Below are 57,671 nucleotides of genomic sequence, written 5' to 3'. Positions count from 1 at the left end.
AACGGCGTGTCCCGCGCCATGAGGTAGTTCTCATGGGTGCCGTACGACGCGCCCTTGCCGTCGATGTTGTTCTTGTACAGCTGGAGTTTCGGGGCGCCCGGGACACTGGCCACGTGGCGGGCCGCGGCCTCCATCACGCGCTCGCCCGCCTTGTCCCAGATGACCGCGTCCATGGGGTCGGTGACCTCGGGGGCGGAGTACTCGGGGTGGGCGTGGTCGACGTAGAGCCGGGCGCCGTTGGTGAGGATCATGTTGGCCGCACCGATCTCGTCGGCGTCGATGATCGGAGCCGGCCCGGACCCGCGGCCGAGGTCGAAACCACGGGCGTCGCGCAGAGGCGACTCCACCTCGTAGTCCCAGCGTGTCCGCTTCGCGCGCGGCACTCCCGCGGCCGCGGCGTAGGCGAGAACGGCCTGCGTGGACGTCATGATCGGGTTCGCGGTCGGGTCGCCGGGCGCGGAGATTCCGTACTCGACCTCGGTCCCGATGATTCGCTGCATCCTTCGAGGGTAGAGGTTCATTCGCCGCCGGTCGCAACCACCGCATGTGCGCAGTACGGTCGACGCCGTGAAAGCATTCCGCCGGTTCACCGTTCGAGTCCCGCTGCCCGACCGCATCGCGGACCTCGCGCCGTTGTCGCACAACCTGCGCTGGGCCTGGCACCTCCCCACCCAGGAACTGTTCGCCACGATCGATCCGCACCTGTGGTCGACGACCGGCGATCCGCTCCGGGTCCTCGCCGAGGCCGACCCGCGACGACTGGCCGAACTGGCGGCCGACGAGGGCTTCGTGGCGCGGGTGACCGACGCATACGCCGACCTCCGGGAGTATCTCGACGCACCGCAGTGGTTCCAGAGGTACGCGGCGGGATCATCGGGCGAGGACCGTGCCGGGCAGGACCGGGTGGTGCCGCGGGGAATCGCCTACTTCTCCATGGAGTTCGGCGTCTCGGAGGTCCTCCCGATCTACTCCGGCGGCCTCGGCATCCTCGCCGGTGACCACCTGAAGGCGGCCTCCGACCTCGGCCTGCCGCTCATCGGCGTCGGATTGCTGTACCGGTCCGGCTACTTCCGCCAGGGCCTCGACCACGACGGATGGCAGATCGAGCGGTATCCCGTGAACGACCCCGCCGAACTCCCCCTGACCCTTCTGCACCGCGGGGAACACGACGGAACCGGCGGCGGCGTCAACCGCGTCGACGACGCGGACCCGGTCATCATCGAGGTCGCGATGCCCGATGGCGCGACCCTGTCGGCTCAGGTGTGGGTGGCGACCGTGGGGCGAATCCCGTTGCTGCTCCTCGACTCCGACATCGCCCACAACGACGATCAGCCCGACGGGGCCGCCCTGCGCGCCGTGACCGACCGGCTGTACGGCGGCGACCAGGAGCACCGGATCGCGCAGGAGATCCTGCTGGGCATCGGTGGCGTGCGCGCGCTGCGCGAGTACGTGCGCATCGCCGGCCGGGACGAGCCGACGGTGTTCCACATGAACGAAGGACACGCGGGCTTCCTCGGCGTGGAACGCATCCGGGAGCTCGTGGCTGGCGGTCTCGACTTCGACACCGCGGAGGCGGTGGTCCGCGCGTCGAACGTCTTCACGACCCACACCCCCGTGCCGGCCGGTATCGACCGGTTCCCCGCCGACCTCGTGGCCCGGTATCTCGACGCCGACGACGGTGGCGGGTCCCGCCTGCTCCCGGGGCTGGCCGCGGCGACGGTCGTCGAACTCGGCGACGAGGCCGACCCGGGTGTGTTCAACATGGCACACATGGGATTTCGGCTCGGACAACGCAGCAACGGGGTCTCCCGACTGCACGGCGCGGTGAGTCGCGAGATGTTCGCCGACCTCTGGCCGGGTTTCGACGCCGCCGACGTCCCCATCGGAGCGGTCACCAACGGTGTGCACGGTCCGACCTGGGTGGCCCCTCAGTGGCGCGACTTCGCCGGCGGAGACGAGGATTCCGCGGCCGAGGTGTATGCGGGCCTGTCCGACGAGACCATCTGGCAGACGCATGAGGAGTTACGTGCGGGACTCGTCGGTGAAGTGCGCCGCCGTGCTCGCGCCAGCGGCCTCGAGCGGGGCTTCACCGAAGCCGAACTGGGTTGGACCGCCGACCTGTTCGACCCGCACGTGCTGACGATCGGGTTCGCCCGGCGGGCGGCCACGTACAAACGCCTCACCCTTATGCTCCGCGATCCCGATCGCATGCGCGCCATCCTCACCGACCCCGATCGGCCGGTGCAGCTCGTCATCGCGGGCAAGGCGCATCCCGCCGACGACGGGGGCAAATCACTGATCCAGCAGGTCGTGCGGTTCACCGAGGATCCGGAACTGCGCGGCCGAATCGTGTTCCTCCCCGACTACGACATCTCCATGGCTCGCGCCATCTACGCGGGTTGCGATGTGTGGCTGAACAACCCGGTGCGGCCGATGGAGGCCTGCGGGACGTCGGGGATGAAGTCGGCGCTGAACGGAGGGCTCAACCTGTCGATTCTCGACGGCTGGTGGGACGAGATGGCCGACGGCGAGAACGGCTGGGCCATCCCCTCCGCGGAGGGCATCGCCGACGAGCACCGTCGCGACGACCTCGAGGCGCAGGCGCTGTACACGCTCCTGGAGGAGACGGTGATCCCGCTGTTCTACCGCCGCGACGAGAACGGGGTGCCCCGCCGGTGGGTGGAGATGATGCGTCACACGCTCACCCGACTGGGGCCGCGAGTGCTGGCGTCGCGCATGGTCCGCGACTACACCACCGACCTCTACTGCCCGGCGGCGAAGGCCTACGAATCCGCGTGCGCCGACTCGTATGCGGGTGCACGCGACCTCGCGGCCTTCCGCCGGACGCTGGAGACCGGGTGGTCATCGGTACTGGTGGCCGGGGTCGAGGACGAGACGCGCGCGGACGGCCTCCACGTCACGGCGCACGTCGCACTCGGAGACCTGGCACCGGAGTCGGTGGCGGTCCAGGTCGTGCTCGGCCGGGTCGGCGACGACGATGACATCCTCGATCCGACGTTCACCGACATGACGCCCGAACCCGACCGCGATGCATCGGACCGGGTGGTGTTCTCCGCACTCGTGCCGCCGTCCGCATCGGGCCGACTCGGCTACACCGTCCGGGTGCTGCCGAGTCATCCGCAGCTGTCCGCCGAATCCGAACTCGGCCTGGTGCGCTTCCCGACGACGACCGGTAGGAGTCCACACCTGGCCTGACCGGCGGCCGTGGGTCAGATCCGCCGGACACCGGAGGAGAATTCAGGGTTGTCCCGGATGTCGCCACCCGCGTCGTGCCGCCACACTGATCGGACGGTGCGGTGACGGGAGAAGCGAATGGCCTTGTCGTCAGCGGTCGCTCGGACGGCCTCGCGGATCGCCTCGCTGCTGGGTCAGCGCCGGATGCGCCTGGTCGCCGTGCTGAACAAGTACGTGACCAATCCGGTCGTGCGGCTCTGGGCCGGACGGGTGCCCGGCATGGCGGTGATCGAGCACGTGGGCCGTCGTAGTGGGCGTCGCCACCGCACGCCGGTCATGGCCGTCGTATCGGATCACCGATTCTGGGTCGTCCTGAACTACGGCACCGGATCGGACTGGGTGGCCAATGTGATCGCCGCGCAGGGAGCCACGGTGCGGCACCGCGGCCGGCGGCACCGGATCGAGAACGTGCGCGTCGAACCGGCGTCGCTCAGTGCGATACCACTCCCCGATCGTCTCGACGCCGACCGGAAGGTGCTGTGCGCCACGATGCGGGACGCCTGAGGGACGGACCCGCGGTCAGCGTTTAGTGAGACCGGGCGTCAGCGCTTCTTCAGACGCAGACGCGAGTAGGTGAACGCGAGCAGCAGCGCGCTGATCACCGCGAGCACCCCGTACGCCAGCGCGGTGTGGGCGATCGACGTCTCCCACAGCGTGATTCGCTGCGGGGCGGCGACATTGATGCTGTAGAGGTCGACACTGCCGGCCGCGGCCACGTAGCCCCAGAAGGACGGGAAGATCCACGACAACTGCTCCAGCCCGACGCCGTCGAGCTTGAAGAGCCCGCCGCAGAACACCAACTGGACCATCACGACGATGACCAGCGGCGGCATGACCTGCTCGTTGGACTTCACGGCCGACGAGATGGCCAGTCCGACCAGCGTGCTCACACAGGCCAGGACAGCCACCGCGACCAGCAACGCGAGCGGCGGCGGCAGGATCGGTCCGCCGAAGTCGGGCAGCCCGCGACCGGCGAAGGTGATGCCGACCATGATGATCGTCTGCAGGACCGCGGCGACGAAGAACACGACGATCTTCGCGAAAAGGTATGCGCCGGGCCGCAATCCGACCGCACGCTCGCGCTCGAAGATGTCGCGCTCACCGACCAGATCGCGCACGGTCAGTGCCGCACCCATGAACGCCGCGCCGACGACGAGCACGACCAGGATCTGGATCGCCTCCGCGCCGTCCTTGGGTGGAGGCGCGTTGGGGATCACCTCGAGACGCGCGAATCCGCTCGAACCCGGGATCACAAGCGTGAGCAACCCCAACACGACCGGCAGCAACACGAGGAACACCAGGTAGCCTACGTCGGCGAAGATCAGCCGTACCTGACGTCGGGCGATGGTCGACGACTGGCGGGGGAAGCTCGTGTGCGGCACCGGTATCGGCGGGCCGGGAGGACGCTGGGGCGGCGGTGGAGCGGGTGCGCGGCGGTGCCGGTCCAGGTACCGCATGTGCGCGGTGTCCGGCTGGTCGGCGACGTAGGCGAAGATCTCGGCCCAGTCGGAGGTGCCCATCTCGCCCTCGACCTGTCCGGGCGGGCCGCAGAAGGATGTCTTGCCGCCGGGGGCGAGCAGCAGCACCTGGTCGCACATGGACAGGTAGGTCAGTGAGTGCGTGACCACGAGAACCACACGTCCGGCGTCGGCGAGCCGGCGGAGCGTGGCCATCACCTGGCGGTCGAGAGCGGGATCGAGACCGGAGGTCGGCTCGTCGAGGATCAGCAGCGACGGGCCCGTCAGCAGTTCCATGGCCACCGACGCACGCTTCTGCTGGCCGCCGGACAGCTTCTCCACCCTGGTGTCGACGTGCTCGGTCAGCTGCAGCTCACTGAGCACCCCGTCGATCACGCGGTCCCGGTCGGCCTTCGAGAGGTCGGGTGGCAGGCGCAGTTCCGCGGCATAACGCAACGCCTGTCGTAGCGTCAGCTTGTGGTGCAGCACGTCTTTCTGCGGCACCATGCCGATGCGGGTGCGCAGCGCGTCGTACTCGGCGTGCACGTTGCGGCTCTCGAAGGTGACCAGGCCGCTCGTCGGCGAGTTGAGTCCGGCCGCGATCCTCGACACCGTCGACTTACCCGCGCCCGACGGGCCGATCACCGCGGTCAACGTGCCGGGACTGGCACTGAACTCGACGTCGGCCAGCAATCGCTTCCCGCCGTCGACGACGAGGCTGACCCCATGGACATGGAGCCCGTCTGCGACCGCGGCACTCTCCTGGCCGCGCATCAGGGTGCCGCCGGACACCACGAAATCGCTGTTGCCGATCGTGACGACGTCACCGTCGGTCAGCGGGGCGCTCGACACCCGCCGGCCGTTGACGAAGGTCCCGTTGACGCTGCCGAGATCCTCGATGACGAGGGCGGCCCCGCGGCTGGACACCTGCGCGTGATGCCGCGACGCCAGCACATCGCTGACCACGATGTCGTTGTCGGGGGTGCGACCGATCCGCTGGACCCCGCGCAGTGAGATCGACTCGCGCTCCGGCGGAGTCGGCGCGCCGGGCAGCCGGTAGACCGCGGACACGTTCTGCTGCAGCGCTTGCAGATGCGGCGCGTTCAACACTTCCTGCGGCATCGGATCCGTGCCGCCGAATACCCGCCCGCCCGCTCCGCTTCCGGCGCGGTCGCCGGGACGGACGTATCCGCCGGGTGCGCGCGCGGGCATCTGCCCGGAGGCCGGGACTCCGGCGGGCGGGAAACCCGCCGAGCGGGGACCCGACGCGGGATGGCCCGACTGCATCGGGCGCGAGACCGGCGGAACCGGCCGGGGCGGCACACCGCGACCGGGAGCCGGCGAGTCGACCACGAGATCGACGACCGGACCGGTCGTCACGTCGCCGAGGCGCACCTGCATCGAGCCCGGCACCATGAACTCGGCCATCCGCTGACCGTTGACGAAAAAGCCGTTCGTGCTCCCGATGTCGACCAGACACCAGGCCGCCCCGCGCCACTCGATGGCCAGATGCCGGCGCGACACCATCGGGTGGTTGATCACGATGTCGTTGTCGGGCTCGCGCCCGAGGGTGACGCGCGGGGACCCGCCCAGTGGATGCGGTGCCCCACCGTCGACGATCACTCGTCCACGCGCCATCGATGTGTTGTTCATCGCCGACAACTCTAGTGCCTGAACGCGCTGTTCACGCGGTTCTGTCGAGCAGACAGCCGACCCCGTCGGAGTCGGCTGTCTGCTCGGCGGATGTGTCGGTCGTTACAGGTACTGGCCCGTGTTCGTCTCGGTGTCGATGGCGCGGCTCGCGCCCGCGCTCTTGCCCGTGACCAGGGTGCGGATGTAGACGATCCGCTCGCCCTTCTTGCCCGAGATCCGGGCCCAGTCGTCGGGGTTGGTCGTGTTGGGCAGATCCTCGTTCTCCGCGAACTCGTCGAGGATGGAATCGAAGAGATGCTGCACACGCAGACCTGGCGCACCTGTGTCGAGTTGCGACTTGATCGCGTACTTCTTGGCGCGGTCGACGACGTTCTGGATCATCGCGCCGGAGTTGAAGTCCTTGAAGTACATGATCTCTTTGTCGCCGTTGGCGTAGGTGACCTCGAGGAACCGGTTGTCCTCGCTCTCGGCGTACATCCGCTCGACGACCTTCTCGATCATCGCGTTGACGCAGGCCGTGCGATCACCGCCGAACTCGCCGATGTCGTCGGCGTGGATCGGCAGCTCCTCGGTCAGGTACTTCGAGAAGATGTCGATCGCCGACTCGGCGTCGGGACGTTCGATCTTGATCTTCACGTCGAGACGTCCCGGACGCAGGATCGCGGGATCGATCATGTCCTCGCGGTTCGACGCACCGATCACGATGACGTTCTCGAGGCCCTCGACGCCGTCGATCTCGCTGAGCAGCTGCGGGACCACGGTGGTCTCCACGTCCGAGGAGACACCCGAGCCACGCGTGCGGAAGATCGAGTCCATCTCGTCGAAGAACACGATGACCGGTGTGCCCTCCGAGGCCTTCTCCCGCGCGCGCTGGAAGATCAGCCGGATGTGCCGCTCGGTCTCACCGACGAACTTGTTCAGCAGTTCGGGGCCCTTGATGTTGAGGAAGTACGACTTCGCCTCCTTGGCGTCGTCGCCGCGCACCTGCGCGATCTTCTTCGCCAGGGAGTTGGCCACTGCCTTGGCGATGAGCGTCTTTCCACACCCGGGCGGACCGTAGAGCAGCACGCCCTTCGGCGGACGCAGCTGGTAGTCGCGGAACAGGTCCTTGTGCAGGAACGGGAGTTCGACGGCATCGCGGATCTGCTCGATCTGACGACCGAGGCCGCCGATGTCCTCGTACCCGACGTCCGGGACCTCCTCGAGGACGAGATCCTCCACCTCGGCCTTGGGCACCCGCTCGAAGGCGAAGCCGGCCTTGGTGTCGATGAGCAACGAGTCACCGGGGCGCAGCTTGCGACGCAGACCGTCCTCACCGTCGACCTCGCCGAGGAGCGGTTCGGCCAGCCAGACCACCCGCTCTTCGTCGGCATGGCCGACGACCAGGGCGCGTTTGCCGTCGCCGAGCACCTCACGCAGCGTGCTGATCTCGCCGACGGTGTCGAACTCACAGGCCTCGACGATGGTCAGCGCCTCGTTCAGGCGCAGGGTCTGGCCCTTGGTCAGCGTCTCGGTGTCGATGTTGGGTGAACACGTCAGCCGCATCTTGCGGCCGGAGGTGAACACGTCGACGGTGGCGTCGGGATGCACGTCCAGCAGTACGCCGTACCCGCTCGGCGGCTGACCGAGACGGTCGACCTCCTCGCGGAGTGCGATGAGTTGCTGGCGGGCTTCCTTGAGAGTGTCGAGCAGCTTCGCGTTGCGTGCGGTGAGGCTGTCCACACGCTCCTGGAGATCCCCGGCCGGCCGGCCGGCTGCGCCTCGCGCAGACGGGTCCGAGCCGCTCCGCGACAGTGGCGGAGTGTAGGCGGGGACGAAGCCCTCGTCGGATGCACTGGCGCTCTCGGGAACCGCGCGGTCCCCCAGTGCGTCGTGGCGGTCAGATTCGGTCATTGCTGACTCCTCTCGCCGGCAATCACCCGATCCCTCGATCGGAATGCTCGCGCCGTATCCCTACGCTACCGGCCGCGACGCGGAATCGCCGTCTGCCGCGCAATCGCCGGTGTTGACGGTGTGTTAAATGTGCGTCTTCGCAACGTATTCGCGATGTTTCACCGCGACCGCGGCGGGATCAGCCCTTGCTGGGGCGGCGCTGCGGACGCAGCGTGGTGGTTCCGTCGGCCAGGCGCCGAGCGGTGATCAGAAAGGCCGTGTGGCCTTGCATTTTGTGCTCCGGCCGCACCGCGAGTCCCACCGCACTCCACTCACGCAGGAGCGTCTCCCACGCCCGGGGCTCGGTCCAGCACTCCTGCTCGCGCAGGGCTTCCATCACCCGGGACAGCTGGGTGACGGTCGCCACGTACACCGTCAAGACCCCGCCTGGTTTCAACACCGTGCGGACGACGTCGAGGGGTTCCCAGGGCGCGAGCATGTCCAGGATGACCCGGTCGAAGCGTTCGTCCTGGTCCACGTTCGCCAGGTCGTCGACGGTCAGGTGCCAGTTGCCGGGGCGGCCGCCGAAGAAGGTCTCGACGTTGCGGATCGCGTGCTCGGCGTGGTCGTCCCGGATCTCGTAGGAGACGACTTCGCCCTCGGCGCCGACCGCGCGCAGCAACGAACAGGTCAGCGCACCCGAACCGGCACCGGCCTCGAGAACACGAGCACCAGGGAAGATGTCGCCCTCGAGCACGATCTGCGCCGCGTCCTTGGGGTAGATGACCTGGGCTCCGCGCGGCATCGACAGCACGTAGTCGACCAGCAGCGGCCGCAACGCGAGATACTGGGTCCCGCTCGTCGCGGAGACGATGCTGCCCTCGGGCGAGCCGATCAGATCGTCGTGCGAGATGGCACCCCGATGGGTGTGGAACTGCTTCCCCTCGTCGAGCAGCACCGTGAACTTGCGCCCCTTCGCATCGGTCAGCTGAACCCGGTCGCCGACGACGAACGGTCCGGTGGTGGGCACTGGTGCTTCCTCTCGTGAACGATCCGAACCCGCGCGACTCGGCGCCGGTTCGTGGGCCGTGTGGACGTTACCCGACGACGTGGGCCGAACCCGCCTCGTGTCGCCCCGCCGGACCGGCGAGCGACTTTTCGGTGTGGCGACTGCGAGTGTCGGGACGCCGGCCTGTCGGGACCGGCGCCTACCCTGCGAAGGGTGAGCACGATGACCGGAGTCGGGGACACCTCCACCAGCACGACGCGGGCAACGGCACCGGACACCCCCGGGTCGGACGGCCGGGGCATCGTCGGGCGGCCGCTGGCCCTGTCCCCGTCCCGGGCCGCCGACTTCAAGCAATGCCCCCTCCTCTATCGCTACCGCGCGATCGACCGCTTCCCGGAAACACCCACGACCGCCCAGACCCGGGGCACCGTCGTGCACGCGGCCCTGGAGAACCTGTTCGACCTCCCGGCCGAACTCCGCACCCAGGATTCGGCCGAGCTGCTGGTCGAGGGCGCCTGGGCGGCGCTGTGCGAGGGCGACCCGGAACTGGCGAAGGTCGTCGGAGTAGACGGGCAGGAGGCGTTCCTCGCGGATGCGCAGAAGCTCATCGCCACCTACTACACGATGGAGAACCCCACCGCCTTCGACGCCGACGCGGTGGAGGAACACGTCGAGATCGACGCCGACGACATGCTGATGCGCGGCTTCATCGACCGCATCGACGTCGCGCCGACCGGTGAGATCCGCGTCGTCGACTACAAGACCGGACGATCCCCGGGCCAGGCCTACGAGGCCAAGGCGCTGTTCCAGATGAAGTTCTATGCGCTCGCGATCCTGCGCACCCGCGGGGTGGTTCCGGCCCGGTTGCAACTGATGTACCTCTCCGACGGGCAGCAGTTGATCTATCGCCCGGACCACGACGAACTGCTCCGTTTCGAGCGCACCCTGCGTGCGATATGGCAGGCGATCCGCGCAGCCGTGGTCTCGGGTGATTTCCCGCCGAAGAAGTCGTGGCTGTGCAAGTTCTGCGAGCACCACGCCCGCTGTCCCGAGTTCGGGGGCGAGGTCCCGCTGTACCCCGGTCCACCGGCGGGTTTCGCCTCCTGACCGACACCGGAACCGGGGTCCGGGTGCCCCCGTACCGGGTGACTATGCCGACAGTCATAAGGTGACCGCGTGGAGAACTCGTACTACGAACCCGTCGACGCCCCGTCGGACTCTGCCCACACTGATTCCGAAGGCGACTTCGAGTACTTCCGTCCGACCGACGCCACGCTGAGCGTGTGGTCGCCGACCATGCAGCACGGCGGTCCCCCGTCGGCCCTCCTGATGCGTTCGCTGCTGCGATGCGAGCCCGACCCGGCCCAGCACTTCACGCGGGTGACCACCGAGATCCTCGGGCCGGTCGGGTTGGGCATCAACCGGGTCGCCGCCCGGGTCATCCGGCCCGGCCGCCAGATCAGCCTCGTCGAGACCGAACTGCAGGTGCAGCAGGCCGACGGGTCGTTCCGCGCCGCGGCACGATCGGTGGGCTGGCGACTGCGCGTCGCCGACACCGCCGAGATCGCCAACGGTCCCGCTCCCCTGGCTCCCGGTCCCGACGAGTCGGCAGCGGTGATCGGCTTCTCCGACGACAGCGGCGAGGCCGTCGACTGGGGCACCCTGGGGTTCATCGGCACCATCGAGTCGATCCGGGCCGAGGGACGCAACGGCTCGACTCCCGCGGTGTGGCTGCGCCCGGCGATCCCGCTCGTCGCCGGCGAGAAGACCGAGGACCTGGAGTCGGTGTTCACCGTCATCGACGTCGCCAACGGGCTGGGTACCCGACTGCGCCCGGACCAGTGGACCTGGATGAACACCGACACGACCGTGCACCTGACGCGCGTCCCGAGCGGACCGTGGGTCGGGATCGACGCCCACATGATCGCCGGCCCGGACGGGTTCGGCAGCACCTTCGCCGACCTCTACGACGCCTCCGGTCACATCGGGCGGTCGGCCCAGACGGTGATGCTCAGCGCGGTGCAGTAGCCACGCCTTCTGCGTTCCGAGGTGCGAGCAGTGCCAGCCACCCACTGCCCCTCAGGTGCGGGCAAAGCCAGCCACCCCTGCCCCCTGAGGTGCGGGCAAAGCCAGCCACCCCTGCCCCCTCAGGTGCGGGCAAAGCCAGCCACCCACTGCCCCCTCAGGTGCGAGCGAGCGCGTCACCCACTGCTCCCTGAGGAGGCCGGAGCCTGCGGAGGCCGTCTCGAAGGGTCCTGGTGAGATGCGTCGCCACGCCCTTCGTGGCTCGTCGCTTGCGCTCCTCGCACCTCAGGGAACGGGAAGTTCGTCGCTTGCGCTCCTCGCACCTCAGTATCTGCGGCCTGGCGGCCGGCCGGCGTGGACTACGAAAGCCCCCGGCTCCCTGAGGAGCGAGCTTGCGAGCGTCACGAAGGGTTTCGCAGCCTCGGTCGCCAGACCCTTCGTGACGCGCCCTCCGCAAGCTCCGGGCGCTCCTCAGGGAGCAGGGCGGGCCAGCGGGTCTGTGGTTCTTTCGGATTAGGGAGCAGGGGCTGGTGGATCTACCGAAACGGCTAGAACCGGCAGGAGCGGATGTCGGTGGCGAGGATCGCCTTCGCGCCCAGCTCGGACAGCTCGTCCATGAGGTTCTGGTGGTCCTTGCGGGGCACCATCGCACGGACGGCGACCCAGTCCGGGTCGGCCATGGGTGCCACGGTCGGTGACTCCAGGCCCGGGGTGAGCACCGACGCCCGGTCGAGAAGTGAACGGGGGCAGTCGTAGTCGATCATCACGTACTGCTGTCCGAACACCACACCCTGGACCCGGGCGACGAATTGCCGTTCGGCCTTGGTGAGTTCGGCGTCGCGCCGGGAGATGAGAACGGCCTCGGAATCGCACAGCGACTCCCCGAAGGCCACCAGGCCGTGCTGGCGCAGCGTGCGACCGGAACCGACGACGTCGGCGATCGCGTCGGCGACGCCGAGCTGGATCGAGATCTCGACCGCACCGTCGAGCCGGATGATGTCGGCGGTGATGCCGTGACCGGCCAGGTCCTCACGCACGAGGTTCGGGTACGACGTGGCGATCCGTTTGCCGGCGAGATCGGCCACGCTCCACTGTTGGTCGGCCGGCGCGGCATAGCGGAAGCTCGACGAGCCGAAACCCATCGCCAGCTGCTCGCCGACCTCGGCGCCGGAGTCCCGGGCGAGGTCGCGCCCGGTGATGCCCAGGTCCAGGCGGCCGGACGCCACGTAGATCGCGATGTCCTTGGGGCGGAGGAAGAAGAACTCGACGTCGTTGTTGTTGTCGAGGACCGTGAGGTCCTTGGCGTCGGTCCGGCGTCGGTAGCCGGCCTCGGAGAGGATGGCCGACGCGGATTCGGAGAGCGCACCCTTGTTGGGTACGGCCACTCGCAGCATCTCGATGTCCTTTTCGTGGGGTGCGCCCGCGGGCGCGGTGATGGAGCGGAACTGTGTCGTGCGGGAGGTGTGTCCGGACCGGGTCGCCCCGGTCACAGATGTCGGTACACGTCCTGCAGCGTCAATCCCCGCTTGATCATCATCACCTGCAGCCAGTAGACGAGCTGGGAGATCTCCTCGCCGAGCGACTCGTCGGATTCGTGTTCGGCCGCGAGCCAGACCTCACCCGCCTCTTCGATGATCTTCTTGCCCAGGGTGTGCACACCGGAGTCGAGGGCGGCGACGGTACCCGAACCCTCGGGACGGCTCTGCGCCTTGTCGCTGAGTTCGGCGAACAGCTCCTCGAAAGTCTTCACGATTCCTCATTTTTGCATGTCGTGATGCGCGCGAGACCGCCGGTCCATGCGTCGGCCACATCGTCGAGGTCCAACCCGACGAGGGATGTCCGGAAGACCCGCAGCCGACCCGGTTCGACCGGCGCCGCGGACTCGACGACGAGCGTCGGGCATCCGGCGGCCGACGCCGCCTGAGCACCGGTCGGCGAATCCTCCACGGCCAGGCAGTCGGCCGTCGGGACGCCGAGGAGTTCCGCGGCGCGCAGGTAGGGATCGGGCGCGGGTTTGCCCACGGCGACCTCGTCACCGCAGACCGTGGTGGCGAAGCGTCCTCGCCCGATGGTCTCCAGGGCCACCTCGGTGAGCTCCCGCACCGTGTTGGTCACCAGGACCATCGGGATCCCCGCCCCGGCCACCAGGTCCAGCGCTTCGGGCGCGCCGGGACGCCACGGAAGTGCCTGTGCGAACAATTCGGCGACCCGGTCGAGGGTCCACCGCCCGTCGGCATCCGGATCCCGTTCCGCGGCGGAAAGACCGGCCGCGTCGTGCACCTTGGCAAGCGCGTCGGGCAGCGAGTTCCCGAGGGTGGATTCGCGGAGTCGGGGCGACATGACGATGCCGTGCCGCGCGGCCAGCTCGGCCATCGCGACGTCCCAGATCGGTTCGGAGTCGAGCAGGGTCCCATCCATGTCCCACAGCACGGCGGCGGGCAGGCGCGCGCCCGAGGGCGAGGTCGCGGGGACGGACGTACCGACGGGGGCGGGCCGGCTCGGTCGGGCGGTGTCTGTCACCCCTGCATCATCGCAACCCACCGTTCGGTGGGCTCGTCGGCGGGGTAGAACAGCTCGATGGTCAGCTCGTCGAGCGTCACATCTCGCGGTGACCCGAACGTGGTGAGCGTGCTGAAGAACGACAACACCTGGTCGCCGAGTGCGAGCCGGAACGGCACCAGCAGTTCCGCCCGGTCCCGGGGTTCGGCACGCTCGCGCGCGAGGCGACCGTCGAGTGCCGCGACGGACGGGTACGCCGACACCTCGCGTTCCAGGTCGGCCAGGCGCTGGTCCCCGGTGATCCGCGCCATCCGCCGAAGCAGGTCGAGCAGGTAGGTCGCCCATTCGTCGAAGTTGTGCGTCCGCTGCGCGAACCCGTCCGGATGAAGGGAGACCCGGAACAGATTGACCGGACCCGATCGCAGGTCACGCGGGAGCATGTCGAGAAGCGTGAGGGCGGTGTCGTTGGCCAGGACGACGTTCCAGGTCCGGTCGAGCGCCATGCCCACGTTCGGGTTGTGGGCGTCGAGCAATCTCTGCACCGACGAGCGCACGCGCGCCATGGCATCCGCGTCCAGTGGTTTCTCGCTGTAGCGGGGTGCGTGACCCGCGGCGAGAAGGAGCGAATTGCGTTCTCGCAAAGGGACGTCGAGGCGTTCGGCGAGCGCCTCGAGCAGCGCCGGGCTGGGCCGTGACCTGCCGGTCTCCACGAAGCTGAGATGGCGGGGTGAGACGCCGACCTCGTAGGCGAGATCCAGCTGACTCAGCGAGCGACGAGAGCGCCACTGCCGCAGCATGCTTCCCACCTCGACGGCCATGTGCGTCATGGTAGGTCCCGGGTGGGACCGTGACGACTACCTCACGGGTAGCGGTCGTGATCCGGCGTTCAGGACCGCAGACAGGACTCGATCAATGCCAGCGAGTGTCCGATGGTCTTGGCCAGGACTTCCTCGGGTTCGCCGTCGAACACCTCACGCGACGCACTGACCCGGCCGCGGTGGTCCAGACCGAACCACACCGTGCCCGGCGCAGCCTCGTCCGGTTCGGGTCCGGCTTCGCCGGTCACCGCGACGACGAGATCGGCGTCGAAGAGGCGGGCGGTCGTCGCCACCATCGCGCGCGCCGCCGTCTCGCTCACCACCGGCCCCTCGGGCACGTCGAGCAGGCTGTACTTGACGTCCTTGTGATAGGCGACGACGCCACCGCGGAACCACGTACCCGCATTCGGCGCCTTGCTCAGCTCCGTCGCCAGATTGCCACCGGTCAGCGATTCTGCGACCGCGATCCGCACACCGGCCTCCATCGCGGCGTCGGCCACGCGCCGGCAGGTCTCCGAGAAATCACTCACATCGGACATGTGTCGCTCCCTTCGCGTCGGCGTCGATCACCGATGGTTCGTATCCATTCGACGGCGGCCTGAAACGACTACCTGGTAGGTGGTGGTGCCGACGGCGTCGGGCTGCGATCTCGAGGACAGGACCCGCCCCCACAACGACCCTGAGTCCGCGCGTCATATCTCACGCCGTCCAGATGCCCGACGTGGACTCGAACCGGTCGCGGGTACGTACCGCTGTCCGGGCCGCCCAGGCGCCGGTGGCGAGGTAGGCCAGCGCCGTGACGGCCACGCCGCACAGGGTCACCACCACCCAGAAGGGACGCGCGTTCGACGCCAGTTCGTCGGCCACCGCGCCCGCCGTTCCCGAGAACGCGATGGCCCCCGAGACCGCCACGCCCAGCGCGGTACCCACCTGGCGACCGGTGGACGCCATCGCGGAGGCGAGACCGGCCTGGGTCTGCGGCATTCCCGAGACCGCGGCGTTCGTGATGGGCGCGTTGACCAGTCCGAACCCGATGCCGAACACGAGGTAGGCCGCGCCGAGGTGGATGAACGCGGTGTCGGGGCCGACGCCGAGGAGCAGCAACCCGCCCGCCGCCATCCCGACTCCACCCGCGGACAGCGGCGTCCTCGCGCCCCGGGCGGCCACGAGACGCCCGGAGACGGGTGCACAGCACGCGGAGGCGACCGCCATCGGCAGCAGCATCAGACCTGCCCCGAGCGGGGTGAGTCCCCGGACTTCCTGCAGGTAGAGGGTGTTGAGGAAGAGAAACCCCCCGGTGGCCGCGAACGCGATCACCGCGCAGACGACAGCGATGCCGAACGGCGCACTGCCGAAGAACCGGGGGTCCAGGAGAGGTTCCTCGCGTCGGGACTCGTACCAGACGACGATCACCGACGAACATGCGGCGACCACGAAACAACCGACGATGGCGCCGGACGTCCAGCCCAGGACGTGGCCCTCGATGATCCCGAAGGTCAGGGTCGACAGCAGGACGAAGATCAGCAGCTGACCCACCACGTCGGTCCGCCGACCGCGCGGCGCCCTCGACTCCCGGATGTACCGCCTGCTCAGGACGACGGCGAGAACGCACACCGGAACGTTGAGCACGAAGATCGCCTGCCAGCCCAGACCGGACACCAGTGCCCCGCCGACGACCGGGCCGAAGGCCAGACTCGCCCCGAATGCGCCTCCCCACAGCCCTATTGCGCGAGCGCGCGCTCGCGGCTCGGTGAACACGGCGGTGACGATCGACAGCGCCACCGGATTCAGCATCGATCCCCCGACCGCCTGTACCGCGCGGGCGGCGATGAGGACCTCCGGTGTCGGCGACACCGCGCAGAACACGGAGCCGGTCCCGAAGATCACCAGGCCGACCCCGAAGATGCGCCTGCGTCCGAGCCGGTCTCCGGTGGTGCCGCCGAGGATGAGCAGGCTCGCGACCACCAGCGTGTAGGAGTCGACCACCCATTGCAGCTGCGACGGCGTGGCGTCGAGATCGGCACGGATCGACGGAAGTGCCACGTTGACCGCGGAGGTGTCGAGTCCGACGAGGAACATGCTCAGACAGCAGACGACCAGGATCACGCGTGGACGTCCGGTCGTGGACATGGGGCCAATCTAGAACGATCCCCGCGGTGCGGGCGTCAGCTCGACGAGGATCCACCCTCGCGGAACGACACCCACGATCTGCCGGGATCGTCGTAGTCTGGGCCCACGCGTCGTCGCCCAGGGAGAAAGCCGAGGTCCCATGTCGAAGATCCTGGTGTTCGGACACCGCAACCCCGACACCGACGCCATCGGGGCCGCGATCGGCCTCGCCGGCCTCGAAGCCGCGCTGGGCAGTGACGTCGAAGCCGTGGCCCTGGGCCATCCGAGCCTCGAAACCGCCTTCGCGCTGGAGCATTTCGGCCTCGACGCACCGCGTGTGATCGAGACCGCCGCGCCGTCGGACGTCATGCTCGTCGATCACAACGAACGACAGCAGAGTGTCGCCGACATCGCCGACGTCACCGTGCTGAAGGTCATCGACCACCATCGGATCGCCAACTTCGAGACGGCGGCGCCGCTGTACGTTCGCGTCGAGCCCGTCGGGTGCACCTGCACGATCCTCACCCGGATGTATGCGGAGAACGGCGTCGAGATCCCCCGCCCGGAGGCGGGCATCATGCTCTCGGCCATCATCTCCGACACCCTGCTGTTCAATTCGCCCACCTGCACCGACGCTGATCGTGCGGCTGCGGCGGAGCTCGCCGCGATCGCCGGTGTCGACGTCGATGAGTACGGCGACGCACTGCTCCGCGCGGGCACCGCACTCGGTGACGAGCCGGCGTCGGCGATCATCGGCCGGGACTCCAAGAGCTTCGCGATGGGACCGAAGACGGTGCGGGTCTCGCAGCTCACCACCGTCGACTCCGCCGAGGTCCTCGACCGGCGCGACGAGTTCTTCGCCGCGATGACCGCCGAGAAGGACGCCGCGGGGTACGACCTGTATCTGCTGCTCATCACCGACGTGATCGCCTGCGACTCCGACCTCCTCGTGGTCGGCGAGCCGGCCGCGGCCGTCGAGCAGGCTCTGGGGGTCTCCGTCATCGACGGTCATGCCTTCGGCAAGGGCATCGTGTCGCGCAAGAAGCAGATCGTGCCGCAGTTGACGGAGGCGCTGGCCGGTTAGGCGCCAGACCGGCGCCTATCCGACGCCCTCGCCGTGCCGGCCCGCCCCACCGGCGAATCTGGTTGCGCCCGCGAGTGTGTCGGCCGCCAGCGAGGCCATGCCGTGGCGCAGTTCATTGGCGATCGCCGCATCGGTGTCCATGCCGTCCTGTTCGAGAACCGACAGCCGGTCCTCACGCATGCACGTCTGCGGAAACGCCGCGATCTCGGTGGCCAGGGCGATCGCGGCCGTCAGCGCCGTCCCGGACGGTACGACGCGGTTGGCGAGCCCGATCGACAGCGCCTCCTGCGCCGGTACCGCCCGGCCGGTCAGCACGAGATCCATCGCCCGGCTCTCCCCGATCAGGCGCGGCAGACGGACCGTGCCGCCGTCGATCAGCGGAACGCCCCAGCGACGGCAGAACACCCCGAAGACGGCGTCGTCGTCGGCCACGCGCAGGTCCGCCCACAACGCGAGCTCGAGCCCGCCCGCCACGGCGTGCCCGGAGACCGCGGCGATCACCGGCTTGGACAACCGCATCCGCGTCGGACCCATCGGACCGTCGCCGTCGGGTGCCACCCGGTTCGGCTCGCCCTCCGAGATCGCCTTGAGATCGGCACCGGCACAGAATGTCCCGCCCTCGCCGTAGAGCACCGCGACGGACACCGAGTCGTCGGCGTCGAACCGGCGGAACGCATCCGCCAGCGCGTCGGCAGTCACCCGGTCGACCGCGTTGCGCCGATCGGGCCGGTCGATCCCGATGATCCGCACCGGCCCCTCGGTCCGCTCCCGAACCGTCATCTCGTGTCCCCGATCAGGTGTTGAAGTACTTGGCCTCCGGATGGTGCAGCACGAACGCGTCGGTCGACTGCTCGGGATGCAACTGCAACTCCTCGGACAGTTCGACGCCGATCCGGCCGGGCTCGAGCAGCTCGATCATCTTGGCCCTGTCCTCGAGGTCGGGGCAGGCACCGTAGCCGAACGAGAAACGCGCACCGCGGTATTCGAGGTCGAAGAAGCCCTGCGCGTTCTCCGGGTCCTCGCTGTCCATCGTGCGGTCGCCGAACGTCAGCTCGCTGCGCACGCGCTGATGCCAGTACTCGGCGAGCGCCTCGGTGAGCTGGACGCCGATGCCGTGCACCTCGAGGTAGTCGCGGTAGGCGTCCTCGGCGAACAGCTTGTTGGCGAAGTCGGCGATCGGCTGTCCCATGGTGACGAGCTGGAACGGCAGCACGTCGACCTTGCCCGCCGCCTTCGCGTCGTCGCGCGACCGGATGAAGTCCGCGATGCACAGGAACCTCGACCGCTGCTGGCGCGGGAACGTGAAGCTGAACCGTACCGGCGCATCCGGTTCCGGCTCGGTGAGCACGTGGACCGTGTCCCCCTCGCTCACCGCCGGGTAGTAGCCGTAGACCACCGCGGCGTGCTGCAGGATGTTCTCGGTCGACAGGCGATCGATCCAGTAGCGCAGGCGCGGACGGCCCTCGGTCTCCACCAGCTCCTCGTACGACGGTCCGTCACCGCCGCGCGCACCGCGGAGTCCCCACTGGCCCAGGAACAGGGCGCGCTCGTCGAGGAGCTGCATGTAGTCCGCGATCGGGACGCCCTTGACGATCCGCGACCCCCAGAACGGCGGCGTCGGGATCTCGTTGTCGGCGGCCACATCCGAGCGGGCCGGCACCTCGACGGGCGTCTCGGCGGCCTTGCGCTTGGCGGCGATGCGCTTGGACCGGTCGTGCCGGGCCTTGCGTTCGGCGGCCTTCTCCGCCGCCGCCTTCGCCTCGGCGCTGTCCGGGTCGGGTCCCCCGCCGCGCTTGGCCGCCATGATGTCGTCCATCAGGCGCAGACCCTCGAAAGCGTCGCGCGCATAGTGCACGTCGCCCTCGTAGGTCTCCGAGAGATCGTTCTCGACGTACGAGCGGGTGAGCGCCGCGCCGCCCAGGAGGACCGGGTACTCGCCGGCGAGACCCCGGGAGTTGATCTCCTGGAGGTTCTCCTTCATCACCACGGTCGACTTCACCAGCAATCCGGACATGCCGATGACGTCGGCCCGCTTGTCCGCGGCGACGTCGAGGATGGTCGCGATCGGCTGCTTGATGCCGATGTTGACGACCTCGTAGCCGTTGTTGGACAGGATGATGTCGACGAGGTTCTTGCCGATGTCGTGCACGTCGCCCTTGACCGTCGCCAGGACGATGCGGCCCTTGCCGTCCTCCCCGGTGGCCTCCATGTGCGGTTCGAGATGTGCCACCGCGGTTTTCATGACCTCGGCGGACTGCAGCACGAACGGCAGCTGCATCTGACCCGATCCGAAGAGCTCGCCGACGGTCTTCATCCCCGACAGCAGTGTGTCGTTGATGATCGACAGCGGCGGCACCTGCGTCATCGCCTCGTCGAGATCGTCGGTGAGCCCGTTGCGCTCGCCGTCGACGATCCGGCGCTCCAGCCGCTCGAACAGCGGCAGCTTGGCGAGTTCCTGGGCCCGCGACTCGCGCGCCGAGGCGGCGGAGACACCCTCGAAGAGCTGCATGAGCTTCTGCAGCGGGTCGTAACCCTCGCGCCGGCGGTCGTAGACGAGATCGAGGGCGACCTCGCGGTGCTCCTCGGGGATCCGGGCCATCGGCAGGATCTTCGACGCGTGCACGATCGCGGTGTCGAGGCCGGCCTGCACGCACTCGTGCAGGAACACCGAATTGAGCACCTGTCGCGCAGCGGGATTGAGTCCGAACGAGATGTTCGAGATGCCCAGCGTGAAGTGCACGTCGGGGTGCGCTTCATGCAGCCGGCGGATGGCCTCGATGGTCTCGATGCCGTCGCGCCGGACCTCCTCCTGACCCGTCGAGATCGGGAAGGTCAGGGTGTCGAGGATGATGTCCTCCTCGGCCAGGCCCCAGTTGCCGGTGATGTCGGCGATGAGCCGCTCGGCCACCCGGACCTTCCAGTCGGCGGTGCGCGCCTGTCCCTCTTCGTCGATGGTGAGCGCAACGACCGCCGCGCCGTGTTCGACGACCAGTTGCATGATCTTGGTGAACCGGGAGTCCGGTCCGTCGCCGTCCTCGTAGTTCACCGAGTTCACCGCGCAGCGCCCGCCCAGCGACTCCAGACCGGCCCGGATGACCTCCGGCTCGGTGGAGTCGAGCATGATCGGCAGCGTCGACGACGTCGCGAATCGACTCGCGAGGGCGGTCATGTCGGCGGCACCGTCGCGGCCCACGTAGTCGACGTTGAGGTCGAGCATGTGGGCGCCGTCGCGGGTCTGGTCCTTCGCGATGTCGAGGCACTTCTGGTAGTCCTCGGCGATCATCGCCTCGCGGAAGGCCTTGGAACCGTTGGTGTTCGTGCGCTCACCGATGACCAAGAAGCTCGCGTCCTGGTCGAAGGGCACCGCGGAGTAGAGCGACGACGTCTCCGACTCGTGCTCCGGGGTACGGGTCGCCGGGGTCACCTCGGCGACCGCCGCCGCGACCTGCCGGATGTGTTCGGGCGTCGTCCCGCAGCAGCCGCCGACGAACTCCAGTCCGAATTCCCCGACGAACTGCGCCATGGCCTGCGCGAGTTCCTCGGGTGTCAGCGGGTACTCGGCACCGTTGGGGCCCAGGACCGGCAGACCGGCGTTCGGCATCACCGACACCGGGATACGGGCGTGCTTGGACAGGTACCGCAGGTGCTCGCTCATCTCCGCCGGACCGGTGGCGCAGTTCAGGCCGATGAGGTCGATCCCGAGGGGCTCCAGCGCGGTCAGCGCGGCGCCGATCTCCGATCCGAGGAGCATCGTGCCGGTCGTCTCGACCGTGACGTGGGTGATGATCGGGATCCGGCGACCCACCCGCTCCATCGCGCGACGGGCGGCCACCACCGCCGACTTGACCTGCAGCAGATCCTGGGAGGTCTCGATCAGGACCGCGTCGGCCCCGCCTTCGAGCATGCCGATGACGCATTCGAGGTAGGCGTCGCGGATGGCCGCGTACGTGGTGTGGCCGAGGCTGGGCAGCTTGGTGCCCGGCCCGATCGATCCGAGTACGAACCGGTCGATGCCGTCGGCCGAAGGACCCATCTCGTCGGCGACGCCGCGCGCGATCGCCGTGCCCTTGTACGACAGTTCACGGATGCGGTCGGCGATGTCGTAATCGCCCAGATTCGACAGGTTGCAACCGAAGGTGTTGGTCTCCACGGCGTCGGCGCCGGCCTCGAAGTAGGCGCGGTGGATGCTCTCGAGGACGTCGGGACGGGTGTCGTTGAGGATCTCGTTGCAACCCTCCAGGCCGCGGAAGTCGTCGAGAGTCAGATCGGCGGCCTGCAGCATGGTGCCCATCGCCCCGTCGCCGATCAGCACCCGGCGCGACATCGACGACAAGAATGTCGTGTCGAAATCGCGAGGATCGGTTCCGGAGTATTCAGGGGACATGGTTGACAGCGTAGTTCGCCCTCTCTGCGTGTTCGGTCGTAGGCTGGATCGGTGAACGCTGAGCAGACGTCGAACCTTCCCCAGCTGCGCAGACCCATTCTGCTCGCGGCCTTCGAGGGATGGAACGACGCCGGGGACGCCGCCAGCAGCGCCGTCGAGCACCTGGCACTCGAATGGGACGCCCGACCCCTCGCCGACATCGACTCCGATGAATACTACGACTTCCAGGTCAATCGCCCCACCGTGAATCAGATCGACGGTGTCACGCGCCGGATCGACTGGCCGACGACGTCCATCTCGTACTGCAGTCCGCGCGGCGCCGACCGCGACATCGTGCTGGTCCGCGGGATCGAACCCAACATGCGGTGGCGGGCGTTCTGCGCGGAGATCGTCGACCTCGCGCAGGAGCTCGGGGTCGAGACCACGGTGATGCTGGGCGCCCTGCTCGCCGACACCCCGCACACCCGCCCGGTGCCGGTGACCGGCGCCGCCTACAGCAGCGAGTCCGCGGCCCGCTACAACCTCGCCGAGAGCCGCTACGAGGGGCCCACCGGCATCACCGGGGTCCTCCAGGACCTCTTCGTCCAGGCGGGCCTGCCGGCCGTGTCGTTCTGGGCGGCGGTCCCCCACTACGTGTCGACGCCGCCGAACCCGAAGGCGACGGTGGCGCTGCTGACCCGGGTCGAGGAGGTCCTCGACATCGAGGTGCCGCTGGGCACGCTCCCCGAACAGGCGGAGGAATGGGAACGTGCGGTCACCGAGATGACCGAGGACGACGAGGAGATCGCCGACTACGTGCGCGGGCTCGAGGAGCGCGGCGACGCCGAGGTCGATCCGGACGAGGTGATGGCGAAGATCGACGGCGACGCCCTTGCCGCCGAGTTCGAGCGCTATCTCAAGCGCCGCGGTCAGGGTCCGTTCGGATCCTGAATCCGGATGCCGGGCGTCAGCCGATCTTCTCGATCGACACCACGGGCGTGGTGATCCGCCAGGTGCGGACGTCGGGATCGTCGGCGGCGCGCACCCAGAACTGCGCGGATTCTCCCAGGCGACAGGACTTCACGCCGAGCAGCGGGATGTCCTCGGAATCACGCCGGAGCCGGCTGACCGTCCAGTCCTCGTTGTCGGTGCCACCGACCCCGGGGGCTCGCAGGAGCGTCATCTCGCTGAAATCCAGCAGATAGGTCGACGTCCGGGTGACGACGGTGTACACCCCGGCGTCGGTCTCTGGTCGGATCTCTTGCACGCGCGTCACGCCAGCACTCTACCCAGACGCCGCCGAGCAGACATCTCGGTGCGCAGCACAGCGCTCCTCAGACGCCGGGCGCCGGTGGGATCCCGAGCAGTGCGTCGACCGCGGCCGCGAGTTCGGCGGGCGCCGTCGTCGACGAACCGATGCCGTTGCGCACGTCCGCGCACCAACCGTCGACTGCGGCAAGCGCTTTGGGGGTGTCGAGGTCGTCGGCGAGGTGCTGGCGGAGGCGCGCGATGACCGGCCCGGCGTCGGGTCCGGTGCGCGCGCCGAGCGCCGCACGCCACCGGGCGAGTCGTTGCACGGCGGTGTCGAGGACCTCGGCGGTCCACATCCGATCACCGCGGTAGTGGTCGGCGAGCAGTGCGAGGCGGATGGCCGCCGGGTCCACCCCGTCGCCGCGCAGCACCGAGACGAACACGAGGTTGCCGCGGCTCTTGGACATCTTCTCGCCGTCGAGGCCGACCATTCCGGTGTGCACGTAGTGCCGGGCGAACCGTCGCGAACCGGTGAGGGCCTCACCGTGCGCGGCGGAGTACTCGTGGTGCGGGTAGATGAGATCGTTGCCGCCGCCCTGGATGTCGAACTCGATCCCGAGCCGGTTCAGCGCGATCGCCGAACACTCGATGTGCCAGCCCGGGCGGCCGGGTCCGAACGGCGACTCCCACGACGGTTCGCCGGGACGTTCGGCGCGCCACAGGAGCGCGTCGAGCGGATCGCGCTTGCCGGGACGATCGGGGTCGCCGCCGCGCTCGGCGAAGAATCGCGCCATCGTCTCGCGGTCGTAGCCCGACTCGTACCCGAACTGTTCGGTGGCGTCGGTGCGGAAGTAGACGTCCGGGAACTCGGCGTCGTCCACGGTGTAGGCGGCACCGGAGGCCAACAGCTTGTCGACGACCTCGACGACCTCGTTGACCGACTCGACCGCGCCGATGTAGTCGCGCGGCGGCAGTACACGCAGGGCGGTCATGTCGTCGCGGAACAGCTGCGTCTCCCGAGCACCGAGGTCGCGCCAGTCGATGCCGTCGCGGTCGGCCCGCTCGAACAACGGGTCGTCGACGTCGGTCACGTTCTGGACGTAGTGGACCTCGTGACCCTGATCGCGCAGCACCCGATTGACCTGATCGAAGGTCACGTAGGTGGCGGCGTGCCCCAGGTGGGTGGCGTCGTAGGGGGTGATGCCGCAGACGTACATGGTCGCCGTCGCCCCGGGCGAGACGGGACGGACCGCACGGTCGGCGGTGTCGTAGAGACGGAGGGCGGGTCCACTGCCCGGAACGGCGGGGAGTTCGAGATCGGGCCACGACTGCATGCGTCCACTGTATTGCCCACGGCGCGCGAGCTGTTCACTCCCCTCGCGCCCGCCGGACCGTACCGCCTCAGGACGTCTCCGGACACCTCAGAACGGCGGCCACGGAATCGGCCGATGGCCGGGCGGATGCGGCATGGTCGCGCTCTCGGCGACCACGATCGCCCGGATCGCCAGCGACTCGACCTCGTCGGGGGTGATGTGTTCGACGAGCTGCGTGCGCAGCGCCGATCCGTCGGTCTCCAGACTCTCGGCGAGCTCGGCGATGTCGGCCACGAGGTGCCCGGGGACCGGCTCCCCCGCCCAGCCCCACAGAACCGTCCGCAGCTTGTCCTCGCTGTGCAGGCAGATCCCGTGATCGATGCCGTAGACGCCGCCGTCGAGCCCCTCCAGCACATGCCCGCCCTTGCGGTCGGCGTTGTTGAGGATCACGTCGAGCACCGACATCCGCTGAAGTCGCGGGTCGTCGGCGTGCACCAGCACGACGGGGTCGCCGTACGGGTCGTAGGCCTGGAGCACGGCGAGGTAGCCGGCGGGTACGGCACCCACCGGGCACAGGTCGACGAGGTCGACCCGCGGTTCGGTCTCCGGGATCGGATGATCGGTGTTGTCGGGTGTCTCGACCCAGCGCTGCACCATCCCGGGCCCGAGCGGGCCGTCGCGGTGCACGGTGGTCGGAATGGTGTCCCAGCCGAGCGCTTCGGAGATCAGGTACGACGCGACCTCCCGTCCGGCGAGGGTGCCGTCGGGGAAGTCCCACAGCGGGACCTCCCCGCGCACCGGCTTGTAGACACAGCGCACGGAGGTCTGCGTGTCGAGCACCGCGTCGCACACGAGCGTCGCATTGCTGGCCGACGGGATCCGGCCGAGGATCGTGAGTTCGCCTTCGCGGAGGACGTGGTCGGCCGCGGGCTCGTCAGTCACGCGCGGAGGGGTCGGCGTCACCGGGCTCGTCGGGGTCGTCGGACTCCCCGGGCGGCGGTGCGCCCCCCTCTTGGCCCAAGGGGTCCTCGTCGACCGCAAGGCCCGGATCGCCCTGTGCAGCAAGGCTGTTGAAGACATCGGGGTCGATGAAGTCGAGGGACTTGCTCAACTCCGCATCCCGCTTGTAGCCGTTGGTCCGGATACACAGGTGGCCCTCGGGGTCGAGCGGTTCGCTGCACAGCGGGCACGGCTGCCGACCCGCCGAGATCACCTTCGACGACCGCGCGGCGAACTCACGGGCGGCCGCGGTGGTCAGGAAGACCCGCACCGCGTCCGGACCCTCGTCGGTGTCGTCGAGCACGACGCTCTCGTCGAACTCCCCCTCCGTGACGGCGAGCAGCTCGACCACCACGGCCTCGGACTCCGCATCCCATCCCAGACCCATCGTGCCGACCCGGAACTCGGCATCGACCGGCATCACCAACGGACTCAGGTCGCCGACCCGGTCGGTCTCCGGCGGGATCGGGGTGCCGAAGCGGCGGTGGATCTCGTCGAGCAGTGCGCCGATCCGGTCCGCCAGGATCTGGACCTGCTGCTTCTCCAGCATCACGCTGATGATGCGGGCCTCGTGGACCGCCTGGAGGTAGAACGTACGGTCACCGGGCTGCCCGATCGTGCCCGCCACGAAGCGGTCCGGGCTCCGGAACACATGGATGGCTCGAGACATCACACCTCCTTCGTCGTCTGGTTCATTATCCCGATGTCGCCGGGATCGTCGCGGTCCCGTTCGGCGACGGCGCGACGTCCGCCCCGGTGTCGCCGCCCACGACCGCGTCGTCGGCGGACCGCTGCCCGTCCTCGGCCGGCGGCGGGGGCTTCGGTATGGACAGGTTCTCGGTGGTGTTCACCGTGTGCACGTACGGCCGCGACGACGCGTACCGGATCACGCTGATCGACGCCGGCTCGACGACGATGCGCTGGAAGGCGTCGAGATGAGTGCCCATGGCGTCGGCGATGATCGACTTGATGACGTCGCCGTGCGAGCAGGCGATCCACACCCCGGAGCCGTCGGGTCCACCATGGATCCGGTCCAGTTCACGGATAGCACGCACGGCCCGGGCCTGGACGTCGGCCAGACCCTCTCCGTCGGGGAACACCGCGGCCGAGGGCTGCTGCTGCACGACCTTCCACAGCGGTTCCTTCAGGAGTTCCGAGATCGACCGACCGGTCCATTCGCCGTAGTCGACCTCCGCGAGATCGTCGACGACGATCTCGGGCGGCGCCTGCCCGTCGGTGCCCAGCGCGGCCAGCAGTGGCGCGACCGTCTCGGCGCACCGGTCGAGCGGCGACCGCGCCACCGCCCGGATGGAGCCGAGATGGTCGCCGAGGCGTCGAACAAGATCGTCGGCCTGGGCGCGCCCGCGGTCGTCGAGATGGACGCCGGCGCTGCGACCGGCGAGCACCCCCGAGGTGTTCGCCGTCGAACGGCCGTGCCGGAGAAGGATCACGGTCATCCCACAACCATAGGCACCGGCCGCGCGGGCCCGCACGGCGCGCGGAGTCCGGCGCGGCGGGCGCGGCGTCATGTCGCCGAGATCACGCCCGTCGACAGCAACACGATCAGCGTCACGCCGAGCACGATGCGGTAGGCGCCGAACCAGTTCATCGAATGCGCGCTGACGAATTTCAGCAGCCAGGCGATCGCGGCATAGCCGACGACGAAGGCGATCAGCGTCGCGACGAGCAGCTGCGCCCCGCTGGCCTGCATGCCCTCTCCGCTGGGGTCGAAGGCGTCGGGGAGGCTGAACAGGCCCGACGCGGTGACCGCGGGGATGGCCAGCAGGAACGAGAAGCGGAACGCGGCTTCACGCTCGAGCCCGAGGAACAGACCCGCACTCGCCGTGGCGCCGGAGCGCGACACCCCCGGGATCAGCGCGAGGCACTGCGCGCCGCCCATCACGAGGCCGTCGCGCAGGGTCAGCTGCTCGAGGTTCCGTTGCTTCTGCCCGTACCGTTCGGCCAGCCAGAACACCCCGGCGAACAGGATGAGCATGATCGCTACGAGCCACAGGTTGCGACCGGTGGTCCGGATCTCGTCTTTGAACAGGTAGCCGATCAGTCCGATCGGGATGGTCGCGAAGATCACATACCAGCCGATCCGATAGTCGACGTTCCGCTCGTCGGCGTGGCGCAGACCCCGGAACCAGGCGGTGACGATGCGGATGATGTCGCGGCCGAAGAACACGAGGACCGCGGCCTCGGTCCCGAGTTGGGTGACCGCGGTGAAGGAGGCGCCGGCGTCCTCGCCGAACATCAGCTCGGAGGCGATCCGGAGATGTCCGGAGGACGAGATCGGCAAGAACTCGGTGAGGCCCTGCAACGCCCCGAGGACGATCGACTGGGTCCACGTCATGGTGTCGGTCACGGCGCCCGATGCTACTTGGGACCGCCCCGGTCGACCCGACTGGCGACACGGCCTCGACCCTCCCGACCGGCGTTCGGATGCGGTCACGCAAGATGGGGACATGTCCTCGCCGCGACCATCCCAGCCCCCTCACCAGTTCCGCACGGGCGTCTCGCGATTGCGCGGTCCGGTCGCCGCGGCGGCGGCACTGGTGATCGGTGTGGGCATGATCACCGCGTGCGGATCCGACGACGGCACGCCGGACGTACCGACCGTGACGCCGGCGACCGCACCCGAGGCGCCGGCGAGTTCGGCGTCGGCGCCCGCCGGCACCGTCGTCCCCGCGCCCGCCGGGGCGCGCGCGCTCGCGACGTCGGGCGGGACCGTCGCCGTCCTCTCGGCCGACGGCAACCAGATCCTCCGCTACGACGCGGGAAACGTGACCGCGCCGCCGCAGACCATCGCCGTCCCGGGCCTCGTCGCCCTGGCTGAGGGTGACGACGGCGGGTATGTCGGCGCCGGCCCAGGTGTGCTCGTCGTCGTCGACGCCGAGGGCCGGGTCCAGACCGGCGATCTCGAGTCCGACCAGCCGACCGCGGTGACGCGCACCCCGACCGGCTTCCTCGTCGTCGGCACGGCGGACGGACGGGTTCTCGTGTACGACCCCGACTTCGCGAAGAAGCACGATGTCGATCGGTTCGTCCGGGTGGACTCGCTGACGGCCGCGCCGGAATCAGCCGGGGAACTCGGCGGGCAGGTCGTCGTGCTGGATCGCGCACAGTCGTCGGTGACCCCCGTCGACCCCGGCTCCGGCGAACTCGGGCCGGCTCTTCGTGCGGGCAACGGGGCGACCAACTCCACCGTGGACGAGTTCGGACGGGTGCTGGTGGCCAACACGCGCGACGGCGAGATCCTCGGCTTCTTCGGATCACCTCTGGTGATGCGCTTTCGCTACCCGGTGGCGGACGGACCGTACGCCGTAGACTACGACGACACCCGGGACCGGCTCTGGGTGTCGACGACCGGCAACAACGAGGTGGTGGCCTATGACCTGGCGGACGGCGAACCCACCGAGGTCCAGCGGTTCGCCTCGGTCGTGCAGCCCGACCGGATCGCGGTCGACGAGTCGGGCACCGTCTACGTGCTCTCCGCGCGCGACGGCGGACTCCAGGTGGTCACCGATGAGCGGGCCGAATGAGTCCTGATAGGTCGGGCACGCGACCCGGACGCACCACGGCACGGCACGGTTCCCGCTATCCGGACGGCTGGGAGGTCACCACGGAGGACGTCGAGTGCGTCCTGTTGCGTCTGCCACCCGATGTGACCCGCGTGACCGCCTCGATGCGCCTGGCCCTCGAAGCCGAGTTCGGCGGCTGGGAACTGTCGCGGGTGCGGCTCTACTCCGACGGCACCCGGAAAGTGCTGCTGAAGCGGCGCCGCCCGCCGCGTGGTTCACGCGGCTCCCACAGCGACGACTCGGCCGACGATCGGTCCCCCGACCAGAACGGCCACGACCCCCGGAGCGCACGCGCATGCTGAAGTCCCGCAATGCCACCGGAGTACTTCCCGTCCTCAACCGGTGGTGCTACCCCCTCCTGCGCTCGATCATGTTCCGCGTCGATCCGGAGCGGATCCACCACATCGTCTTCGCGGTCCTGCGCGTCGTCGGACGGTTTCCGCCGCTGGCGTTCCTGACCGCCAAGCTGCTGGCCCAGCACGACCCGGTCCTGCGCACACGGGTCTTCGGTGTCGACTTCCCCGCCCCGATCGGTCTGGCGGCCGGGTTCGACAAGACGGCCGGTGCGGTGAACACCTGGGGCCAGATCGGATTCGGCTTCGCCGAGATCGGCACGATCACCGGTCAGGGGCAGCCCGGCAATCCGACACCGCGCCTGTTCCGTCTTCCCGCCGACCGTGCGCTGATCAACCGGATGGGCTTCAACAATCCGGGTGCCGAGGAGGCCGCGCAGCACCTGATGGATGTCCGACGGGGGCCGGTCTCGGTGCCCATCGGCGCCAACATCGGCAAGACCAAGGTCGTCCCGGTCGACGACGCGATCGACGACTACCGGCGCTCGGCCGAATTGCTGGGACCCCTGTCGGATTTCGTCGTCGTCAACGTGAGTTCGCCCAACACCCCGGGGCTGCGGGATCTGCAGGCCGTGGACTCGCTGCGGCCCATCTTGACCGCGGTACTCGGTGTGGTTCACGTCCCGGTGCTGCTCAAGATCGCGCCCGATCTCGTCGACGACGACGTCGACGCCGTGGCGGATCTGGCGGTCGAACTCGGCCTGGCCGGAATCGTCGCCACCAACACCACGATCGGTCGTGAGGGTCTGCGCAGTTCGTCGGACGAGGTCCGGGAGATCGGTGCGGGTGGCCTGTCCGGGCCGCCGGTCGCCGCGCGCTCGCTGACCGTCCTGCGCCGGCTCTACAACCGGGTGGGCGGCCGGATCGCGCTCGTCAGTGTCGGCGGCATCGAGACGGTCGACCAGGCCTGGGAACGGATCTGCGCCGGCGCCGACCTCCTGCAGGTCTACACCGGCTTCATCTACGGAGGCCCGGTGTGGTTGACGGAGCTCCACGCCGGCCTCGCACAGCGGGCGCGGGCGGGTGGCTTCGCCTCGATCTCCGACGCGGTCGGTTGCGCGGCGCGCAACCAGCCCTGAGGGTCATCGATGGCCCGGCGGTCTCGCACCACCGGGCCATCGATGGCCGGAGTCAGACGTTCTCGCCGGGCTGTTCGTAGGTACCGACGAGGGTTGCGCGCGCGATCGCGTGGGAGAACAGGTTGAATCCCAGGTACGCGGGCGTCGCGTTCTCCGGCAGACCGAGGGACTCGGTGTCGACGGCGTGCACGACGACGAAGTACCGGTGCGGACCGTGTCCGGGCGGCGGCGCCGCACCGATGTACCGGCGCAGCGAGGCGTCGTTGCTGAGGGTGACCGCGCCCTCGGGCAACCCGGAACCCTCCTCGTCGCCTGCGCCTTCGGGGAGGCTCGTGACCGAGGCGGGGATGTCGGCGACAGCCCAGTGCCAGAACCCGGCGGCGGTGGGAGCGTCGGGGTCGTACACGGTGACGGCGAAACTCTTGGTCTCGGCGGGGAACCCGGACCAGCTCAGCTGCGGCGAGAGGTCCTCGCCACCCGCGCCCATGATCCCGCTCACCTGTCCGTTGGCCAGCGCGGCCCCGTCGGTGAGGCTCTCCGAGGTCAGGGTGAAGCCGGGGAGGCTCGGTAGCGGGGAGTACGGGTCGAATGACGACATGTGTTCACCTTTCTCACGTTTCGCGCGTCGGAAGAGTGCGGGGCATTCTCCGACCGATAGGTCAGGGTCGCCGAAGAAGCCGTGCTGCTCACTCTAGGTGAGGGTTCAGCTGTGCCGCAGAAAGTGCTCGAAGACCTTGGTGCCGAACAGAACCGAGTCGACGGGCACGCGCTCGTCGACGCCGTGGAACAGCGCCGCGAAATCGAGTTCGGGCGGTAGTCGCAACGGCGCGAAGCCGAAGCACCGGATGCCCAGCTTCGCGAACGCCTTGGCGTCGGTGCCGCCGGAGAGCATGTACGGCACCGTCTTTCCCTGCGGGTCGTGTTCGAGGACGGCGGCATTCATCGCCTCGACCAGATCGCCGTCGAAGGTGGTCTCGTAGGAATCGAGATGGGTGATCCACTCGCGCCGCACGTTGGGACCGATGAGTTCGTCGATCTCCTTCTCGAAGGCGGCCTGGCGTCCGGGGAGCACCCGGCAGTCGATGACCGCCTCCGCCTTCTGCGGGATGACATTGGCCTTGTAGCCGGCCTTGAGCATCGTGGGATTGGCGGTGTCGCGGAGCGTCGCGCCGATGATCCGCGCGAGATTGCCCAGTTTGAACAGCGACGTCTCCAGGTCGGGCGCCTCGGGACTCAGGCCCAGGCCCGTTTCCGCGCTGACCTCGGCCAGGAACTGGCTCACCGACTCGGTCATCACCAGAGGGAACCGGTGCCGTCCGATCCGAGCGACCGCCTCGGCGACCTCGGTCACGGCGTTCTCCTCGTGCAGGAACGATCCGTGTCCCGCGCGGGCCTCGGCGGTGAGTCGCATCCACGCGAGGCCCTTCTCGGCCGTCTCGACCAGATAGAGCCGCCGCTGCGTGCCGTCGGGCCGGTCGACGGTGAGTGAGAAGCCGCCGACCTCGCCGACCGCCTCGGTGATGCCCTCGAACAGGTCGGGCCGGTTCTCGACGAGCCAGTGCGAACCCCACGACCCGCCGGCCTCCTCGTCGGCGAGGAAGGCGAACACGAGCTCACGGGGCGGGACGGTGCCGTCCCGTTTGAACTGCCGCGCGAGCGCCAGGGCCATGCCGGCCATGTCCTTCATGTCGACCGCGCCCCGACCCCAGATGTAACCGTCCTTGATGGCCCCGGAGAACGGATGCACACTCCAGTCGGCCGGCTCGGCGGGCACGACGTCGAGGTGGGCGTGGATGAGCAGTGCGCCACGGTCCGAATCCGGAGGTCCGGCGAGCCGCGCGAACACGTTGCCCCGGCCCGGCCGCCCGGATTCGACGTACTGGGTCGTGTAGCCCACCTCCTCGAGCTGCTCGGCCACCCAGCGGGCGCACTCCTCCTCGCCCTTGGTGGTCTCGGGCTCGCCCGTGTTGGAGGTGTCGAAACGGATCAATCGACTGACCAGATCGACCACTTCGTCGGTCGCAGACTGTGTAGACACCCCTCACTCCTACGGGATTTGGGATACACGGGCAACCTCGGTTAGGGTTATCCCGCTGCAGCGAGACGGTCGAAAGATCACCGGCGAGAGATCGCCGGAACACTCACCGCGGCACGCAGGTCCGAGTGGCGGAATGGCAGACGCGCTAGCTTGAGGTGCTAGTGTCCTATTAACGGACGTGGGGGTTCAAGTCCCCCCTCGGACACCACGAGAACAACGAGAAGAACCCCGGCTCACCGCCGGGGTTCTTCTCGTTGTGGGTTGATCGTCTTGCGGGTCAATCGTCCCGCCGCAGCCCTCAGGGCGCGACGGAATCCGCCAGCGCCCCCCAGGCCCGCGAGTACGGCAGGTCGATCGAGTTCTCCACGAACGACCGCAGGATCGCCCGGCGCAGTCGTCGCTGCACCGCCCACTGGCCGTTCGGCTTGGTCTTCACCGTCAATCGCAAGACGACCTGATCCGACGACACCTCCTGGACGCCGAGCATCTCGATCTGTCCGAGAATGTCCGTCGAGTCCTCCTCGATCGCGGTGCGGGCCGCGTCATCGGCCACCTGCTGCGCCTTGTCGATGTCGGCGCCGGGTGCCACCGGGACGTCGACGCGCGCAACCGCGAACTCCTGGCTCATGTTGCCCACGCGGGCGATCTCACCGTTGCGGACGTACCAGAGGGTGCCGTCGATGTCGCGCAGGGTGGTCACACGCAGTCCCACCGACTCCACCTCGCCGACCGCCTCGCCGAGGTCCACGATGTCACCCACGCCGTACTGGTCCTCGAGCAGCATGAACACACCGGTCACGAAGTCGCGCACCAGATTCTGCGCACCGAAACCGATTGCGAGGCCGACGATCCCGGCCGAGGCGATGAACGGTGCGATGTTGACGCCCAGCACGCTGAGCACCGACAGCACGACCCAGACGAGCAAGACGATCGAGACCGTCGATTTCAGTACCGAGCCGATCGTCGCGGCCCGCTGGGCCCGCCGCGCGGCGATCTGCGCGTTGCGTTCGGTGGATGCCGACTTGGAGCGCAGCCCGCGCATGAGGGCCGCACCCCGGCCCGGCTCCCCGCCGGCGGCCCGTGGCCGGGTGGCGCGGTCGATGGAGCGGTGGATGACGAACCGGACGATCAACGCGACGATCACGTAAGCGACGATGCGAGCGGGATTCTCGATCAGCCATTCGCGATTCGTTTCCGTCCATTCGAAGGCAGAGTCCTGAATCGACATGGGTCCGACCGTACGGACGATGACATCGTTGTCCAGTCACCGCGGCACCCCGCCGGCGCGGCAGGGCGGATGTGCGGGATCGGAAACCGTTGTCAGCCTGCGGTGAACGTGACGATGTTCTGATCGAGGATCATCTGATCCTCGTGTGTGCTCTCCGTCACGCCGGGTACGAGCCGCAGCGGCACCCCGGTTCCCTCGGAGACGTCGAAGGCCGCGGTGTCGGCCACCCGCCCGGTGATGGTGAACTCCTCGGTCACACTCGGGACACCCTGGGACCCGAGGAACTCCGGTCCGTTCATGACATGCACATGCAGGTGTGGTGCCACCGAGTTCCCGCTGTTGCCGACCTTGCCGATGACGTCGCCGCGCCGTACGCGATCGCCCGGCGCGAAACGCACCGAACCGGGTTGCATGTGCGCATAGTTCACATAGAAGCCGTCGCCGATGTCGAGAACGAGGTTGTTGCCGTCGGCGTCTGCGATCGCCAGATCCGCGGGAAACGACCCCGGCGTCTGCTCCGGCAGATCGTTGCGACTGGCGACGACCGTGCCGTCGGCCACGGCGAGCACGTCGTCGCCGAAGATCCGATAGCTCGCGGGGTCTTTCGCGTCACCGACGAAGATCCTTCCGTCCGCGTCGGCCTGCTCCCAATCCACCGCGTAGCGCTGGGCGAGGACGGGAGACCCGTTCAGCGGGAGGATCGCGCGGGTGTGCCGGACCGCGTCGCAGCACGCGTCGGCGGCGATGTAGCGTTCGCCGACGAGCGGGGGTCCCAGGACCGGGACGGTCGAGTCGCTCACCGTGACGGGCGCGATGCGTTCGTCGACCTCCCGCATACCCGGCGGTGCCGCGTCGGCGCGCACCGAGACCTCGTGGACGAGTTGCTTCGGCGCTTCCGACGAGAAGACGACATGGAGGAAGAGGACTCCGTTCTGTCCCGGCGCCAGCACCTGCGAGTACTCCTCCGGTGCTCCCGGGGCCGGCGGCACCGACGGTGCGCCGGTGGGCTTGAGCCGGGTGCGGACCCCGTTCTCGTCGAGGACGAGGAGCGGTTCGTCGTCCTCGGTCGCGTCGAGCACCTCCACCCCGACGATCGTCACCGGTGTGCGCATGTAGTTGGTCAGCGAGACCTCGTAGACGAGGTGGTTGTTCCCGTCGGAACCGGCGAACGGCGTCGGGGCGAACATCACCGAACCGACCACCGGTGTGACGACGGGCTCCGATGGTGCGCCGCTCGACGAGGCCGCGGCACTGCCCGAGGAGGCGTCCGGATCCGACGAATCCGTGCCGCACGCGCTCACCAGGAGTATCGCGCCGGCGCCGAGGGCGGCCAGCGCGAGTCGTGTCGAGGCCATCGGCTCCTCCGGGACTCATCAGGCCGACGACCGTTCGTCCCGGCTGCGGTGAGCGTAGGGGCCCGGCGGGGTGGCGCGCCGACCTTCGGGCCGCACCCGGCACAATTGTGTGGTGACCCAGCGCCTGTTCTTCGACTGCGACACCGGAATCGACGACTCGCTCGCGCTGATCTACCTGCTCGCTCGCGCCGATGTCGACCTCGTCGGCGTGGCGTCGACCGCAGGCAACGTGCCCGTCGACGTCGTCACAGCCAACAATCTCTCGTGGCTGGAACTGTGCGGTCGCACCGAGGTACCGGTCCACACCGGTTCGGCCACTCCCCTCGTCGCCGCCCTGATGACCACCGAGGACACGCACGGACCGCTGGGCGTCGGACACGCCGAGCTGCCGGCTCCGACGACGACACCCAGCCATCTCGACGCCGCCGACGCCTGGATCGAGGCCTCGCAGGCACACGACGGCGAACTCGTCGGCCTGGTGACCGGACCGCTCACGTCTCTGGCGACCGCGATCCGACGGGATCCGGGCCTACCGGCTCGTCTGCGGCGTCTGGTCATCATGGGCGGCGCCTTCCACACGCACGGCAACACGACGCCCACCTCGGAGTGGAACGTCGCCGTCGATCCGGAGGCGGCCGCCGAGGTGTTCGCCGCGTTCGGCACCGCGGGCGCCACCGAGCCCATCGTCTGCGCACTCGATATCACCGAGTCGGTCATCCTGACCCCCGACCACGTGGTCCGGCTCGCGGCCGCCGCCGGCAGCACACCCGTCGAGTGCCCCGACCCAACCGACGACCGCGGACTCCGATCGGTCGCCGACAACGAGCTGATCCGGCACCTGGTCGACGCCCTGCGGTTCTACTTCGAATTCCACGACGACCACGACGAGGGCTACATCGCCCACCTCCACGACCCGTTCGCCGCGCTGGTCGCGCTGGCCCCCGACACGGTGCAGACGCGCGCCGCGCGCGTCGACGTCGAACTCGCAGGCACCCTGACCCGGGGCATGACCGTTGCCGACGAACGGTGGATGACCTCGCCGGGACCCAACGCCCGTATCGCGACCTCCGTCGACGTGGACGCCGTGTTCGACGAACTCATCGAGACGATCGGCGCGTTCGCCCGCAGCCGTGCTCCCGAGGTCGTCGGCACCGCCCCGGAGAAGTCCACGGACTAGTCTGGACGGGTGACTCGACTCGGTTACCAGATCCCGAACTTCACCTACCCCGGAGTCGCCGCCGACCAGCTGTTCCCCACCGTGGTCGCGCAGGCACGCGAAGCCGAGGACTCCGGCTTCGACACCGTGTTCGTGATGGACCACTTCTATCAGCTGCCGATGCTGGGCGAGCCCGACGATCCGATGATCGAGTGCTACACCCTTCTCGCGGCTCTTGCCCAGCACACCTCGACGGTGCGCCTGTCGTCGCTGGTCACCGGAAACACCTACCGCAACCCGACCCTGCTCGCGAAGACGATCACGGCACTCGACGTCGTGTCCGGCGGTCGGGCCCAGCTCGGCATCGGCGCGGGATGGTATGAGCTGGAACATGATTCCCTCGGCTACGAGTTCGGGACGTTCACCGACGGGTTCGAGCGTCTCGAGGAGGCGCTGCAGATCATCCTCGGCATGCTCGCCGGGGAGGCACCAAGCCTCGACGGCAAGCGCTACCGGGTCGTGAAAGCCCTCAATGTGCCGGCGCCGCTGTCGAAGATCCCGGTGATGATCGGCGGCGGGGGCGAACGCAAGACGTTGCGGATGGTCGCGCAGTACGCCGACGAATCGAACCTGCTGTGCTTGCCCGCCGACATCCCGCGCAAGCTCGACGCCCTCGCCGAACACTGCGAACGGCTCGGCCGGGACCGCTCGGAGATCACCGTGACCGTACAGACGTCGGCGTGCGTGGCTCCGACCCACGACGAGGCGAATGCCGAGCTGGAGGCCTACCTGCAGCGCACACCGGCGGCCGAGGTGCGCCGCGGGTCGACGATCGTCGGCGACCCCGACGAGGTCGCCGCCCGCTACGCCGACATCCTGGCCACCGGGGTCGACGGCGTCACCGTGAACGCACCCGCCAACGGCCATGTGCCGGGGCGGGTCTCGCTTCTCGGCGAGACGCTCGCGCCGCTGCTTGCCTGACCGCGGCCACCACTACTCCCTGAGGTGCGAGCGAAGCCACCCACTGCTCCCTGAGGTGCGAGCGAAGCGAGCCACGAAGGGTCGTGGTGAGACGAGTCGCCGGACCCTTCGTGGCTCGTCGCTAGCGCTCCTCGCACCTCAGGGAGCGAAGGGGGGTCACGTCTTTCGGACCAGGGAGCGGTGCTCAGCAGGTCTCTCGATCCAGGGACCAGTGACTCAGCGTTCGTCGAACGCGTCCACGATCCGCTGGGCGGCGAGCGCCGGGGTCAGCGATCCGTCGCGCAACTGCTGCTCGACCTCGCCGCGGATGCCTCGGACGGCGGGCGAGTCACCGAGCCGGGACAGCACGATGTCGTTGACCATCGCCCACGTCCAGTCGATCTGCTGCTGATTGCGTCGTGCGGTGAACTCCCCTGCCTCGGTGAGTGTCTCGTTGTGACGTACGACGGTCTTCCAGAACTCGTCCACCCCGGAGTTCTCGATCGCGCTCATGGTGAGCACCGGTGGCATCCACAGCGCATCGTGCGGGTAGATGAGCTTCAGCGCGTTCTTGAGCTCGCGAGCCGCGCCCTTCGCCTCGTTGAGGTGTTTGCCGTCGGCCTTGTTCACGACGACCACGTCGGCGAGTTCGAGCACGCCCTTCTTGATGCCCTGCAACGAGTCTCCGGTCCGGGCGAGGGTGAGGAACGTGAACGTGTCGACCATGTTGGCGACCGTCACCTCGGACTGGCCCACGCCCACGGTCTCCACCAGCACCACGTCGAACCCCGCGGCCTCGACCAGCACGATGCTCTCCCGGGTGGCCTTGGCCACGCCGCCGAGTGTGCCCGACGTCGGCGACGGCCGGATGTAGGCGTTCTCCGCCGTCGACAACCGGCCCATCCGGGTCTTGTCGCCGAGGATCGAGCCCCGCGTGCGCGTCGAACTCGGGTCGACGGCGAGCACCGCCACCTTGTGACCGAGCTCCAGCAGATGCATGCCGAGCGCCTCGATCGTCGTCGACTTGCCCACGCCGGGGACACCGGTGATGCCGACGCGGAACGACTTTCCCGCGTGCGGCGTCAGCTTGAGCAACAGCTCTTGGGCGGCCGCCCGATGGTCGGCGCGCTTGGACTCCACGAGCGTGATCGCGCGCGCCAGATCGGCGCGGCGATCGGCCAGTACGGCATCGGCCAGCGCGTCGACGTCGATCTGACGTCGAGGTTGGACCGCCATCAGTTCGCGGTCGCCCCGGGCAGCTCCAGGCCGAGGGTGTCGGCGAGCTTGCCGATGAGTTCCACGGCCGAGTCGGCGATGACCGATCCGGGCGGGAAGATCGCGGCGGCGCCGGCCTCGTACAGTTCGGCGAAGTCACCGGGCGGGATCACGCCGCCGACGACCACCATGATGTCCTCGCGGCCGACCTCCTTCAGCGCCTCCCGCAGGGCGGGAACCAGCGTCAGGTGTCCGGCGGCCAGCGACGACACACCCACCACGTGCACGTCGTTGTCGGCGGCCTGTGCGGCCACCTCCTCGGGCGTGGCGAACAGCGGGCCCACGTCGACGTCGAAGCCGAGGTCGGCGAACGCGGTCGCGATCACCTTCTGGCCGCGGTCGTGCCCGTCCTGACCCATCTTCGCGACCAGGACACGCGGCTGACGGCCCTCCGCCTCGGCGAACTGGCGCACGGCCTCGATCGCCGCGTCGATGTTGCTCACCTCACCCGCCTCATGTCGATACACACCACTGATCGTCTTGATCTCCGCCTGATGCCGACCGTAGACCTTCTCGAGCGCCTCGGAGATCTCGCCGACCGTCGCCTGATGGCGCGCGGCCTCGATGGCCAACGCCATCAGGTTGTTCTCCAGGCCGCCTTCCGACGACGCGGCGGCGCGCGTGAGATCGGCCAGGGCCGCCTCGACCGCCGCCGAATCGCGCACCGCGCGCAGTCGGTCCAGCTTCTCGAGCTGCTCGGCGCGCACCTTGGAGTTCTCGACCTTGAGGACCTCGATCTCCTCGTCGTCGGCGACCTGGTACTTGTTCACGCCGACCAGCGGCTGCTGGCCCGAGTCGATACGTGCCTGGGTGCGTGCCGCGGCTTCTTCGATTCGCAGCTTCGGCAGGCCCTCGTTGATCGCCTGCGTCATGCCGCCGGCCTCTTCGACCTCGCGGATGTGCTTGCGCGCCTTCTGCGCGAGCTGATGGGTCAGCCACTCGACGTAGTTCGAACCGGCCCACGGATCGATCGGCCGCGTGGTGCCCGACTCCTGCTGCAGGAGCAGCTGGGTGTTGCGCGCGATCCGCGCGGAGAAGTCCGTCGGCAGCGCGATCGCCTCGTCGAGGGCGTTGGTGTGCAGCGACTGGGTGTGCCCCTGGGTCGCTGCCATCGCCTCCACGCACGTGCGGGCCACGTTGTTGAACACGTCCTGGGCGGTCAGCGACCATCCCGAGGTCTGCGAATGTGTCCGCAGCGAGAGCGATTTCGCGTTCTTCGGCTCGAAGTCGGCGACCAGCTCACTCCACAGGAGGCGTGCCGCCCGCAGCTTGGCGACCTCCATGAAGAAGTTCATGCCGATGCCCCAGAAGAACGACAGTCGCGGGGCGAACTTGTCGATGTCCAGACCGGCCTCGAGCCCGGCCCGGATGTACTCGACGCCGTCGGCGAGGGTGTAGGCGAGTTCCAGATCGGCCGTCGCCCCGGCCTCCTGGATGTGGTAGCCCGAGATCGAGATCGAGTTGAACTTCGGCATCTTCTGGCTGGTGTACTCGAAGATGTTCGAGATGATCCGCATCGACGGCTTCGGCGGATAGATGTAGGTGTTGCGGACCATGAACTCTTTGAGGATGTCGTTCTGGATGGTCCCGGCCAGCTTCTCGGGCGGCACACCCTGTTCCTCGGCTGACACGACGTAGAGCGCGAGGATCGGCAGCACGGCGCCGTTCATCGTCATCGACACCGACACGCTGCCGAGGTCGATGCCGTCGAAGAGCTGGCGCATGTCGAGGATCGAGTCGATGGCCACACCGGCCATGCCGACGTCACCGGCGACGCGCGGGTGATCGGAGTCGTAGCCGCGATGCGTGGCGAGGTCGAACGCGACCGACAGCCCCTTCTGCCCGGCCGCGAGGTTGCGTCGGTAGAAGGCGTTGGATTCGGCGGCGGTCGAGAAGCCGGCGTACTGGCGGATGGTCCACGGCTGATTGACGTACATCGTCGGGTACGGGCCCCGGATGAACGGCGCGGCACCGGGAACCGAGTCGAGCGGGTACGGATGCTCGGCGTCGTCGAGGACGGCGTCGCGTTCGGCGCGCGTGTACACCGGCGTGACGTCGATCTGCTCGGGGGTGTTCCAGGTGACCTGGTCCACCGAGTAGCCGTGCGCGGAGGCCAGTTCCCCGGTGACGGCGGCCGCGGACCCGGAAGGTCCTCCGGCAGCGGCCGGGGCGGCGGGCTGCTCCGATGACAGCCCGATTCCGGCGAAACTCGGGATCGACTGTGTCAGATCGGGTTCGGTCTGGGTCATGCCGTTGCTCCCGCCGTCTTCAGGGATGTCGAGACCAGCTCGTCGAGGAGGTCGCCGAGGGTGCTCACCGCGTCGATGCCCACCCGCAGTGAACCGTCGGGCCGATCGTCGCCCTCGGGCCACTCCCGGTCCGGTCCGGCGAGCAAGACCTTCGACAGCCCGGCCGCCCGAGCGGCCGCGAGTGCCGCGGGCCCCTCCTCGGCGTACCGCGCCTTGGTGCCGCAGAGCACCGCGATCGGGGTGTTCGCCCCGGCCACCGCGTCGCCGACCTTGTCCGCGGTCAGTGGGCCCGGGTTGACGACGGTGATCCCGCCGGCCCCCAGGAAGTTCGCGACGAAGGTGGTGCGCCCGTTGTGTTCGGCGACGCTGCCCAGCGGGATCAGCAGGATCGACGGCCGCGCGCCGTGCTCGGCGAGCACGACGTCGGAACGATCGCGCAGCGCCTCGAAGGCGCGTCCGATCCGCGCGAGGCGTGGCGTCCCGGTGACGACGTCGGTGACCGCCGAGGCCGGCGCCCCGGTCGTCTCCGACAGTGCGCGTTCGTCGATGTTGGGGAATTCGTTGACGCCGGTGACCGAGATCCGACGATGCGCGACCTCGGTGTCGCGGCGTGCCAGTGAGGCGTCGACCTTCTCGGCGATCCAGCCGGTGTCGAGCGCGGCGCGGTATCCGCCGGCGGCCTCGACCTCGGTGAACGCCGCCCAGGCGTTGGTCGCGAGGTCGTCGGTGAGGGACTCGACGAACCACGAACCGCCGGCCGGATCGAGGACACGTCCGATGTTGGACTCCTCGAGCAGCAACAACTGGGTGTTGCGGGCGATACGACGTGAGAACGACGCACTCGAGGTGCGCTTGTCCGCCGGGATGGTCGCGTCGTAACCCAGGACGGTGAGCTGGTCGGCACCGCCGACACCGGCTCCGAACGCCGCGATGGTGCTGCGGAGCATGTTCACCCACGGGTCGCGCTGGGAGTACATCGACAGGTCGGTCACTCCGTGGGTCAGCGCGCCGCCGGCCTCGGGTGCACCGAGCACCTCGGCCACCCGGGCCCAGATCTTGCGCAGCGCACGGAATTTCGCGATCGTGGCGAACTGGTCGTCGTCGGCCGAGACGCCGAAGGTGATCTGACCCAGCGCCGCCTCTGCCGACAGGCCGGCCGCGGTGAGGTCACGGAGATGGGCGACCGCAGCCGCCACCGTGAGGGCCAGTTCGAGGCCGTTGTCGGCACCCGCGGTGGCGAAGTCGCTTCCGTCGACGCGGAACGTGCGCACGCCGACGGGCAACCCGGAGGCCGCGAGCCCGGTCGCCTCGTCCGGATCGACGGTGGGTCGACCGGAGAAGGCGGCCGTCAGCGGCGACAGACCGAAGGAATGAACGGTGGCCGCGGTCGGAGCGGCGGCGACCGGTGCGGCCTGCGCCTGCTCCTTGAGGGACAGCAGCTCGCGGGCCGCCGCGATCCCCTCGGTGCCCGCGTCGAGGGTCACCGGCACCAGATCGAGGTAGACGCCGCGCAGCGCGGTCGCGAGGTCGGCGACCCCGAGCCCGTCACCGGGCCTGCTCACCGAGAGCCAGAGGCCGCTCGTCCCGTTGGACATCGCCTCGAGGATGAGCTCGTTGAGATCCTCCGCAGCGGTCGCGTCGTCGCCGAACCTCTCGGTGACGCGCCAGCCGGTGGTGACGTCACGAGCGGGGTCGGCGCCGCGGACGAACGGGAAGCGGCCGGGCACACCGGGTTCGGCGAGCTCGTCGCGACGCGTGTACAGCGGCCGGATGGTCAACCCGTCGGCGGTGTCGGTCGAGAGCAGCGCCTCGGGCGTGTCGGGCAGCTCGTCGACGTCGACACGTCGCGACTTCGCCAGAACGGCCGCCGCGGCCGTGGACCAGGTCTGGTAGGCCTGATCGAGTTCTGGGTCCGTTGTGGGCTGGTCAGTTTGCTGTGGCATGTGGGGAAGCACACCTCCGTGAATGCACTGTGATGAGCGCGTAGACGACACTAGCCGATCGCTCGCTCGGCTCGGCGTCGAGGTCGGCGTGACATGGCGCACTCGACGGAACCGGTCCACCGCTGTTGTCCAGAGTAGAGTGTCCGGGTGTCCGATCCCTCCACTGTCAGCGAAGACGTCGCCGACGCGACCGGGGACGACGCCGGCGGTGTCGCGGACGCCCGGACGACCGGTGACGGCCGGGCCACGTCGGCGGATCGCCGGGGATTCGATCGTCGGGTCATCCGCCGGGCACTGGTTGTCGCAGCGCTTCTCGCGGCCGTCCTGGCCGGGTCCTACTTCGTCCCGCTGCCCTCGGTCGCGAGCGTGCGCGACTGGGGCGCCGACCTGGGACCGGCCTTCGTGTGGTTGTTCTTCCTCGCCTATGCGGTTATCACCATCGCCCCGATCCCGCGTTCGACGTTCACCGTCATGTCCGGGATCTTCTTCGGGCCGCTCGTCGGGTTCGCGGGTGCGATGATCGCCTCCTCGATCGCGGCGGTGGCCGCCTTCGCCCTGGTCCGCAGCGTCGGGCGTGATCGCGTGCAGCCGTACCTGAAGAGCCCGGTGGTCCGCGCGGTCGAGTACCGGCTGGAGCGTCGCGGATGGTTGGCGGTCGGTTCGCTGCGGTTCATCGCGGTCTGCCCGTTCTCGGTGGCGAACTACTGTTCGGCACTGTCGTCGGTGCGCCCGGTGCCGTACACGGTGGCCAGCATCCTCGGCATGGCGCCGGGCACCGCCGCCGTGGTGATGCTGGGCGATTCGCTGACCGGCGACACGCATCCGCTTCAACTGGCGGTGACCGGAGGTCTCTTCGCGATCGGCATCGCGGGCCTGGTCCTGGACTCCCGCTTGCCCGTGGCGAACGCGACAGCAACAACCCCTCGGACTTGATCGTCGTCGATCAAGTCACCGGCGTTGATCAATCCAGTTGTAGGGCTTGATTCTTGTAGATCAAGTACATAGCCTTGAACGATGTTCGTTCTCACCGTCGACCAGCGCGGAAGCCGCCGCGACATCGACCGTGTCGACACCGTCCTCGCCGCACTCGACGCAGTCGACACGGTGCGGCAGTTCGAACGCACCGCGGGCGATGAGATCCAGGGCATCCTCGCCGACCCGGTGGCCACCGCCCGACTGGCCGTCGAACTCACCGCCGACGGGCACTGGAGCGTCGGCATCGGCGCCGGGGCGGTCGACGAGCCGCTCCCCCGTCCACCCGCGCCGGGCGCGGACCCGCCTTCGTCCATGCCCGCGACGCCGTCGAGGCCGCCAAACGGCAGCGGGTCCCGCTCTGCGTCCGCGGCACCGACACCCGCTGGTGCCGTCATGCCCAGACCGCCGGGCGACTCATCGCCGACGTCATCACCGCTCGCAGTTCCGCCGGCCGCGAGGCGGTCGAATTGATGCGCCGCGGGCTCACCCAGGTCGAGGCCGCCGCCGAGCTCGACATCACCCCGCAGGCGATGAGCCAACGCCTACGCGCAGCGGGATGGGACCTCGAGTCCGATTCCCTCGATCTCGTCGCCGACGCGCTCGCCGAAGCGGACCGACACACCCCGACCGGAGGATCGGAATGATTATCGCCGCGGTCGTCCTCCTCCTCGTGACCGCCCTGACGACGCCGATCTGGTCTCTCGCGACGCGGAAGCGACGCCGCGAGGCGCCGGAGGCCGTCGTGCGCAGGCTCGACGTGATCGGGGCCGTCGTCCTCCTGGTGCCGGCCGCGGTGGCCGCCGCCCTCGCCGCCGCGGCCGGCCCGGCCACCGGCTTCCTCGCATCGGCCGTCCCGGTCGTCGCCGCCCTCGCCGCGGTCACCGGCGGTGGACCCGTGGTCCGGACGGTTCTCGTCGCCGGTGGCGTCGGCGTGCGCCCGGACACCGGATCCGACGCTCCGGGGCGCCGGACCACGAGCCCGGGAACGACGCCGACACGCCCGATTCGACCGAGAACCCTGGTCCCGGGCCGGCCGGGACCGGCGAAGGCGGACCGCTCCGCGGCGGCCGGGTCATCGGATATCTCGAACGTCTCGCGGTCGTCACCACACTCATGGCCGGGTGGCCCGAGGGCCTCGCGATCATCCTCGCCGTGAAGAGCCTCGCCCGCTATCCCGAACTCCGTGCGCCGCACGCCGCCGAGCAGTTCATCATGGGCACCTTCGCCTCGGTGATGTGGGCGGTCGGGATGGCGGGCATCGAACATCTCCTCACCCACTGACCTGGCACGACCACCTCAGCATCTGCGGCCCGAGGGCCGTCGCGGACAACCAGAGCGTGCGTTGGTCACAGCCAGCGCTGACAGACAGACTTCACCTCGACAGCCAGACTTCGATCGAAGTCCATCGGTCGAGTTGAGGTCTGCCGGTCGCGGCGCGACCACCGGCGCCGGCCATCTGCTGCGACTCAGGCCGCCTCCGCGGATCGCGATCCACTGACTCCGGACCCACCGGTCGGCCGGTTCCTTCGGATCAGGACGGTTCGGTCGGTGCGGTGTCCGGCTGCTCGGGCGGGGCCCAGCCGGCATCGGCGAGTTCAGCCGGCTCGGACCCCACCGGCGGCACATGGCGGGAGGCCCGCGCCGCGCGAGCGGTGATCTCGGGGGCCACCGGGGTCCGGGCCACGGCCTCGGCCTCGGCGACGGCCTGGGCGACCTTCGGATCGGACGCTAGGGAGAACCAGTCCTCGGTCTCCGACTCGTCGACCTCGGAGGGCGGTGAGTCCGCCGGTTCGTACCGGAACACACCGTCGTCGCCCTGCACACCGAAGGACTTGGCGAAACCCTGCAGGGCCGAACCGAAATCGGAGGGCACCACCCACACCTTGCTGCCCTCGCCCTTCGCCATCTCGGGCAACTGCTGCAGGTACTGGTAGGCCAGCAGCTCCGGGGTCGGCTTGGCGGCCTTGATCGCGGCGAAGGTCTTCTCGATCGCCTTCGCCTCACCCTGCGCGTTGAGGTACGACGCCGCGCGCTCACCCTGCGCGCGCAGGATGCGCGACTGCCGTTCGGCCTCGGCGGCCAGGATCGCGGCCTGCTTGGCACCCTCGGCGGCGAGGATCTGCGACTGCTTGTTTCCCTCGGCGGTCTTGATCGCCGACTCGCGCTGGCCTTCGGCCGAGAGGATCGTCGCCCGCTTCTCGCGGTCGGCCTTCATCTGCTTCTCCATCGACTCCTGGATCGACGGCGGCGGCATGATCGATTTCAGCTCGACGCGTGCGACGCGGAGTCCCCAGCGGCCGGTCGCCTCGTCGAGCACGCCGCGCAGCTGACCGTTGATGGAATCGCGGGACGTCAAGGTCTCCTCGAGCGTCATCCCGCCGACCACGTTGCGCAGTGTCGTGATGGTCAGCTGCTCGACGCCCGCGATGTAGTCGTCGATCTCGTACACGGCGGCCCGCGGGTTGGTGACCTGGAAGTAGACGACGGTGTCGATGGACAGGGTCAGGTTGTCCTCGGTGATGACCGGCTGCGGCGGGAACGACACCACCCGTTCACGGACGTCGACGCGGGCACGGATGCGATCGATGAACGGCAACAGCAACGTGAGCTGTCCGGACACGGTTCGTGTGTAGCGGCCCAGCCGCTCGATGACCGCTGCCTCCGCCTGCGGGATGAGCGCCACCGACTTGACCAGGATCACCACCACGAGCAACACGAGCAAGACGAGGACGGTCAGGCCGAAGATCTCGTACTCCATGGTCACCTTCCTGCGTTGTCGTTCTCGGCGGTCCGCACTGCTGGTGCCGCAGCGCTGCACGTCTCAGGCGCGAAACACCACCGCGGTCGCGCCGTCGATCTGCACGACGGTCACGTGGGTTCCGGGTTCGAGCACCTGGGACGGGTCCATCGCGCGGGCCGACCACACGTCGCCGTCGATCTTGACGCGTCCGTCGGTGGCGTCGACCTGTTCGGTCACGACCGCCGGTCGTCCCTCGAGAGCCTCGGTGTTCATCAGCACCGCGGGTCGGTTGAGCATGTGGCGGCGGGCCACCGGACGGATCGCGACGAGTAGCAGCACCGAGACGAGCGCGAAGACGAGACCGTCCACCCAGAGCGGTGGCTCGAAGACGAAATCGACGCCTGCGGCGGCGAGTGCACCGCCGGCCAGCATGAGCAGGACGAGTTCGCCCCCGAACATCTCCGCGACCGTCAGGACGATCGCGGCCGCCAACCACAGCAGGGCGCTCACGCGTCCAGTCTGCCAGAGATGCCCGGACCGGCCTCGCCGCTCGCGACCCGGATGAACCGCCGGCGGCGTCCGGCCGACGGCGTCAGCTGGGTTCTTCGGCCGCGGTCACGAAGTCGATGAGTTCCTCGACCGAGCGCAGGAGATCGACCTCGAGGTCGCGGAAACTGCTCACGCCGTTCAGCACTCGGCGCCAGCCGGCGCGGGGATCGCCCCAGCCGAGCTCGGTGCACACCCCCGTCTTCCAATCCGTGCCCCGCGGGATCCGCGGCCACGCCCGGATGTCGACGGAGGCAGGCTTCACGGCCTCCCAGACGTCGATGTAGGGATGCCCGCACACGAGGACGTGCTCACCCAACTCGGCGGTGAGGAGTGCCTCCTTGGAGCCGGCCACCAGATGGTCGACGAGTACCCCCGCCCGACGGTGGGGCGCCGGCTGGAATTCGTCGAGCGCCGCGTCGAGGTTGTCGAGGCCGTCGAGACTGACCACGACCACGCCCTCGGCGCGGAGGTCGTCGCCCCACACGCGTTCGAGAAGCGTTGCGTCGTGCACCCCCTCGACGAAGATCCGGCTTGCGCGGGCCGTACGCGCGCGGGCACGGGGGGCGGCGCGCGAACCCGACGCCGTCGTGGCCGGCTTCTGTGGGCCCCTGGTGCGCGGCCGCAGGAGCGTCACCGGCCGCCCGTCGATCAGGAACGCGCCCGGGTGCATCAGGAACACCCGCGTCTGACCCCGGCGATCCTCCAGACGCACCAGGTCGCCGGCGTAACTCTTCTCGAGTCCGACGACCGCACCGCAGAATCCGGTGGCGGCGTCCTCGACGACCAGGTCTCGCTCCGCCGCGACCTCCGCGGGACGCGGCTTCGCCCGGCGGGGCTGAGAGAGCACGTCGCGACCGTATCGGTCATCCATCGCACACCACCTTCTCGATCCGTCTTCTCGCCGCCGCGGTGGAACCCGTTTCGGTGGCGCACACACCCTAAGCCCCGGCGACTCCGACCACCGGGTTGCCACGCCCGGCCCGGCCGTCGGCCCCGGCGGTATCCTGGCATCTTGATGAATCGCAGCCTCTTCTCCTCGACCGTCGCGTGGCCGACGTGTGCACTCGGCGCATGGTCGGCCGCCTGGCTCACCGGTCGTTGCTCCCCCGACGACGTGATCGAGGCACTCGCGGAATCCGCCGACCGGCACGCGGTGCGGTGGCCGGACGGGCCCGGAACACCGGACGAACGGGTGTCGCCCGCAACGGGTTCGGCGAACGGCGTGCTCGATCTCCTCGCGCTTCTCCGACCGGCGCGGCGCCTCGTGGTCCGCCTGCCGTCCACGGGCGACCCCCAGGGTCTGCCGCCTCATCCCGCGACGTCGGCCGCCCTCGGCGCGGGCGAGGTGCTGCTCGTCGACGACGCGTCGAGCACCGGCACCCTCGCACTCGTGCCCGCATTCACCGCGCGGGCGTCCGCCGCGGAGGCCACCGACCCGCCGTTCGTCTCGTGCACATGGTCGGCCTACCGCTACGACGCCGCACTCGACCTCGGACACCTCGTGTCCGCCGGACCCAGCGCCGGTGACCTGGAATACGAACTGCGCCAAGCTGTTCGGGATGCGACCTCGATCATCGGCGGGCTCGGCGGACGCCGGACGGCCGACGCGACCGATCTCCGGACTCAACTCGCCGCGCTCACCTCACGGCACCGGGTCGCCCTGCCCCCGCACATCCTCGACGCGCGTTCGACCCGTCTGATCGACACGGCCGCGCAGGTCGAGGCCATCGTCGACCTCGCGGGCGCACGCAGTGTCGAGATCGGCGACACTGCCGGACAATGGGATTCCGGCGACGCGACCCTTCGTGGACTGCAGGTGCTGACCCGGACGGCGCGTGCCGCCGCGGTCAACCAGACGATCCTCGAACTGCTGCGCCGCTGAGTCCCCGACGTCGTCGCCGACCTGTCACACCCGTGGCCGTGACGGAGGTGGTTCGGAGACGACGCCGTACGGGTTGCCTGCGTCTCTACCGACCGCGGCCGGCAGGACTCGCCGACGACCTCGGACGAGCCGCGGGCACACAACAGTTCTCCCGGCACGTGCGGCCGTTGTCGGCGCACCCCATCGCGGAGAGATCACCGAGCCCCCCGGCGTAGGCCTCCACGAACTCGCCGATCATCGAGATGAAACGCGGGTCGGCACCCACGGTGTCGGCGCGCGCATAGTCCATGCCCAGGCGTTCGGCGACCTCGGCGGCCTCGTTGTCGAGGTCCCAGATCACCTCGAGATGATCGGAGATGAACCCGACCGGGTACACCACCACTCGCCGGACCCCCTCGGCGGCAAGGTTCTCCAGATGATCGCAGATGTCCGGCTCCAGCCACGGGATCTGCGGTGGACCCGACCGCGACTGCCAGACCTGGTCGAAGTCGGTGATGCCGAGCTCGTCGGCGACCGCCTGCGACGCGGCCATCACCTGACGCGAGTACAAGCGCCCACCGTCCGCTGCGGGACCCGACGCGGCGTCGGCCGAGGTCGGTACCGAGTGGGCGGTGAACACCAACCGCGGCGTCTCGTCACCGGGCCCGAGGGTGTCCAGCGCGCGGCGCACCGCATCCGCCCCCGCCGCGACGAACGCGGGGTGCGACCAGTACTGGGGAAGCTTGCGCAGCACCACCGCGCCGTCGGGTCCGGCGCTCGCCGGCACACGTTCGGCCAGGGCCTTGCGCGCGCGGTCGATGTCCTCGTGGTACTGCCGGCATCCCGAGTAGCCGCCCCACGCCGACGTCGGGAACACGAGGATCCGGCGGTGTCCGGCCCGGTACATCTCTTCCAGCGTGTCCTCGACCATCGGGTGCCAGTTGCGATTTCCGAAATACACCGGGAGGTCCACACCGCGTCGGTCGAGCTCACGCCGGAGCGCGTCGATCATCTCCAGGTTCAGGCGGTTGATCGGCGAGACACCCCCGAAATGGAGGTAGTGCTCGGCCACCGACTCGAGCCGCTCGCGCGGGATTCCCCGACCGCGGGTGACGTTCTCCAGGAACGGCATCACGTCCTCGGGTCCGTCCGGCCCGCCGAACGACAGGAACAGGACGGCGTCGAAAGGAGCCGAATCGGTCGGAGTGGGGTCGACGGGTGCCGCATTCCCCGGTGCTGACGAGCTCATGAGCCGGTGGTCATGCCCTCCGGGAACCAGGTGTTGTGGCTGGCCCCGCCGTCGACGTAGACGATGGAACCGGTGGTCGCCGGCAACCAGTCGCTCAGCAGCGCACAGACCGACTTGGCGACGACGGTCGGGTCGTCGACATCCCAGCCGATCGGCGACGCGCCGTCCCAGTACTCGTTGAGCATGTTGAGCTGCTTGGCGTCGTCGGTGGCGGTGCCGGCGATGGCCTTCGCGGCCAGGGTCTTGATCGGTCCGGCGGCCACGAGGTTCGACCGGACGTTCTTGGCGTTGCCCACTTCCCGCGCCACGTACCGGTTCACCGACTCCAGGGCCGCCTTCGCCACGCCCATCCAGTTGTAGTACGGCATCGCGGTGCGGGGATCGAAGTCCATGCCGACGATCGAGCCCCCCTCGTTCATGGCGGGGAGCACGGCGCGCGCGAGCGAGGCGTAGCTCCACGCCGAGATCTCGAAGGCCTTCGCGGCGTCGGGGCCGGGCCCTTCCAGGAACGGCTTGGCCTCGGGACCCATCAGCGTCCGGGGCGCGAAGGCGATCGAATGCATGACGCCGTCGATGCCCTGCGGCGCCAGCTCGGTGATCTTCCCGGCGAGCGCGTCGAGGTCGTCCTCGTTGGTGACGTCGAGCCCGATCGCGGGCGGCACCTCCTTCGGCAACCGCTTGGCGATCCGGTCGATCAGCCGCAGGCGCTCGGGGATGCCGGTGATGATGACGGTCGCGCCCTGCTCCTGCGCCATGGCGGCGGCGTGGAAGGCGATCGACGCATCGGTGATGATGCCCGTGATGAGGACGGTCTTCCCGTCCAGGATTCCGCTCACGTAGATGTGCTCCTGAGATCGACGTTGATTGACGTGTCGTGCAGCCGCGCGGTGCGGGTCGGTCAGTGCCCCATGCCCATGCCGCCGTCGACGGGCAGGACCGCACCCGAGATGTAACCGCCCTCGTCCGAGGCGAGGAAGCTGATGGCGGCGGCGACGTCTTCGGGCTTGCCGGTACGGCCGAGCGGGATCGCCTGCTTGGCCATCTCGATGTAGCGGTCCTCCATCGACGCGGTCATGTCCGTCTCGATGAACCCGGGCGCGACGACGTTGGCGGTGATGTTGCGCGAGCCGATCTCCCGCGCGATGGAACGCGCCATACCGATCAGGCCCGCCTTCGAGGCCGCGTAGTTCACCTGGCCGGGGATACCGGACATCGCGACCACCGAGCCGAGGAAGATCATCCGCCCCCACTTGGCGCGCTGCATCCCCTTGGTGGCGCGCTTGGCGCAGCGGAATGCCCCGGTGAGGTTCGCGTCGAGAACCTTCTCGAAGGATTCCTCGGACAGTCGCATGAGGAGCATGTTCTCGGTGATCCCCGCGTTGGCCACGAGGATCTCGACGGGTCCCTGGTGCTCCTCGACCTCGGCGAAGGCGCGGTCGACCGACTCCGAGTCGGTCACATCGCACTTGACGCCGAACAGGCCGTCCGGGGCTCCGGAACCGCGATGGGTCACCGCGACCCGGTGGCCGTCGGCGGCCAGGCGCTGTGCCACGGCCAGGCCGATTCCGCGGTTGCCGCCGGTGACCAAGACCGAGCGGGAGGGATTCTGCGCTTCGTTGCTAGCTGCCGTCATGGGTGTTCAACCTATCCGTTCTCGTTGCGGGGGTGGCATCGCGGTGGCCCGCTCGGGCCGGGACGACCCCGGCGCCGTGTCAGTGTGGGCCGCTCGCTTCCATCCCGGCGCCGGCAACCCGACTCAGGGCAGCCGGCGGTTGATGGCCAGCGCGGCGAACGCCGACACCAGCGCGAACAACGTACCCGCGATCAGCCACGGCTTCGAATTGTCCCCTCGACGGGTCTCGTAACCGATCTCGTCCTGGAGCTGCTCGTAGACCTTGTTCAGTTCGTCGAGGCTGGCCGCGGTGAAGAAGTCGCCGCCGGACAGGTTGGCGATCTTGCGCAGCGAGTCGTCGTCGACGGGGACCGGCACCCGGTCACCCTCGAGTTCGACGGTGCCCGTCCGGGTGCCGAAGGAGATGGTGGAGACCGGGATCTTCTCCTCCTTGGCCTTGCGGGCCGCGGTGAAGCCACCGCGCGGGTCGTCGGGATCGTCCGGGACGGTCTCCTTGCCGTCGGACAGCAACACGACGCGGGCGGGCGGCGCCCCTTCGGTGCCGCCGAGGACCGCGTTCAGCGTGCTGATCTGCTGGAGCGCGGCGAAGATGCCCTCACCGGTCGCCGTCTTGTCGTCGAGCCGCAGCTTGTCCACGGCGACCTTGGTCGCGTTGTGGTCCGGTGTCGGCGACACCAGGCTCGCCGCGGTCCCGGCGAACGAGATCAGTCCGAGGTTGATCCCCTCGGTCAGCTCGTCGGCGAACTTCTTGGCCGCCTCCTGTGCCGCGTGGATCCGCGAGGGCGACACGTCCGTGGCATTCATCGACCGCGACACGTCCATGACCAGGACCACGGTCGCCTTGTTGCGCGGTACCTTCCGGTCCGCCTGTGGGCCGGAGAGCGCAACCGTCAGCAGGATCAGCGCGATGATCAGCAGCGCGATCGGCACGTGCCGCAGCCGGCCGCGGTCGGCCGGCGCGACCGACTTCAGCAGGTCGAGGTTGGCGAAGGTCAACGCGCGTTGCCGGCGGCGGCGCAACATGTACACGTAGGCGACGCCGAGCAGCACGACGACCAGGAGCAGCAGCAACCACCAGGGACTGGACAACATCGGCCTACCCCACCCCCGCCGCCAGCCCGCGGCGGCGTCGTGCGACGAACTTGACGGTGTCGGCGATCCATTCCCGGTCGGTGCGCAGGGTGAGGACCGAACCGCCACAGCTCCGCAACGTGCGGTGTACCCGTTGCTGGTGAGCCGCGGCCGCGGCCGCGAAGTCGCGCCGGAGGTCCTCGGTGATCGTCACGTCGTGGATCTCGCCGGACTCGGCATCCGCCAGGGTGACCTCCCCGATCGCCGGGAGGTCGAGGTCACGGGGGTCGAGGACCTCGACCGCCAGCAGTTCGTGATGGGCGCCGATGGCGCGTAGCGACCGTTCCCAGTCGATGGGCCCGAGGAAGTCACTGATCACGACGGCGAGGCCGCGCCTGCGCTGGGGCCGGCGAAGCGCCTCGATACCCGCCTTGAGATCACCGCGCACGCCGGGTGAACTGCGCCGGGTGGTGGCGATGGCCTTCAGCAGGTTCTGGGCGTGCGCGCGTCCGGCCCGGGCCGGCACCCGCACGATGTCGTCGCCGGTCACCACCAGCGCACCGTGCCGGTTGCCGCCGCCGGTCGTGAGGTGGACCAGAGCCGCGGCCGCCGCCACCGCGAGGTCGCGTTTGGTGCAGTCGACGGTGCCGAAGTCGAGACTGGCTGAGGCGTCGACCACGAGCCACGTCTCGAGCTCCCGGTCGGCGATCATCTGTCGGACATGGGGCTGGGTGGTGCGGGCGGTGACCGACCACTCCATGCGCCGGACGTCATCGCCCGGCTGGTAGGCCCGTGCCTCCCCCGGTTCCGAACCCGGTCCGGGGATCAGCCCGAGGTGCTCGCCCTGCAGCACGCCGTCGAGCTTGCGTCGCACGGTGAGCTCGAGCATCTTCAGTGCCGCCGTCAGTTGCGGCTCGTCGAGCAGACCGGCGCCGAGCCGCGGGAGGTCCCGGTTAGCCGCCATACTGAGGCGAATTCCGGTTCGCCGGGGCCGAATTCGGGTCCAGCGGGCCGGCGGACTGCGAGACCTGTTGTCCTGCATAACCGTTCGGCCCGTGCCCGGCATTGGGCGCCTGTGCCTGCCCGGCGGGGTACTGCCCCTGCGGAACGGGCTGCGCGCCGACCTGCGGCAGTCCGACCGTTTGCAGGACCCGGGCGATGACCTGATCGGCATCGATCTCGTCGGCCAGTGCGTCATACGACAGCACCAGACGGTGGCGGAGCACGTCGGGCATGATCTCGACGACGTCCTGCGGGATCACGTAATCGCGCCCGCGGACCAGCGCCAGCGCCCGGGCGGCGGCCACGATGCCCAGCGTCGCGCGCGGGGACGCGCCGTAGGACAACCAGGACGCGACGTCGTTGAGGCCGAGCTCGGCCGGGCGGCGGGTGGCGTTGATGACTCGGACGACGTAGTCGACGAGGGCGTGGTGGACGAAGACGTTCGCCGCGGTCCGCTGCAGACGGAGCATCGCCTCGGGGTCCAGGACCTGGGACGCGGTCGGCGGGACGTTGCCCATCCGGTAGACGATCTCGCGCTCCTCCTCCACCGACGGATAGTCGACGAGGACCTTGAACAGGAAACGGTCCCGCTGCGCCTCGGGCAGCGGGTAGACGCCCTCGTTCTCGATCGGGTTCTGCGTCGCCATCACCAGGAACGGATCCGGCATCGCATACGTCTTGCCGCCGATCGACACATGACGCTCGGCCATCACCTCGAGCAGGGCGGACTGCACCTTCGCGGGTGCGCGGTTGATCTCGTCGGCGAGCAGGAAGTTCGCGACGACCGGGCCGAGTTCGGTGTCGAACTCCTCACGGCCCTGCCGGTAGATACGCGTACCGATCAGGTCGGTCGGCACCAGGTCGGGGGTGAACTGCACACGGGAGAACGATCCGCCGACGACGCGGGCGAACGTCTCGACCGCGAGTGTCTTGGCGACGCCGGGCACACCCTCGAGCAGGATGTGGCCACGCGCGAGGAGTCCGACGAGTATGCGCTCGACGAGCTGATCCTGGCCGACGATGACTCGCTTGACCTCGTAGATGGCCCGCTCGAGCAGGGCGACGTCGGCGTCGCTCAGCACCGAGTCCGCTCCTGCCGCCGCGGGATTCCCCGTGGCCGCCTTGCCGAGGGAGTGCGATTCGGTCAACCCGTGCTCCTGTTCCTCTGGACTGCTGTTCCGTCGAACCACGATGCGTCGGCCCGTGGGCGCGGCCGCGATCGCGCAGCGCGCAGGCGTCGACCCCGCGTGTCTGTGCCAGCCTAGCCGTGTGAACTGAAAAGGTGCCAAGAAGACTCGGCGGGTGTCGGTCGTTCACGAGCCCCGCCCGAATCGTCGGCTGTCAGAGCAGACGCACCACGTTCGGCATCGCGCCGTCGGTGCGCAACGGCGACACCTTCACGACGTCACCCGACTGCGGTGCCTCGACCATCTTGTTGTCACCGAGGTACAGCGCGACGTGTGCGCTCGCGTTCGGGCCGTAGAAGATCATGTCGCCGCGACGCATCTGCGACAGCGGGAACTGCGGACCCGAGGTGTACTGGTAGCCCGTGTAGTGCGGCAACTCGATGCCCACGCCGGCGAATGCGTAGATCATCAGGCCCGAGCAGTCGAAACCGATCTTGTTGTAGTCGCCGTAGCTGTCGGCGACGCCGCCGTCGCGGATGCCCTGCGTCGGCCCGTTGGCGTCACCGCCGCCCCAGGCGTAGGGCACGTTGAGCTGCGAGAGCGCGCGGTTGACGGCGATCTCCACGGCCTGCGGGCCGCGCAGTCCGGGACGGACCATGCCGCCTCCGCCGCCACCCCCGGAGGAACTGCCGAACAGGGTGCCGAGGCTCCCGGAACCGATTCGCGCACTGAGGGTGTCGCCCCCGCTGCTGCCGGTGAGGTCCGCACCCCCGATGCCGAGTTCGTTCAGCAACTCCGACTGGGGCAACTGTTGCTGACCGACGAGCCCCGCGAGGATCGACTGACCGACGTCGAGGGCCAGGCGTGCGGCGGCCTCGGCCGCGACGGCGAGTGCCTGGTTGTCGGTGGCGGGGGTGGCCGGCAGCGCCTTCAGGGCTCCCTCGGCCGACGGACCCGTCGGGAACAGGTTGGTGAGCAGATCGCTCGCCGACGGCCCCTCGACCGTCTTCTTCGGGACGTATCCGCGAATGGTGTTGAGGCGCTTCTGCACCCGGTCGCGTTCACCGATCAGCGTGGCCTTGCGCTTCTGCTGGGTCGCGATGGCCGTCTTCGCCTCGGTGACCGCCGCCATCGCATCGATCTTGCGCTGCTCGGCACTCTTGGCCGCGAACGATGCCTGCCGGCGGGTGGCCTCCACGGCGGCGAGGCGGTTGGCCTTCTGATTGCGTGCGACCTGCAGGCGCCGGATCATCTCCTGCTGCTTCTTGCCGACCTGGTCGATCAGCTTCATCCGGTCCAGCACGGCCTGCGGGTCTTCCGAGGACACGTAGTTCGACATCGAGCCCTGCTCGGGACCCTGCTGATAGGCCAGACGCGCGAAGCGGTCGAACTCCTTCTGCGCGTCGACGACGGCCTTGCTCGAGCGGTCGAGTTCGGTCCGGGCTCCGCGCGCGGCGACCGTGGCCAGGCGACGCTGCGCGAGTGAGTTCTGGAAATCGGCGATCGACCGGTTCACGTTCTCCTGACGGGCCGCGAGCGCCTGGTCGAGGTCGGCGATGTCCTGGTTGACCGTCGCGATGCGGTTGATCAACCCGGAGATGGGCGACTCGGGCGTCTTCTTCGGTGCCGCGTCGGCATGACCCGCGCCGACCGCGCAGATGAGTACGACAGCCAGGGCCGCCGAGACGCGCGCCGGCCACGACGCACCAGTTCTTCCTCGCCTCACCTGGAACTCCTCGCGGTATGTGCGGGGATCTTGCGATCCCCGGCCCGGCGATCGTCCGGGTTGTCGAGAACCGCGGCGATCACGCACTGCACTTACGTCACAAGGGACCCTGCAGGGGACACAGGCATCACACGTGACATCAGAACCGTACGTCACATCAACCACACGCGAAAACCGCGTTCGTGAATTACAAACGCGTGATTACCTGCGAAAATGCCGTGAACTGGCGAAAGATCGGACCGTCGTCAAGGTCTCGAATTGGCAACAGACCGCCCGACACGCCGGACAGCGTCCGCGCGCGGCCGGATGCAGGTGGCATGGGCTCGGATCGTGCGCCGCGCAGCGGCGGTTCGGAGCAGGGCGCGAGGGGCCGGACTACTGACCGGAGGAGGAGGGTTCGCGATCTCGCGACGACGGTTCGTCCGAGGCGTCGACCGTCGCCCGCACGGGCCCCAGCGGGCCGGCGGCCTCGGTCTTGCGCGCGCGGACCCGGCGCACCCTGGCGAGCACGGCACCGGCCGCGACGACGAGGACCAGCAGGATGCCGACGATCGTCCAGTCCACGTTGGGACCGGTCATCGTGTCGATCATCTGGCGGGCCGCACCCGCCGGGTCGGTGAGGGTCAGTCCGTCGGTGGCCTGCTCCTGCACCACGCGGCTGAAGTCAGGCGACGAGCTGCCGACCGAGTTCGGACCCAGCACGATGACGGTGCCACCGACCTGATCCTGCAACTGGTTGGCGATGTCCCGGTAGAGGGTGAACCGCGGCTGCACCTGATCGACGACCACGAAACTCACGTCGTGACCCTTG

The 57,671-nt window shown here is 69.1% G+C and carries 51 protein-coding genes, 1 tRNA gene and 1 pseudogene (2 of these 53 only partly in view); 17 read left to right on the top strand and 36 right to left on the bottom strand.

From position 1 onward, the window contains the following. Positions 1-500 carry the beginning of a depupylase/deamidase Dop gene (dop, locus tag AC3B5T_RS18885; RefSeq protein WP_010841088.1) on the bottom strand. 1,000 nt of this gene lie to the left of the window's left edge, so 500 of the gene's 1,500 nt are visible here — the first part of the coding sequence; the start codon lies at positions 498-500; its stop codon lies off the left edge, out of view. Between the two features lie 67 nt (positions 501-567). Between dop and glgP the strand changes: the two genes are divergently transcribed. Further along, positions 568-3,216, top strand: coding sequence for an alpha-glucan family phosphorylase (glgP, locus tag AC3B5T_RS18880; RefSeq protein ID WP_488357814.1), 2,649 nt, complete (start codon positions 568-570; stop codon positions 3,214-3,216). 117 nt (positions 3,217-3,333) lie between these two features. After that, positions 3,334-3,759 carry a nitroreductase family deazaflavin-dependent oxidoreductase gene (locus AC3B5T_RS18875; RefSeq protein WP_488357813.1) on the top strand — a complete coding sequence of 142 codons (426 nt, stop codon included), beginning with the start codon at positions 3,334-3,336 and terminating at the stop codon, positions 3,757-3,759. Between the two features lie 38 nt (positions 3,760-3,797). Here AC3B5T_RS18875 and AC3B5T_RS18870 read toward each other — a convergent pair whose 3' ends face one another. The 3 genes from AC3B5T_RS18870 to AC3B5T_RS18860 all read right to left on the bottom strand — a co-directional run bounded on the left by AC3B5T_RS18870 (position 3,798) and on the right by AC3B5T_RS18860 (position 9,267). Beyond that, a complete protein-coding gene (locus AC3B5T_RS18870; protein WP_055474709.1) occupies positions 3,798-6,350 on the bottom strand; it encodes an FHA domain-containing protein in 2,553 nt (850 codons plus the stop codon). A gap of 117 nt (positions 6,351-6,467) precedes the next feature. After that, positions 6,468-8,258 carry a proteasome ATPase gene (gene arc / locus AC3B5T_RS18865; RefSeq protein WP_010841084.1) on the bottom strand — a complete coding sequence of 597 codons (1,791 nt, stop codon included), beginning with the start codon at positions 8,256-8,258 and terminating at the stop codon, positions 6,468-6,470. A gap of 178 nt (positions 8,259-8,436) precedes the next feature. Continuing rightward, a complete protein-coding gene (locus AC3B5T_RS18860) occupies positions 8,437-9,267 on the bottom strand; it encodes a tRNA (adenine-N1)-methyltransferase (protein WP_055474584.1) in 831 nt (276 codons plus the stop codon). A 201-nt stretch (positions 9,268-9,468) separates the two neighbouring features. Between AC3B5T_RS18860 and AC3B5T_RS18855 the strand changes: the two genes are divergently transcribed. Beyond that, positions 9,469-10,353: a RecB family exonuclease gene (locus AC3B5T_RS18855; RefSeq protein ID WP_055474585.1), complete on the top strand. Its 885-nt coding sequence runs from the start codon at positions 9,469-9,471 to the stop codon at positions 10,351-10,353. Between the two features lie 69 nt (positions 10,354-10,422). Next, on the top strand, positions 10,423-11,274 hold the full coding sequence (locus AC3B5T_RS18850; RefSeq protein WP_055474586.1) for a thioesterase family protein: 852 nt from the start codon (positions 10,423-10,425) through the stop codon (positions 11,272-11,274). Between the two features lie 545 nt (positions 11,275-11,819). Here AC3B5T_RS18850 and hisG read toward each other — a convergent pair. From hisG to AC3B5T_RS18820, 6 genes are all read right to left on the bottom strand, one after another. Next, positions 11,820-12,665 (bottom strand): ATP phosphoribosyltransferase, encoded by an 846-nt coding sequence (gene hisG, locus AC3B5T_RS18845; RefSeq protein WP_010841080.1) that lies wholly within the window; start codon positions 12,663-12,665, stop codon positions 11,820-11,822. Positions 12,666-12,757: 92 nt separating this feature from the next. Next, positions 12,758-13,021, bottom strand: coding sequence for a phosphoribosyl-ATP diphosphatase (locus AC3B5T_RS18840; RefSeq protein ID WP_014926729.1), 264 nt, complete (start codon positions 13,019-13,021; stop codon positions 12,758-12,760). Further along, positions 13,018-13,689, bottom strand: a complete 672-nt coding sequence (locus AC3B5T_RS18835) for an HAD family hydrolase (protein WP_014926728.1) — start codon at positions 13,687-13,689, stop codon at positions 13,018-13,020. Before AC3B5T_RS18835 ends, AC3B5T_RS18840 begins: the two co-directional genes overlap by 4 nt. Before the next feature lie 98 nt (positions 13,690-13,787). Next, a complete protein-coding gene (locus AC3B5T_RS18830; protein ID WP_055474710.1) occupies positions 13,788-14,588 on the bottom strand; it encodes a helix-turn-helix transcriptional regulator in 801 nt (266 codons plus the stop codon). Positions 14,589-14,656: 68 nt separating this feature from the next. After that, on the bottom strand, positions 14,657-15,127 hold the full coding sequence (locus AC3B5T_RS18825) for a CinA family protein (RefSeq protein WP_014926726.1): 471 nt from the start codon (positions 15,125-15,127) through the stop codon (positions 14,657-14,659). Between the two features lie 160 nt (positions 15,128-15,287). Continuing rightward, positions 15,288-16,718 carry an MFS transporter gene (locus AC3B5T_RS18820; protein WP_055474587.1) on the bottom strand — a complete coding sequence of 477 codons (1,431 nt, stop codon included), beginning with the start codon at positions 16,716-16,718 and terminating at the stop codon, positions 15,288-15,290. Positions 16,719-16,857: 139 nt separating this feature from the next. On the opposite strand from AC3B5T_RS18820, the gene AC3B5T_RS18815 reads away from it, so the two are divergent. Beyond that, the gene (locus tag AC3B5T_RS18815) at positions 16,858-17,781 is read left to right on the top strand and encodes a manganese-dependent inorganic pyrophosphatase (protein ID WP_014926724.1); all 924 of its coding nucleotides are present in this window, start codon (positions 16,858-16,860) and stop codon (positions 17,779-17,781) included. Between the two features lie 15 nt (positions 17,782-17,796). Here AC3B5T_RS18815 and AC3B5T_RS18810 read toward each other — a convergent pair whose 3' ends face one another. Together AC3B5T_RS18810 and metH are read right to left on the bottom strand one after the other, a co-directional pair. Beyond that, the gene (locus AC3B5T_RS18810) at positions 17,797-18,561 is read right to left on the bottom strand and encodes a crotonase/enoyl-CoA hydratase family protein (protein ID WP_055474588.1); all 765 of its coding nucleotides are present in this window, start codon (positions 18,559-18,561) and stop codon (positions 17,797-17,799) included. Positions 18,562-18,574: 13 nt separating this feature from the next. Continuing rightward, positions 18,575-22,165, bottom strand: coding sequence for a methionine synthase (gene metH / locus AC3B5T_RS18805; protein ID WP_055474589.1), 3,591 nt, complete (start codon positions 22,163-22,165; stop codon positions 18,575-18,577). 51 nt (positions 22,166-22,216) lie between these two features. On the opposite strand from metH, the gene AC3B5T_RS18800 reads away from it, so the two are divergent. Beyond that, positions 22,217-23,095 (top strand): PAC2 family protein, encoded by an 879-nt coding sequence (locus AC3B5T_RS18800; RefSeq protein WP_004019089.1) that lies wholly within the window; start codon positions 22,217-22,219, stop codon positions 23,093-23,095. Between the two features lie 16 nt (positions 23,096-23,111). On the opposite strand, the gene AC3B5T_RS18795 is transcribed toward AC3B5T_RS18800, so the two are convergent. The 6 genes from AC3B5T_RS18795 to AC3B5T_RS18770 form a co-directional block, all read right to left on the bottom strand. Next, positions 23,112-23,420: a hypothetical protein gene (locus AC3B5T_RS18795; RefSeq protein WP_010841070.1), complete on the bottom strand. Its 309-nt coding sequence runs from the start codon at positions 23,418-23,420 to the stop codon at positions 23,112-23,114. Positions 23,421-23,478: 58 nt separating this feature from the next. Next, on the bottom strand, positions 23,479-24,729 hold the full coding sequence (mshC, locus tag AC3B5T_RS18790) for a cysteine--1-D-myo-inosityl 2-amino-2-deoxy-alpha-D-glucopyranoside ligase (RefSeq protein ID WP_055474590.1): 1,251 nt from the start codon (positions 24,727-24,729) through the stop codon (positions 23,479-23,481). A gap of 87 nt (positions 24,730-24,816) precedes the next feature. Further along, on the bottom strand, positions 24,817-25,671 hold the full coding sequence (locus AC3B5T_RS18785) for an SCO1664 family protein (RefSeq protein WP_055474591.1): 855 nt from the start codon (positions 25,669-25,671) through the stop codon (positions 24,817-24,819). Then, positions 25,643-26,377, bottom strand: coding sequence for a DUF3090 domain-containing protein (locus AC3B5T_RS18780; RefSeq protein ID WP_035716969.1), 735 nt, complete (start codon positions 26,375-26,377; stop codon positions 25,643-25,645). The genes AC3B5T_RS18785 and AC3B5T_RS18780 overlap by 29 nt, the downstream gene beginning before the upstream one ends. A gap of 25 nt (positions 26,378-26,402) precedes the next feature. Beyond that, positions 26,403-27,164, bottom strand: a complete 762-nt coding sequence (locus tag AC3B5T_RS18775) for an MSMEG_4193 family putative phosphomutase (RefSeq protein ID WP_055474592.1) — start codon at positions 27,162-27,164, stop codon at positions 26,403-26,405. Between the two features lie 68 nt (positions 27,165-27,232). Further along, entirely contained in the window at positions 27,233-28,075 is an 843-nt protein-coding gene (locus AC3B5T_RS18770) for an undecaprenyl-diphosphate phosphatase (RefSeq protein WP_035716968.1), read from the bottom strand. 100 nt (positions 28,076-28,175) lie between these two features. Between AC3B5T_RS18770 and AC3B5T_RS18765 the strand changes: the two genes are divergently transcribed. Genes AC3B5T_RS18765 through AC3B5T_RS18755 form a run of 3 tightly spaced genes read left to right on the top strand, consistent with a single transcriptional unit; the run spans position 28,176 to position 30,723 of the window. Then, positions 28,176-29,252: a YncE family protein gene (locus AC3B5T_RS18765; protein WP_231632628.1), complete on the top strand. Its 1,077-nt coding sequence runs from the start codon at positions 28,176-28,178 to the stop codon at positions 29,250-29,252. Further along, a complete protein-coding gene (locus AC3B5T_RS18760; RefSeq protein WP_055474593.1) occupies positions 29,249-29,593 on the top strand; it encodes a DUF5703 family protein in 345 nt (114 codons plus the stop codon). Before AC3B5T_RS18765 ends, AC3B5T_RS18760 begins: the two co-directional genes overlap by 4 nt. Next, positions 29,587-30,723, top strand: coding sequence for a quinone-dependent dihydroorotate dehydrogenase (locus AC3B5T_RS18755; protein WP_055474594.1), 1,137 nt, complete (start codon positions 29,587-29,589; stop codon positions 30,721-30,723). Before AC3B5T_RS18760 ends, AC3B5T_RS18755 begins: the two co-directional genes overlap by 7 nt. A gap of 52 nt (positions 30,724-30,775) precedes the next feature. Here the strand turns inward: AC3B5T_RS18755 and AC3B5T_RS18750 are convergent, their stop codons facing one another. Together AC3B5T_RS18750 and AC3B5T_RS18745 are read right to left on the bottom strand one after the other, a co-directional pair. Then, entirely contained in the window at positions 30,776-31,321 is a 546-nt protein-coding gene (locus AC3B5T_RS18750) for a YbhB/YbcL family Raf kinase inhibitor-like protein (protein ID WP_010841061.1), read from the bottom strand. Between the two features lie 105 nt (positions 31,322-31,426). Next, positions 31,427-32,761 carry a M20/M25/M40 family metallo-hydrolase gene (locus tag AC3B5T_RS18745; RefSeq protein WP_055474595.1) on the bottom strand — a complete coding sequence of 445 codons (1,335 nt, stop codon included), beginning with the start codon at positions 32,759-32,761 and terminating at the stop codon, positions 31,427-31,429. A gap of 119 nt (positions 32,762-32,880) precedes the next feature. Between AC3B5T_RS18745 and AC3B5T_RS18740 the strand changes: the two genes are divergently transcribed. Further along, positions 32,881-32,969, top strand: a tRNA-Leu gene (locus tag AC3B5T_RS18740). Positions 32,970-33,059: 90 nt separating this feature from the next. Here AC3B5T_RS18740 and AC3B5T_RS18735 read toward each other — a convergent pair. Together AC3B5T_RS18735 and AC3B5T_RS18730 are read right to left on the bottom strand one after the other, a co-directional pair. After that, entirely contained in the window at positions 33,060-33,989 is a 930-nt protein-coding gene (locus AC3B5T_RS18735) for a mechanosensitive ion channel family protein (RefSeq protein ID WP_014926711.1), read from the bottom strand. Between the two features lie 92 nt (positions 33,990-34,081). Next, the gene (locus AC3B5T_RS18730; RefSeq protein WP_055474596.1) at positions 34,082-35,344 is read right to left on the bottom strand and encodes a M23 family metallopeptidase; all 1,263 of its coding nucleotides are present in this window, start codon (positions 35,342-35,344) and stop codon (positions 34,082-34,084) included. A 112-nt stretch (positions 35,345-35,456) separates the two neighbouring features. On the opposite strand from AC3B5T_RS18730, the gene AC3B5T_RS18725 reads away from it, so the two are divergent. Both AC3B5T_RS18725 and AC3B5T_RS18720 read left to right on the top strand, forming a co-directional pair. Beyond that, entirely contained in the window at positions 35,457-36,521 is a 1,065-nt protein-coding gene (locus tag AC3B5T_RS18725) for a nucleoside hydrolase (protein WP_044507899.1), read from the top strand. 9 nt (positions 36,522-36,530) lie between these two features. Beyond that, the gene (locus tag AC3B5T_RS18720) at positions 36,531-37,481 is read left to right on the top strand and encodes an LLM class F420-dependent oxidoreductase (protein ID WP_055474597.1); all 951 of its coding nucleotides are present in this window, start codon (positions 36,531-36,533) and stop codon (positions 37,479-37,481) included. A 216-nt stretch (positions 37,482-37,697) separates the two neighbouring features. Here AC3B5T_RS18720 and meaB read toward each other — a convergent pair whose 3' ends face one another. The 3 genes from meaB to AC3B5T_RS18705 are packed head-to-tail and all read right to left on the bottom strand — an operon-like array spanning position 37,698 to position 42,927. Further along, entirely contained in the window at positions 37,698-38,696 is a 999-nt protein-coding gene (meaB, locus tag AC3B5T_RS18715) for a methylmalonyl Co-A mutase-associated GTPase MeaB (protein ID WP_014926707.1), read from the bottom strand. Continuing rightward, entirely contained in the window at positions 38,696-40,984 is a 2,289-nt protein-coding gene (gene scpA, locus AC3B5T_RS18710; protein WP_055474598.1) for a methylmalonyl-CoA mutase, read from the bottom strand. The genes meaB and scpA overlap by 1 nt, the downstream gene beginning before the upstream one ends. Continuing rightward, positions 40,981-42,927, bottom strand: coding sequence for a methylmalonyl-CoA mutase family protein (locus AC3B5T_RS18705; RefSeq protein WP_010841053.1), 1,947 nt, complete (start codon positions 42,925-42,927; stop codon positions 40,981-40,983). The genes scpA and AC3B5T_RS18705 overlap by 4 nt, the downstream gene beginning before the upstream one ends. Positions 42,928-43,074: 147 nt before the next feature. Here AC3B5T_RS18705 and AC3B5T_RS18700 point away from each other — a divergent pair, with 147 nt between their 5' ends. The 4 genes and pseudogenes from AC3B5T_RS18700 to AC3B5T_RS18685 all read left to right on the top strand — a co-directional run bounded on the left by AC3B5T_RS18700 (position 43,075) and on the right by AC3B5T_RS18685 (position 45,183). Then, entirely contained in the window at positions 43,075-43,860 is a 786-nt protein-coding gene (locus AC3B5T_RS18700) for a TVP38/TMEM64 family protein (protein ID WP_055474599.1), read from the top strand. A gap of 81 nt (positions 43,861-43,941) precedes the next feature. Then, a pseudogene (locus AC3B5T_RS18695) lies at positions 43,942-44,546 on the top strand (hypothetical protein). Continuing rightward, a complete protein-coding gene (locus tag AC3B5T_RS18690) occupies positions 44,543-45,058 on the top strand; it encodes a hypothetical protein (protein ID WP_488357812.1) in 516 nt (171 codons plus the stop codon). The pseudogene AC3B5T_RS18695 and the gene AC3B5T_RS18690 overlap by 4 nt, the downstream one beginning before the upstream one ends. Next, positions 45,055-45,183: a hypothetical protein gene (locus AC3B5T_RS18685; protein WP_488357811.1), complete on the top strand. Its 129-nt coding sequence runs from the start codon at positions 45,055-45,057 to the stop codon at positions 45,181-45,183. The genes AC3B5T_RS18690 and AC3B5T_RS18685 overlap by 4 nt, the downstream gene beginning before the upstream one ends. A gap of 250 nt (positions 45,184-45,433) precedes the next feature. Here the strand turns inward: AC3B5T_RS18685 and AC3B5T_RS18680 are convergent, their stop codons facing one another. The 3 genes from AC3B5T_RS18680 to AC3B5T_RS18670 all read right to left on the bottom strand — a co-directional run bounded on the left by AC3B5T_RS18680 (position 45,434) and on the right by AC3B5T_RS18670 (position 48,062). After that, entirely contained in the window at positions 45,434-46,660 is a 1,227-nt protein-coding gene (locus tag AC3B5T_RS18680; protein ID WP_010841049.1) for an SPFH domain-containing protein, read from the bottom strand. 63 nt (positions 46,661-46,723) lie between these two features. Further along, positions 46,724-47,152: an NfeD family protein gene (locus AC3B5T_RS18675; RefSeq protein WP_010841048.1), complete on the bottom strand. Its 429-nt coding sequence runs from the start codon at positions 47,150-47,152 to the stop codon at positions 46,724-46,726. An 82-nt stretch (positions 47,153-47,234) separates the two neighbouring features. Beyond that, positions 47,235-48,062, bottom strand: coding sequence for a DUF3097 domain-containing protein (locus AC3B5T_RS18670; protein ID WP_055474602.1), 828 nt, complete (start codon positions 48,060-48,062; stop codon positions 47,235-47,237). A gap of 144 nt (positions 48,063-48,206) precedes the next feature. Here AC3B5T_RS18670 and AC3B5T_RS18665 point away from each other — a divergent pair, with 144 nt between their 5' ends. Next, entirely contained in the window at positions 48,207-49,073 is an 867-nt protein-coding gene (locus AC3B5T_RS18665; protein WP_055474603.1) for a hypothetical protein, read from the top strand. 85 nt (positions 49,074-49,158) lie between these two features. On the opposite strand, the gene AC3B5T_RS18660 is transcribed toward AC3B5T_RS18665, so the two are convergent. From AC3B5T_RS18660 to AC3B5T_RS18625, 8 genes are all read right to left on the bottom strand, one after another. Further along, entirely contained in the window at positions 49,159-50,301 is a 1,143-nt protein-coding gene (locus AC3B5T_RS18660) for a ferrochelatase (protein WP_055474604.1), read from the bottom strand. Then, positions 50,298-51,137, bottom strand: coding sequence for an NADH-dependent enoyl-ACP reductase InhA (gene inhA / locus AC3B5T_RS18655; protein WP_004019121.1), 840 nt, complete (start codon positions 51,135-51,137; stop codon positions 50,298-50,300). Before inhA ends, AC3B5T_RS18660 begins: the two co-directional genes overlap by 4 nt. Positions 51,138-51,199: 62 nt before the next feature. Then, on the bottom strand, positions 51,200-51,934 hold the full coding sequence (gene fabG1 / locus AC3B5T_RS18650; RefSeq protein WP_010841043.1) for a 3-oxoacyl-ACP reductase FabG1: 735 nt from the start codon (positions 51,932-51,934) through the stop codon (positions 51,200-51,202). A 123-nt stretch (positions 51,935-52,057) separates the two neighbouring features. Further along, on the bottom strand, positions 52,058-53,026 hold the full coding sequence (locus AC3B5T_RS18645; RefSeq protein ID WP_010841042.1) for a VWA domain-containing protein: 969 nt from the start codon (positions 53,024-53,026) through the stop codon (positions 52,058-52,060). A gap of 4 nt (positions 53,027-53,030) precedes the next feature. After that, positions 53,031-53,969 (bottom strand): DUF58 domain-containing protein, encoded by a 939-nt coding sequence (locus tag AC3B5T_RS18640; RefSeq protein ID WP_055474606.1) that lies wholly within the window; start codon positions 53,967-53,969, stop codon positions 53,031-53,033. Next, positions 53,959-55,155: an AAA family ATPase gene (locus tag AC3B5T_RS18635; protein WP_055474607.1), complete on the bottom strand. Its 1,197-nt coding sequence runs from the start codon at positions 55,153-55,155 to the stop codon at positions 53,959-53,961. The genes AC3B5T_RS18640 and AC3B5T_RS18635 overlap by 11 nt, the downstream gene beginning before the upstream one ends. 193 nt (positions 55,156-55,348) lie before the next feature. Then, a complete protein-coding gene (locus AC3B5T_RS18630) occupies positions 55,349-56,860 on the bottom strand; it encodes an NlpC/P60 family protein (RefSeq protein ID WP_055474608.1) in 1,512 nt (503 codons plus the stop codon). Between the two features lie 375 nt (positions 56,861-57,235). Next, a protein-coding gene (locus AC3B5T_RS18625) for an Rv1476 family membrane protein (protein ID WP_055474609.1) crosses the window boundary here: on the bottom strand, positions 57,236-57,671 show its 3' portion. It continues 176 nt past the right edge of the window; 436 of the gene's 612 nt are visible here — the last part of the coding sequence; the start codon falls outside the window, past its right edge — the gene reads right to left on this strand; it ends in the stop codon at positions 57,236-57,238.

It is taken from the genome of Gordonia sp. G4 (assembly GCF_057770005.1).
This window is presented reverse-complemented; position numbering and strand designations above follow the sequence as displayed.

Excerpts from the sequence above, each read along its gene's own strand:
- AC3B5T_RS18875 (WP_488357813.1), top strand. The coding sequence starts at position 3,334 with ATGGCCTTGTCGTCAGCGGTCGCTCGGACGGCCTCGCGGATCGCCTCG.
- AC3B5T_RS18870 (WP_055474709.1), bottom strand. The coding sequence starts at position 6,350 with ATGGCGCGTGGACGAGTGATCGTCGACGGTGGGGCACCGCATCCACTG.
- arc (WP_010841084.1), bottom strand. The coding sequence starts at position 8,258 with ATGACCGAATCTGACCGCCACGACGCACTGGGGGACCGCGCGGTTCCC.
- AC3B5T_RS18855 (WP_055474585.1), top strand. The coding sequence starts at position 9,469 with ATGACCGGAGTCGGGGACACCTCCACCAGCACGACGCGGGCAACGGCA.
- hisG (WP_010841080.1), bottom strand. The coding sequence starts at position 12,665 with ATGCTGCGAGTGGCCGTACCCAACAAGGGTGCGCTCTCCGAATCCGCG.
- AC3B5T_RS18835 (WP_014926728.1), bottom strand. The coding sequence starts at position 13,689 with ATGGATGGGACCCTGCTCGACTCCGAACCGATCTGGGACGTCGCGATG.
- AC3B5T_RS18830 (WP_055474710.1), bottom strand. The coding sequence starts at position 14,588 with ATGGCCGTCGAGGTGGGAAGCATGCTGCGGCAGTGGCGCTCTCGTCGC.
- AC3B5T_RS18825 (WP_014926726.1), bottom strand. The coding sequence starts at position 15,127 with ATGTCCGATGTGAGTGATTTCTCGGAGACCTGCCGGCGCGTGGCCGAC.
- AC3B5T_RS18820 (WP_055474587.1), bottom strand. The coding sequence starts at position 16,718 with ATGTCCACGACCGGACGTCCACGCGTGATCCTGGTCGTCTGCTGTCTG.
- AC3B5T_RS18815 (WP_014926724.1), top strand. The coding sequence starts at position 16,858 with ATGTCGAAGATCCTGGTGTTCGGACACCGCAACCCCGACACCGACGCC.
- AC3B5T_RS18810 (WP_055474588.1), bottom strand. The coding sequence starts at position 18,561 with ATGACGGTTCGGGAGCGGACCGAGGGGCCGGTGCGGATCATCGGGATC.
- metH (WP_055474589.1), bottom strand. The coding sequence starts at position 22,165 with ATGTCCCCTGAATACTCCGGAACCGATCCTCGCGATTTCGACACGACA.
- mshC (WP_055474590.1), bottom strand. The coding sequence starts at position 24,729 with ATGCAGTCGTGGCCCGATCTCGAACTCCCCGCCGTTCCGGGCAGTGGA.
- AC3B5T_RS18780 (WP_035716969.1), bottom strand. The coding sequence starts at position 26,377 with ATGTCTCGAGCCATCCATGTGTTCCGGAGCCCGGACCGCTTCGTGGCG.
- AC3B5T_RS18775 (WP_055474592.1), bottom strand. The coding sequence starts at position 27,164 with ATGACCGTGATCCTTCTCCGGCACGGCCGTTCGACGGCGAACACCTCG.
- AC3B5T_RS18765 (WP_231632628.1), top strand. The coding sequence starts at position 28,176 with ATGTCCTCGCCGCGACCATCCCAGCCCCCTCACCAGTTCCGCACGGGC.
- AC3B5T_RS18760 (WP_055474593.1), top strand. The coding sequence starts at position 29,249 with ATGAGTCCTGATAGGTCGGGCACGCGACCCGGACGCACCACGGCACGG.
- AC3B5T_RS18755 (WP_055474594.1), top strand. The coding sequence starts at position 29,587 with ATGCTGAAGTCCCGCAATGCCACCGGAGTACTTCCCGTCCTCAACCGG.
- AC3B5T_RS18750 (WP_010841061.1), bottom strand. The coding sequence starts at position 31,321 with ATGTCGTCATTCGACCCGTACTCCCCGCTACCGAGCCTCCCCGGCTTC.
- AC3B5T_RS18735 (WP_014926711.1), bottom strand. The coding sequence starts at position 33,989 with ATGTCGATTCAGGACTCTGCCTTCGAATGGACGGAAACGAATCGCGAA.
- AC3B5T_RS18730 (WP_055474596.1), bottom strand. The coding sequence starts at position 35,344 with ATGGCCTCGACACGACTCGCGCTGGCCGCCCTCGGCGCCGGCGCGATA.
- meaB (WP_014926707.1), bottom strand. The coding sequence starts at position 38,696 with ATGGCGGTCCAACCTCGACGTCAGATCGACGTCGACGCGCTGGCCGAT.
- scpA (WP_055474598.1), bottom strand. The coding sequence starts at position 40,984 with ATGACCCAGACCGAACCCGATCTGACACAGTCGATCCCGAGTTTCGCC.
- AC3B5T_RS18705 (WP_010841053.1), bottom strand. The coding sequence starts at position 42,927 with ATGCCACAGCAAACTGACCAGCCCACAACGGACCCAGAACTCGATCAG.
- AC3B5T_RS18690 (WP_488357812.1), top strand. The coding sequence starts at position 44,543 with ATGATTATCGCCGCGGTCGTCCTCCTCCTCGTGACCGCCCTGACGACG.
- AC3B5T_RS18680 (WP_010841049.1), bottom strand. The coding sequence starts at position 46,660 with ATGGAGTACGAGATCTTCGGCCTGACCGTCCTCGTCTTGCTCGTGTTG.
- AC3B5T_RS18670 (WP_055474602.1), bottom strand. The coding sequence starts at position 48,062 with ATGGATGACCGATACGGTCGCGACGTGCTCTCTCAGCCCCGCCGGGCG.
- AC3B5T_RS18665 (WP_055474603.1), top strand. The coding sequence starts at position 48,207 with ATGAATCGCAGCCTCTTCTCCTCGACCGTCGCGTGGCCGACGTGTGCA.
- AC3B5T_RS18660 (WP_055474604.1), bottom strand. The coding sequence starts at position 50,301 with ATGAGCTCGTCAGCACCGGGGAATGCGGCACCCGTCGACCCCACTCCG.
- fabG1 (WP_010841043.1), bottom strand. The coding sequence starts at position 51,934 with ATGACGGCAGCTAGCAACGAAGCGCAGAATCCCTCCCGCTCGGTCTTG.
- AC3B5T_RS18645 (WP_010841042.1), bottom strand. The coding sequence starts at position 53,026 with ATGTTGTCCAGTCCCTGGTGGTTGCTGCTGCTCCTGGTCGTCGTGCTG.
- AC3B5T_RS18640 (WP_055474606.1), bottom strand. The coding sequence starts at position 53,969 with ATGGCGGCTAACCGGGACCTCCCGCGGCTCGGCGCCGGTCTGCTCGAC.